Below are 47066 nucleotides of genomic sequence, written 5' to 3'. Positions count from 1 at the left end.
AAGGGGTTACGGCGGTCATAGCGGAAGGGAAACACCCGGTTACATTCCGAACCCGGAAGTTAAGCTTTCCAGCGCCGATGGTACTGCACCGGGGACGGTGTGGGAGAGTAGGACACCGCCGGACAAATTTTTCATAGCATCATCAGGGAAGCCATCCACGTTGTGGGTGGCTTTCCTGCGTTCCAGGACCAGATCGCTCCAGGAGCGGTCCCAGAACCATTTCCTGCATTTCCAGAGCTATTTCCATTCAAGGTCATTTCCATTCTGGAACGTTTTCCGTGCCTGATCAGCCCTCGTATGAGGTCCTGCGGCATTCGGTTCCTTGCCTCGGCGGTCTCTGACCGAGGTCCCGTATCGATGAACATCCGGCCTCCTGGGCGGGCGCGTCTCGTGCGGTACAGGGCCTTGCTAGGCTGGACGGTGCCGGGCCACCCCACCACGGGTGGCCTTCGTCGCGTAAGGCGCCAAGGACGGGCAGCGACAGAGTGGACGGGCCTTGTGTCCCGCGGCCGGATGGAATCCCCTCCGCACACGGTCGGCGCAATGGACGAAACGCGGATCACGGCGGCCGCGGTGAGCGAGCAACGAAGGACAGAAGTGAACAGAGATAACGGACGTGAGGATTCAGGCCGTCCCGAAGAGGGTGGGCGCACAGGCGGAGGGTCCGAAGGACCCCGCAGTGACCGCTCCGAGGGAGCCAGGGACGGCCGGCCGGCTGAAGGCGGCCATCGTGCAGGATCCCGTGGAGAGGGACGCCCTGGTGATGGCCCGCGCTACGGTGAGCGGCGCGAGGGCCGACCGGCCGGCTCGTATGGGTCCCGCGACCGTGACTCTCGGGGAGGACGCCCCTTCCAGCGTGACGACCGCGGTGACCGCGGCGCCGGTCCGGCCGGCCGCGAGGGCCGAGGTGGGGCGAGTGGCGGCCGCCGGTTCGAGCGCGATGACCGTGGAGACCGTCCGGCTCGCCCCTTCGAGCGTGGTGACCGTCCCGACCGCCCGAGCCGTCCCTTCGGCCGTGACGATCGCGGTGGCGCCGGTGAACGCTCTTATGGCCGTGGCGGCCCCGCAGGTGAGCGCTCCTATGGTGGCGGAGAGCGGGATCGCGCGCCGGGTGGGCAGGGCTCCTATGGATCGCGTGGTGACCGCCCCTCAGGCGGCCGGTCGGATTCCCGCTACGGGGATCGTCGCGAGACAGGCGCCGCCGGTTCGTCCGGCTGGCGTGACCGGGACGACCGTGGCGGCCGGCCCTCCGCGCCTGGGGGTCGTGGCGACCGTGAAGGCCGTCCCTTCCAGCGTGATGATCGTGGGGGTTCGGGTTCGCGTCCTTTCAGCCGTGAAGGCAGAGACGACCGCGGGGGCGCCGGCGCGCGTCCGTACAACCGCGACGACCGCGGCGGCTCCGGCGAGGGCCGCCCGTCCTACCGGGACGATCGGGGCGGTGCCGGCGGTCGTTCGTTCGGCCGCGAAGGCGGTCGTGAGGACCGTGGAGGCGCCCCTGACCGGCGTCCGTTCAACCGGGACGACCGCTCTGGAGGCGCCGGTCGCTCCTTCGACCGTGGCGGCTCCGGCGAGGGCCGCCCGCCCTACCGGGACGACCGTGGCCCCTCGGGGCGTGGTGGTTCTTACGGGTCCGGCGGCGAGCGTCCTCAGCGCGAGGCCGGCCGGTCCGATTCCCGCTATGGGGACCGTCGCGAGGGCCGTCCTGCCGGTTCGTCCGGCTGGCGTGACCGCGACGATCGCGGAGGGCGGCCATCCGGTCCCGGTGAGCGCGGTGGCCGGCCGTCCGGTCCCGGTGAGCGCGGCGAGCGTTCGTTCGACCGGGGTGACCGTGGCGGGCGTCCCTTCGACCGTGATGACCGCGGTGGCCGTTCGTTCGATCGCGGCGACCGTCCCGACCGCCCGAGCCGTCCTCCCTACGACCGCGACGATCGCGGTGGCCGGCCGTCGGGCACTGGTGAGCGCGGCGACCAGGGGGGCCGTCCGTTCCAGCGGGACGACCGCCGGGGGCCGGGATCGCGTCCGTTCAGCGGTGAAGGCCGCCAGGGCCGCGACGACCGTGGCGGATCCGCGCCGCGTTCGTCCTACCGGGGGCAGCGCGACGACCGCCCGCAGGGCCGCGACACCGGGAGCCAGGGGGGAGACCGTCCCTTCCGGCGGGACGACCGCGCCGGATCAGGGCCGCGCCCGTTCAGCCGCGAAGGCCGTGACGACCGAGGTCCTCGCGAGAGCCGTCCGTCCTCGGGCGACCAGGGCCGGCCGTACGGGCAGCGCGAGAGGGAGGGGTACCGCTCCCAGGGAGACCGGGACGCGGGGGCACCTTCCGACAGCGGCGCCCGTGGCCGGTACGGTCGCGAGCGTGGCCGCCCGTTCGAGCGTGAGACCGAGCGTGGCCGCCCGTTCGAGCGTGAGCCCGAGCACGGCCCCCGGGACGATCGTGGTCGCCGCGAGGAGCGTGTCGCGGTGCCCGAACTCGAGGCGGACATCACGCCGGACGAGCTGGAGAAGGACGTCCGGGACGAGCTCCGCTCCCTCCCCAACGACCTCGCCAGCATGATCGCCTGCCACCTGGTGGCGGCCGAGCGCGCCCTCGGTGAGGACGACGCGGCACGGGCGTACGAGCACGCCAAGGTCGCCCGGCGCTTCGCCGCGCGGATCGGCGTCGTCCGCGAGGCGGTGGGCCTGGCCGCCTACCGCGCCGGGCATTACGCCGAGGCGCTCAGCGATCTGCGCGCTGCGCGCAGGATGACCGGTTCGGATGAGTTCCTGCCCATCATGGCCGACTGCGAGCGTGGTCTCGGCCGTCCGGAGCGGGCGCTCGACCTTGTTCGTTCGCCGGAGGCCGAGCGTCTTGACCGCGCCGGCCGCATCGAGCTGGCGATCGTCGAGTCCGGCGCCCGCCGGGACCTCGGCCAGCACGACGCGGCGGTCATCACCCTGCAGCGGGTGCCGGAACTGCGCAACCAGGAGCCGCATCCTTGGTCGGCGCGCCTCGCCTTCGCCTACGCCGACGCCCTTGCGGAGGCCGGCCACGAGAGCGCGGCGACCGACTGGTTCGAGCGCGCCATGATGTTCGACGAGGACGGTGAGACGGACGCGGCCGAGCGCTATGCCGAGCTGACCGGCGCCGTCATCGAGGACATCGAAGAGGACATCGACGAGGACGAGGACGAGGACGAGTTCGGTGAGGATGCCGGCGAGGACACCGGTGCGGTGACCTCCAAGGTGCTCGAGCAGGACGATCTCGACCAGGACGAGCTCGACGAGCTCGATCAGGACGACGAAGACGAGCTCGACGACGACGACGACGACGACGAGGACGAGGACGACGAGGACGAGGACGACGAGGACGACGAGGACGAGGACGACGAGCTCGACGAGCTCGACGAGGAACTCGGGCGCGACGGCTTCGAGTCCGCAGTCGGGACGCCCGAGGCGGTCGTGGTCGAGCCGGTCGGCGCGCAGCCGGACGTCCATGCCGATGCCGAGGGCCGCCATGACGTGGCGCCGGAGGCCTCTGGCACGGGCGGCGAAGCCGATGACGTCGATCCTGAAGGCGCCGTCGCCGATCTCGATGACATCGAGCCCGAAGCCACCGCGGCCGAGCCCGGGGCGGCTACGGCCGAGCCGGATCCGGATGTCGCGGCGGAGCGGGAGATCGCGGCGGCCGTCGAGCCGCCGGCCGCTCCGGTCGAGGCCGTGCGCCCGGAGCCGGGTATGGCTCCGGCGTTCATCGAGCCGGACTTCGGTGTTTCGGCGAGGGCCGTTCCGGGGGATGTTCTCGACGACGACGATGATGACGACGCCGAGGCGCGAAAGCACGGCAAGCGTGAAGCCTGAGGCGTGAACCAAGGCTGACGAGGGGTGGTGGGCGCCGACAAACCTCGAGGCGTGCGGCGCCCACCACCATCGTTCCCTGCCGCGCCGATCCTAAGCGCGGCCGGCAGGGGGAACGAGAGTTCGAGCGTCCCCGTCGAGCGGGGATCGGGCCGGGCGAATCGCCCCGCGAAACTCCGTGGACGGCCGGATCGATCTTCGTGAGGCGCGTGTGGCTCACTCGGAGGTGGGGCGGGTGCGGTCGAGCCAGTGCATGATGCCGGCCACGTTCGACGGGGCTCCGCTGAGCAGCTCGAAATGCTCGGCCACCTCCGGATCCTGTGACGTCAGCGCGCTGTAGCGCTCGCGCGTCTTCTCCCGCACCATCGCCACCGCGTGATCGAGGTCCATGCCCTCGGCGTGGGCCTGCCGGGTCAGGTCCACCCACACGCGCAGCTCCTCGGCCGAGCGCTCCAGCGTCGCGGTGACGTCGGGCACCGGCCCGTAGTGGCTGAACAGCAGCCGCTGGGGGCCGAGGGCGCCGAACAGGGCGATCGAGTCCAGCGCGGTCCGCAGGTCGAAGTCCGGCGGTGGGGTGGCGGGCCGCAGGTCGCCGGTCTGGGGGAGGTACACCCCGGCGGCGTCGCCGACGTAGAGGTCTCCGGTCGCGGAGTCCAGCAGCCCGACGTGGTGCTTGGCGTGGCCGGGTGAGTAGTGGCTGGACAGCGTCCGCCCGCCGCCGAGGTCGACCGAGCCGGCGTCGCCGAGGGCCCGGATGCGGGCCGCGTCGGTCGGAGCCAGGGCTCCGAAGAGGGTGTCCAGCTTGTCGCCCCACACCATCTTGGCGCTGGCCATGAGCCGGGAGGGGTCCGCGAGGTGCCGCGCGCCCTTTTCGTGCACCACGATCTCCGCGGAGGGGTAGAAACCGGCGATGTCGCCGACGCCTCCCGCATGATCCAGGTGGATGTGCGTGACCACCACCGTGGCCAGATCGTCCGGGCCGACCCCCAGGGAGGTCAGGGCGTCGCGGACGATGGGAGCGGACGTGGAGGTGCCCGTCTCGACCAGGCAGGGCCGGTCGCCCAGGATCAGATAGCCGGCGGTGATCCCGGAGTATCCCGCCATGCGGGTGTCGATCTCGTAGACATCCCCGCCAAGCGGCGTGACGTTGTCCACCGGCCACTCCTTCGATCCCTGGTTTCGGGCCGTGCCCGCGATCCCTATGTTCGTACCACCTCGGCGATCCCCGGTGTGAACCGCGGTCGTGTTCGCGGCCCGTACGGCGGTTTTCCACAGAGCGGCGTTCGGATCTCCGCAGGCCGGGGCCGCCGCCGCAAGATGGTCCCTTCCACGGATCCGGAAGGGGATGCCATGCACCGCAACGAGGTGACGCTGGTGGGACGGCTGTCCAAGCCGCCGAGGCAGAAGGGGCTGCCGAGCGGCGATGTGATGACGATGTGGGGGCTCGCGGTCCGCCGGCCCCCCGAGCACCCGAGCGGCAAGAAGGCCGACGGCATCGCGTGCGTCACCTTCGACGCCGAGGTCGGCGCCCGCGTGGCCGGGTGGCGGCTCCACGACGTGGTCCGGGTGGAGGGGGCTCTGCACCAGAGATACCGGGGCGGCCCCGCCGGGGGCGTCAGCACCTACGAGGTCGAGGTCCACCGGGTCAGCCGGCTGGAGTCCCGCGACCTGGTGGCGGGGCGCGGCTCAGCCGGTGGCGAAGGTGCGCAGGACCAGGCCGGTGCGGGGCTTGGGGCCGAATGACGTCGATTTGCGGGGCACGCGTTCCCCGCCGGCCGCGATGGCCAGCACGCCGTCCACGGTCAGCGGCGGGATGATCACCGCGGTGCCCGACTGGCGGCGCGCCATCTGGGCGGCCAGGAAGGGGTCGTGGTGGACGATGCGCACCGTTCGCTCGTCGTCCTGCATGCCCCAGACCTTCGGCATCAGGAACTCCGCGAGGATCGAGGTGGCGAGCGACTTCCACGCGGCCGATCGCGACGGCGGCATCGCGTGCTCGACCTGCACCGGGTCGGGGTCGGTGAGCAGGTGGCTCGGGCCCTCTCCCGCCAGGACGAACGCCGGGCCGGGCGCCGAGGCGAGCGCGTCCAGGGCGTCCTCCAGGCGCGGGAAGTCGTGCACCCGCCAGGCGCCCTTGGCCCGCGCCGCGGCCTCCTCCAGGGCGAGCCCTGGAATGACCCGGTGGATGGGCTTGAGATCGGGCGGGTAGGCCGTCGAGTCGACGAGCAGGGCGAGGCCGAAGTCCCACGGCCCTGGGCCCCGTCCTTCGGCGTGGTAGTCCCGCTGGAGGGCGAGGTAGGTGGCGTAGCGGTGGTGGCCGTCGGCGATCAGCGCCCGCCGCCCGTAGAGCTCGGCCGCCACGGCGTCGACCTCTGCGGGCTCGGTCAGCGCCCACAGGCGATGGGCGATGCCGTCGTCGGTGCGGACGTCGACCAGCGGCGTCCGGGTCGAGGCCACCTCGTCGACCAGGCGGGACGCGCCGCCGCCGTCGCCTTCGTAGAGCAGGAAGATGGGTTCCAGGTTGCTCTCGGTGGTCTTCATGAGCGCGAGCCGGTCGGCCACCGTCCCCGGCATGACGTTCTCGTGCGGCAGCACGATGCCCTTCTCGGGCTCCGACAGCCCTAGATCGCCGATGAGGCCGCGCAGCAGCACCCCTGGGCCGCTCTGCTCGTACACGTAGAGAGCGGGGAGGTCGTCGGTGGCCAGCACGCCCGAGCGGAGCCATGACGTGAGGGTCTCACGGGCCTCGGCGTAACGGTGCTGGTCGGCGCCGGGAAGGATCAGGCGCACCACGTTGTTCGGGTGGGCGTCCAGCAGACTCTGGACGTCTTCCCGCGAGATGAGGTCGTACGGTGGAGAGGTGACCGCAGCCGGATCCTCCACTGCGAAGCGCACACCCCGGAACGGGCGCAATACCAGTCCGTCAGGGGACGGCAGTTCAGAGATGGCCATACCGGGCATGGTGCCATAAAGGCCTGAGTCGCTCAGAGACAGCCCCGATGTCGTAGCGCTGCCCGGCTCGTCTGGAAGCCGGGATGACTTGTCCTCTGAAGGAGGCCTCGAACAGATGGTGCAGGGACGAAGCGGGTCCGAATCCCCCGACTACCAGCCCAGTCCACCCGCAGGTGATGTCTACGAATGGTTCCAGAGAGGCGTCAAGCTGCTGAAGGACGGCAGTCCTGCCGCCGCGGCGGCGATCCTGGCGCGGGCGGCCGACGCCGAGCCGGAGTCCCGCAGCATCCGGGAGGCGCTGGCGCGGGCCCAGTTCAACTCCCGCCGGTACGAGGAGGCGGCCGACAGCTTCCGCTGGATCGTCTCCGCCAACCCCACCGAGGACTACGCCTACTTCGGCCTCGGCATGGCGCTGTGGCGCACCGGCGACATGAAGGCCGCCCACGAGCACCTGTCCATCGCCGTGGCGATGCGCCCCGACCTGCGCGACTACGTCTCGGCGTTGAAGCAGGTCAGGGCCACCCTGCGCGCGAGGCAGGCGTGACACGCCTCGTGCCCGCGTCACGGCTCCGTCCAGGCATCGGAAACACTGGGTCAATGGAGACCGCGCTCATCGACCTGTACGACACCTTGCTGCTCGATCTCGACGGGGTGGTCTACCTCGGCCGCGAGGCGGTGAAGGGCGCTCCCGAGGCCCTGACCCGCGCGCACGAGACCGGTGTGCGGCTCGCCTACGTCACCAACAACGCCTCGCGCACCCCGGCCGCCATCGCCGAGCACCTGGTGTCGATCGGCGTGCCCGCCACTCCCGACGACGTCGTGACCTCCGCTCAGGCCGCGGCCCGCATGATCGCCGAGCGCGTGCCGGCCGGTTCGGCGGTGCTGGTGGTGGGCGGCATGGGGCTGCGGTGGGCCGTCCGGGCCCAGGGGCTTCGCCCGGTCACGACGGCGGCGGACGCTCCCGTGGCCGTCGTTCAGGGCATCTCACCCGATCTGTCCTACGGCCTGCTCTGCCAGGGGGCGCTGGCCGTCCGGCAGGGGGCCTGGTTCGTCGCGGCCAACGGCGACACGACCATGCCGACGAACAACGGCGTGCTCCCGGGCAACGGAGCGATGACCCGCGTGATCGCGACGGCCACCGGGGTGGAGCCGGTGTCGGCGGGCAAGCCCGAGCCGCCGCTGCACAGGGAGTCGATGCTGCGCACGGGCGCCGAGCGGCCGCTCATCGTGGGAGACCGGCTGGACACCGACGTGGAGGCGGCCACCCGGGCGGGCGTGGACAGCCTGCTGGTGCTGAGCGGGGTCACCGGCCCGGTGGACCTGCTCACCGCGCCGCCCGAGCACCGCCCGACGCACATCGCCGCGGACGTGTCCGCCGTCCACCGGCCGCCGGCGCCGGTCGGGCGCGAGGGGGAGGAGTGGACCCGGGACGGCTGGGTCGCGCGATGGGAGGGCGGACGGCTGCACCTGAAGGGCGGCGGCGACCCCGTGGACGGGCTCCGCGTGGCGTGCGCCGCGTCCTGGGCGCACGCCGGCGAGGGGCGGACCGGCGAGGACGCCCTCGAACAGGCCCTGGCGGCGCTGGAGCCCTGATCCCGTCCCACCGCAGGGTGTCAGAGCAGCTTACGCAGGCGCAGCAGATCCCCCAGGCTGGCGTCGATCTTGACACGTCCGCCGAGCAGCGCGCGGGCCATGTCGAGCTCTCCGTTCACCATGGACAGCAGGTCGTCGCTGTAGATGCGGATGCGCACCTCGGCGGGACGCCCGCCCTCGGGAGGGATGTCGGTGAACGGCTCTAGCCCGTTCTGGTGGATCCGCCCGTAGAACGTCACGTCCAGATCGGTGATCCGACAGCTGAGGCTCCTGTCCACCACGTGCTTGGTACGGGTTTCCGGATCAAGCTCGGCGAACTGCTCGGCGAGCTTGTCCAACGCCGCCCTGCACTCGTCGACGGTCGCCATGCGTCGTACCCCTTCTCATCCCCGAAGCTCCTCTGACTTACGGAAGGTAGCGTTTCACTCGAGTACTACGCGAAATCCGGCGCGCGGGCGCGGCGCGGGCAGAGAAGAGCATCACACCGGTGGCCGCTTCCGATACGGTCGAGGTCTACGGTCGCCGTGTCGGCGGCGGTCACCCTGGTGCGCGACCATTCCATCATGTCCTTGATCGGTGCCGCGACCAAGAGGCGCACCGCGAGTCGGTGCCGCCACAGGAGACACACGGACACGCGAAGCGGGTGGAGACGACGCATGACGGAGAGCGGCGAGGCGAGGGTGGCCGCCGCCCTTGCCCGGCTGGGCGGCCTCGGCGAGGTTCCCGTGCGGGAGCACGTCCCGATGTTCGAGGAGGTCCTGAGCGGCCTGGAGGCTACCCTGGCCTCGATGGACGACGCCTCCCCGGCCGCTCCCGGGGACGGGAGCCTGTGATGGTGCGGGGGTGGGCGCGTTGAGCCGCCGCATCCGTCTCGACAGCGAACTCGTCCGGCGCGGCCTGGCACGCTCCCGAGAGCAGGCGGCGGAGCTGATCTCAGGTGGCAGGGTCAGCGTCGGAGGCCGCACGGCCGCCAAGCCGGCGACCCAGGTCGACACGGCCTCGGCGATCGTCGTGGCCGAGGCGGCGGAAGGGCCGGCCTACGTCTCGCGGGGCGCCCACAAGCTGCTCGGCGCGCTGGAGGCGTTCGGGCCGCGCGGCCTGGCCGTCGAGGGGCGCCGCTGCCTGGACGCGGGGGCCTCGACGGGCGGGTTCACCGACGTGCTCCTGCGGCGCGGCGCGGCCCACGTCCTCGCGGTCGACGTCGGGTACGGCCAGCTGGCCTGGCCGCTCCGCACGGACGAGCGGGTCACCGTGATGGAACGGGTCAACGTCCGCGACCTGACGCCCGAGATGGTGGGCGAGCCGCCCACGCTGGTGGTCGGCGACCTGTCGTTCATCTCCCTCCGCCTGGTGCTGCCGGCTCTGACGGCCTGCGCGGCCTCGCGGGCCGACTTCGTGATGCTGGTGAAGCCGCAGTTCGAGGTGGGCAAGGAGCGGGTGGGGGCCGGCGGCGTCGTACGGGACCCGGGGCTGCGCGCCGGAGCGGTCCGCGATGTCGCGGCGGCGGCCTCCGGGCTGTCCCTCGCGGTGCGCGGCGTGACGGCGAGCCCGCTGCCGGGCCCGTCGGGCAATGTGGAGTACCTCATCTGGCTCGGCAAGGGCCCCGGGCCCGATCCGGTGGCCGATCTCGACGCCGAGATCGAGCGCGCGGTCGTGGAAGGTCCCCAATAGTGCGTGAAGTGCCCGCCGGACGAGCGGAGTCGACCATGGACGGTTCGAAGCGCACGGTGCTGATCACGGCCCATACGGGGCGCGTGCCGGCGGTCGAGAGCGCGCGGCTGGTGATACAGCGGTTCCTCGACGAGGGCTTCACGGTCCGCGTCATGGAGCCCGAGGCGGAGGAGATCGGCGCCCCGGGTGTGGACGTGGTGCCGTCGAGTCCCGCCGCGGCCGAGGACGCCGAGATGCTGATGGTGCTCGGCGGCGACGGCACGCTGCTGCGGGCGGCCGAGCTCGCCCGCCCGGCCGGCACCCCGCTCCTCGGCGTCAACCTCGGCCACGTGGGCTTCCTGGCCGAGGCGGAGATGGCCGACCTCGCCGAGGCCGTGGACCGCGTCGTGACGAGCCGGTACACCGTCGAAGAGCGCATGACCATCGACGTGAGGGTCCGGGCCAACGGCGAGGTCCTCGCGTCCACCTGGGCGCTGAACGAGGCGAGCGTCGAGAAGCGCGACCGCATGCTGGAGGTCGTGGCCGAGATCGACGGCCGCCCGCTGTCCCGCTGGGGCTGCGACGGCGTGATCTGCGCCACCCCGACCGGTTCCACCGCCTACGCCTTCTCGGCGGGCGGCCCGGTCGTGTGGCCGGAGGTGGAGGCGCTGCTGATGGTGCCGAACAGCGCCCACGCGCTCTTCGCCCGGCCCCTGGTGGTCTCCCCGAGGTCGACCCTGGCCGTCGAGCTGCTGCCGGGCACGCCGGGCGGTGTGCTGTGGTGCGACGGCCGGCGCCGCTTCGATCTGCCGCCGGGCGTGCGGGTGGAGGTGCGGCGCGCCGACCTGCCGGTGCTGCTGGCGCGGCTGCACGACGTCGACACCACCGGAGCGCCGTTCACCGACCGCCTCGTGGCCAAGCTGGAGCTTCCCGTCCAGGGCTGGCGCGGGCGCGTGCGGCCCTGACGGCCCGCGGATTCCAGCCCGTTTCCTCGCGGCCTGAACGGCCACCTCGGCGGCCCTGGGGGGTGCGAACAACCCCGGTCATCGAAAACCTTGGCGATTTCCGCGTAGGATCGACCCGCACGGAGAGGTGACCGAGCCATGCCCCCGACGGTCCGGCGAGGTGCCCGATCGGAGCGCGGCGGAACAGTGGGAGGGACCCAGTGCGGCCACGGGTCGATGAGGTCCGGATCAAAGGGCTCGGAGTGATCGATGAGGCGGTCCTTTCGCTCTCATCGGGATTCACCGTCGTCACGGGCGAGACCGGCGCGGGCAAGACGATGGTCGTGACGGGGCTCGGGCTGCTGTTCGGCGGCCGGGCCGACCCCGCGCGCGTCCGGCCGGGGGCCGACCGCGCCACGATCGAGGGCACGCTGGTCGTGGAGCCGGGCAGCCGGGTCGCCCAGCAGGTGGAGGACGTCGGCGGCGAGATCGACGACGGCGAGCTCATCATCGCGAGGACGGTCTCCACCGAGGGCCGGTCCCGGGCCTGGCTGGGCGGCAGGTCCGTGCCGGTCGGCACGCTCACCTACCTCGCCGAGGATCTCGTGGCCGTCCACGGCCAGATGGACCAGCAGCGGCTGCTGCAGCCGGGCCGCCAGCGCGCCGCCCTCGACCGCTACGCGGGGGAAGAGCTGGTCAAGCCGCTGCGCGCCTACACCCAGGCCTACAAGCGCCACAAGGAGGTCGGCGAGACGCTCGAGGAGCTCACGACCAAGGCGCGGGAGCGGGCCCAGGAGGCCGACCATCTGCGCTTCGGGCTTGAGGAGATCGAGAAGGCCGACCCCAAGCCGGGCGAGGAGGTCGAGCTCAAGCAGGAGGAGGAGCGCCTCGCGCACGCCGACTCGCTGAAGAACGCCGCCGTGGTCGCCCACACGGCCCTGCTCGGCGACCCCATGGCGAGCGCCCAGGGCGCGCAGGACGCCGTGTCGCTGCTCGGGCAGGCGCGGTCGGCGGTGGAGGCCGTCCGCGAGTACGACACGACGCTGTCGGGCATCGGCGACCGGCTGGCCGAGGCCGGCTATCTGGTGTCGGACGTGGCGACCGAGCTGGCCGCCTACGCCGAGTCGGTCGAGGCCGACCCGGCCAGGCTCGCCGCGGCGCAGGAGCGCCGGTCGCTGCTCACCGGCCTGATCAGGAAGTACGGCGAGGACACCGTCGCGGTCCTGGCCTGGGCGAGGGACGCCGCGGCCCGGGTCGGGGAGCTCGCGGGCGACGACGATCGCATCGCCGAGCTCACCCGCGAGCACGATGAGCTGACGGTCCGGCTCACCGAGCTGGCGGCCGAGCTCACCGGCATCCGCACCTCCGCCGCCGAGCGGTTCGGCGAGGCGGTGACCGCCGAGCTTTCCGCGCTCGCGATGCCGCACGCCAAGGTCGTCGTGGTGATCACTCCGAGCGGCCAGTTCGGCCCCGAGGGGGTCGACGAGGTCGAGTTGCGGATGATGGCCCACCCCGGGGCGCCGGCGCTGCCGCTCAACAAGGGCGCCTCCGGCGGCGAGCTGAGCCGGGTCATGCTGGCCATCGAGGTGGTGTTCGCCGGCGCCGACCCGGTGCCGACGTTCGTGTTCGACGAGGTCGACGCGGGCGTGGGCGGCAAGGCGGCGGTGGAGATCGGCCGGCGGCTGGCCCGGCTGGCCCGCACGGCGCAGGTCATCGTGGTGACCCACCTGCCGCAGGTCGCCGCCTTCGCCGACCAGCATCTCGTCGTGGAGAAGGCCAGCGACGGCAGGGTCGTGCGCAGCGGGGTCACCGCTCTCGACCGCGAGGGGCGCACCAGGGAGCTGTCGCGCATGCTGGCGGGCCTGGAGGACTCCGAGCTCGGCCGGGCGCACGCCGAGGAGCTGCTGTCGATCGCCGGGGCGGACAAGGCGACGGGTTGATCATGATGACCGCCGATGCCTGGTCAGGACGCCTGACGAGCGCTCAGCGGGGCGGGCGGGGACCGGCGTACGCCAGCTGCGCGCGCCCCTCTACCCCGAGTGACATATCTGACACGCCGTGATGCGGGCCCATCTTGGTCGCACGCTCTGGCAGGATGGTTCGTGATGAAGGTGCCGACCTTGAAGGTTCAGGGCCTCCGCCGCAGGAAGGTTTCAGACCTTCCCGGGGTGACGGCAGTGGCGAGGATCGATCGGCGGACCAAGACGCTGACCAAGCGCCTCCGGCCCGGAGAAATCGCGATCATCGATCATGTCGACGTCGACCGGGTGAGCGCGGAGGCTCTTGTCGCGTGCGGAGTCTCCGTCGTGGTGAACATCGCCGCCGGGATCAGCGGGCGCTATCCGAACCTCGGTCCGCAGATCCTGCTCAACGCCGGGGTCACGGTCATCGACAACGTCACCCCCGAGGTGTTCGACCGCGTCCGCGACGGTGACGTGGTGCGCGTCCACGAGGGCACGATCTACCTCGACGACGAGCTCGTCGGCAAGGGCGAGGCCGCCACGGCCGAGAGCGTCTCCGCCGCGATGGCCGAGGCGAGGGCGGGCCTGTCGGTTCAGATCGAGGAGTTCGCCATCAACACGATGGAGTACATCCGCCGCGAGCGCGACCTGCTGATCGACGGCGTGGGCGTGCCCGACATCCGCACCACCATGGACGGCAAGCACGTCCTGGTCGTGGTGCGCGGCTACCACTACAAGGAGGACATCGCCACCCTCCGCTCCTACATCCGCGAATACCGCCCGGTCCTGATCGGGGTGGACGGCGGCGCCGACGCGCTCATGGACGCCGGCTACCTGCCCGACCTCATCGTGGGCGACTTCGACTCGGTGTCGGAACGGGCGCTGTGCTGCGGCGCGGAGCTGGTCGTGCACGCCTACCGCGACGGCCGCGCGCCGGGCCTGGAGCGGGTGCAGCAGCTCGGCCAGCATGCCGTGGTGTTCCCCGCGACCGGCACCAGCGAGGACATCGCGATGCTGCTCGCCGACGACAAGGGCGCGAGCCTCATCGTGGCGGTCGGCACCCACGGGACGCTGGTGGAGTTCCTCGACAAGGGCCGTTCGGGCATGGCGAGCACCTTCCTGACCCGCCTGCGGGTCGGCGGCAAGCTGGTGGACGCCAAGGGCGTGAGCAGGCTCTACCGCAGCCGCATCTCGATCGGCTCACTGCTGCTGCTGGTGGCCACCGCCCTGGTCACGGTGGGCGTGGTCCTGTGGTTCTCGCCGATGGGCAAGGTCTGGCTGAACGGACTTCGGGACGCCTGGAACGGTTTCATCTTCTGGTTGGTCGGACTCTTCTCGTGATCGATTTTCGCTATCACATCGTCTCCATCGTCGCGATCTTCCTCGCGCTCGCCATCGGCATCGTGCTCGGCAGCACGGTGCTGAACGCGCCGCTGGTCGCCTCCACCGAGGCGGTGACCGCGCAGCTGCGGGCCCGCAACACCGAGCTGCAGGGGCAGATCAACGTCTCGCAGGCGCGGGACGGGGCCGGTGACACCTTCGTCGCCGACCGGCTCCCGCAGCTCGTGCAGGGCGCCCTGACCGGCGAGCACGTCGTGATCTTCGAGGCGCCGGGGGCCGACTCCAAGCTGCGCGACCCGATGGAGCACGTGCTCACGGCGGCCGGAGCCGTGGTGAGCGGGCGGGTCGCGCTCACCGAGAAGTACCTCACGGCCGAGCAGGCAGGTCTGGTCGACGAGCTCGCGACCAGGGCGAAACCCGCCACCCTGGAGTTCTCCCTGACCGCCACGCCGTACGACAAGGCGGCCGCGGTGCTGGCCAACGCCGTCCTGACCTCCGACAAGGCGCAGGCGGGCAAGGACAACCCCACGGCGTCGGGGGTGCTCGACTCCTTCCAGAGAGATGGGCTGGTCACGCTGGAGGGCGATCCCGGCAAGCGCGCCACACTGGCCCTGCTCATGACCCCGGCCACCCCCTACGAGGGCGAGACCGCCGAGGCCCAGAACTCCGCCCTGGTGTCGCTGGCCGCCGGGCTGGACGACGGCGGCACCGGCACCGTCGTCGCCGGAGCCGTGCCTCCCTCGACCACGGCGGGCGTCATCGCCGCGGTCCGCGCGGACAGCGACGTGGCGGCGAAGGTCTCCACCGTCGACAACCCCGATATGGCCTTCGGGCAGGCCGCGGTGGTCTACTCTCTGCGGGAGCAGGCGGCCGGGGACGCCGGGCAGTACGGCCTGGGCTCGGACGCCACGGCCACCGAGCCGTCCCCCACGGCCTCGTCCACGCCCACCCCCGAGGCGGGCGCGGGCGGCTGACGGGCCCCTCGACTGGCCCGCCGGCGCGCCGCCGCTCCTCGCGGCGGACTTCCCGCCTCGCGGCGGGCGGGGGGAGCTTCCGCCCCACCCGCGGGGCGGCCCCGCCCTGATGACCATGCTCTCCGGCGTTCGCGCCGGGTGCTCCAGACGAAGAGGGATCTGCTATGGCCCATCGCACCTGGCTCGGCGCCCTGGCGGGCGCGGCCCTCGGCGCCGTCGCCGCCCGCGCCGCCTACGCGGCGTTCACCCGCCGCCCGCCGATCGGCGAGGAGAAGACCTGGACGCGCACCAACCACCGCGGTGAGCCGATCACCCTGCTCGAGGGCCCGGCGTTCGTGGCCGGCGCGGGAGCGGCGGCGGCCCTGGCGCCGGGGCTGTCCGGGCGGGTCAGGGCGGCGGCCGTGCTGGCCGGCGTGGGCAGCGGAGCGCTCGGCGCGTACGACGACCTGTGGGGGGCCACCTCCTCCAAGGGCTTCAAGGGGCACCTGACCGCGCTGGCGCGTGGCGAGGTGACCAGCGGCGCGGTGAAGATCCTCGGCATCGGCGCGGCGGGCCTGGCGGCCGCTGCCATCCTGCCCCGCCATCCCCGGGACGCGGGGCGGGGGCCGGTCTCCCTCGCCGTGGACACCCTGGTCAACGGCGCGGTGATCGCCGGCAGCGCCAACCTGGCCAACCTGTTCGACCTGCGGCCGGGACGCGCCATCAAGGTGGGGCTGCTGACCGGCGGCCCTCTCCTCGCCGCGTCCCTGGCCAAGGGCGGCGCCGGCGGGGCCGCCCTCGCCGCGGTGCCGCTCGGCGCGGGCGTCGCCCTGCTGCCCGAGGACCTCGGCGAGCGCGCCATGCTCGGCGACGCCGGGGCAAACGCGCTGGGCGCGCTCCTCGGGGTCGCCGCGGTGACCACGCTGCGCCGCCCGTCCCGCCTGGCCCTGCTCGGCACGGTGGCCGCGCTCACCGCCGCCTCGGAGAAGGTCAGCTTCACCAAGGTCATCGCGGGGAACCCCGTGCTGAACCGCCTCGACATGCTGGGCCGCCGTTCCGCATGACAGCACGGGTGGGCCGGGGCCTCGCCGCCGCGGCGGTCCTCATCGGGGTCGTCACGATCCTCGCGCGGGTCGTCGGCTTCGCCAAGCAGCTCGTCCTGGCCCGCACGGTGGGCACCAACTGCCTGGCCACGGCCTACTTCACGGCCAACCAGGTGCCCAACATCGTGTTCGAGATCGTCGTGGGCGGCGCGCTCGCCGGGATGGTCGTCCCCGTGCTCGCCGGAGCGGCGTCCCGCTCCTCGGTCCCGGTGCCCGCCGGTTCCCGCGCCGAGGGTTCCGGTCCGGCCGCCTCCTCCGCCCGCGGTGCCGGGGCCGGTGGTCCGCACGTCGAGGGGGCCGGTGCCGCGGGCTCCGGCGCGGTGGAGACGGCCGAAGAGGCGCGGGCGCGGGTGGGGTGGATCACCTCGGCGCTGCTGACCTGGGTGCTGGTGCTGCTCGTGCCGCTCGGCGCCCTCACCGCCCTCGCCGCCCGTCCCGTGATCGGGCTGTTCGCCGGCGACGTGCAGGGGTGCATGACCGGGGACCTGGTGGACACCGCCACCCGGATGCTCGTGGTCTTCGCCCCGCAGATCCCGCTGTACGGCCTGGCGGTGGTGCTCTACGGCGTGCTGCAGGCCCACCGCAGGTTCGCGGGCCCGGCGGTGGCCCCGCTGGTGTCCAGCCTGGTGGTCATCGTCGCCTACCTGCTGTTCGTGCCGCTCAGCCACGGCGTCACCGACCCCCTGACGGATGTGCCGCGCCCTGCCGAGCTGGCCCTGTCCGCCGGCACCACTCTGGGCGTCCTGGCACTGGTGGTCACGGTGATCGGGCCGTCCTCCCGGCTGGGCCTGCGGCTGCGGCCCACCTTGCGCTTCCCCGAGGGCGTGGCCGCGAGGGTCCGCCGCCTGGCGGCGGCCGGGCTCAGCGCCCTGATCGCGCAGCAGGCCGCCATGGCGCTGGTGGTCTGGCTCGCCAACCATGAGGTCGGCGCGGGAGGGCTGCCCGGCTACAACTACGCCTGGGCGATCTACCAGGTGCCCTACGCGGTGCTCGCGGTGCCCATCGCGACCAGCGTGTTCCCCGCGCTGTCCGCGCGCGCCGAGGGCGGCGACGGGGACGGCTTCGCCGCGCTGTCGGCGCAGACCACCCGCGCGGTGGTGATCGTGTCCGGGCTCGCCGCCGGGGCGCTCGCGGCCGTGGCCGCCCCGGTGGCGGCGGTGTTCGTCGAGGGGATGGACAGCCAGATCGACGCCGGGGAGCTGGCTCGCACGATCGCGCTCTTCGCCCCGGGGCTGGTCGGATACGGGCTGGTCGCCCAGCTGGGCCGCGTCCTGTACGCGGACGGCAGGGGAAGGGCCGCGGCCGTGGGCACGGTGGCCGGCTGGCTGGTGGTCATGGTGGCCCAGACCGCCTTCGTCGTGAGCTTCCCCGGCCCCTGGAAGCTCGGCGGCCTGGCGCTGGGCAGCGCCGCCGGCATGACGGCGGGCGGGGTGCTGCTGATGGCGGCCGTCGCCCGCTCGCGCGGCCCGGCGGCGCTCGCGGGAGTCCCCCGCGCGTTGCTCACCGCCGTGCTCGGCGGCGGCGCGGGCTTCCTCGCGGGCCTGTGGGTCACCTCTCAGATGCCCGTCCACGGGCCGGTGGCAGGCGTGGGCGTGGCCGCCCTCGCGGGGGTCGCGGCGGTGGCGGCGTGCGTTGCCGTCGCGCTGGCGGTGGACCGGCGTGATCTGATGGCGGCGCTCTCCCGCGTGCGGGGGACCGGAGGCCGGGGAGGGACCGATGACAACGGCCGAACGTGACGGCGTGCCCCGCATGCCATGGCCCGCCAGGGCTCCCGGGCGGGAGCACTCTCGTGCGCTGTCCACTCGCCTTCGCCGGGTCGGAGCCTGCGGGCGGGAAGGAGCCGGACAGGATGGCTGAGACGGCGCGGAAGGTGGCGCTGGTGCTCGGGACGAGCGCGGGCGGGGTGGGGCGGCACGTGCGGATGCTCGCCGAGGGGCTCGCCCGCGAGGGCCACCAGGTGGTGGTGGCGGGTCCGGCGAGCACCGACGCGGCGTTCGGGTTCTCCGGGGTCGCCCGGTTCGCGGAGGTGCCGATCTCCGACCGGCCGCGCCCGATGAGCGACGCGCGTGCCGTGGGTCGCCTCCGGTCGCTGGTGGCCGGGGCCGACGTGGTGCACGCCCACGGGTTGCGGGCGGGAGCGCTGGCGGCCCTGGCCCTGGCCGGGCGCCGTACCGGGCTGGTGGTCACCCTGCACAACGCCCTGACCGCCGGCGGCGTGACCGGTGCGATATATGGGGTTCTGGAACGCATTGTCGCCAGAAATGCTGATCAGGTGCTGGTCGTCGCGCCCGATCTGGGGGAGCGGATGACCGCCCGCGGCGCTCGGAGCGTCGCCCCCGCCGTCGTCCCCGCCCCGCCCCTCGCCCCTTCAGGCAGAACCCCCGCGGAGGTCCGCGCCGAGCTCGCGGCCGAGGCGCAGGGGAGGCCCGAGCGCGCGGCCTGGGCCGTACCGGGGCTGGGCGAAGGCGCAAGGCCCATCTTCCTCACCATCGCCCGGCTGGCCCAGCAGAAGGGCCTTGAGACGCTGCTGGAGGCCGCGCGCGGCCCCTTCGGCGACCGCACCGCCACCCCGCTGTTCGTGATCGCCGGGGAGGGTCCGCTGCGCGGCGAGCTCCAGGCGCGCATCGACGCCGAGGGGCTTCCCGTCGTGCTCCTCGGCGACCGCGCCGACGTGGCCGACCTGCTCCAGGCCGCCGACGCCGTGCTGGTGCCGAGCCGGTGGGAGGGGCAGCCGCTGAACGTTCAGGAGGCGCTACGGGCCGGCAGGGCGATCGTCGCGACCGCGGTCGGCGGGATCCCGGCGATGGTGGGCGACGCCGCCCTCCTGGTGCCCCCGGGGGACGCCGTGGCCCTGCGGTCCGCGATCGCCGGGCTGCTCGGCGACCCGGAGCTCGCGGCCCGCCTGTCGGCCGCCGCGGCGGCACGCCCGCTGCCCGGCGAGCAGGACGCGCTCAGGTCCGTGCGCGCCGCCTACGAGGCCGTCCGCCACGGCCGGTGATCTCCGTGTGGGGCGGTTCGCGAGGGGCCGTGACCTGCTGAGGGAATGGCGTCCCGGCCGGCGGGACTCGGCTCGGGTAAACGCTGATTAGGTAAGGCTTATGTGCTCGCCTATACTCCTCGGCGAGGGGGGGAGTATCCCTTCGCGACAGCCTCGTCATCACGGTACGTCCCTTACGGCGTGCCCGGGGCTGCCGGTCCGCGCCAAATGGCACGGGCGGGAGAGACCTCCGGCACTTTGACGCGGGCCGGAGGTTTGTCTTGGACGTATCCGTGTGGGCATGGGCGGCTGTCATCGGCGGGATGCTGGTGGTTCTGGCCTTCGACCTTTGGATCGTCGACAGAGGTGAGCCCCGCGAGTTCTCGATGCGGCAGGCCGGCTTCTGGGTCGGCTTCTACGTCACGCTGGCGGTCCTGTTCGGCATTGGCATGTTCGTCGTGGCGGGAGCGGACCGGGCGGGCGAGTTCTTCGCCGGCTATCTGACCGAGTACAGCCTGAGCGTCGACAACCTTTTCGTCTTCTACATCATCATGGGACGCTTCGCCGTGCCGCGGATCTACCAGCACAAGGTGCTGCTGGTCGGCGTGCTGCTGGCCCTGGTGATGCGCGGCATCTTCATCCTGGTCGGCGCGGCGGCCCTGGAGCGCTTCGGCTGGCTGTTCTACGTGTTCGGCGCCTTCCTGCTGTACACCGCCGTCAACCTGCTGCGCGGTCACGACGAGGAGGAGTTCAAGGAGAACCTCCTGCTCCGCTGGGTGCGCCGCATCTTCCCGACCACCGACGGCTTCGTCGGCGCGAAGGTCACCGCCCGGGTGAACGGGCGCCGCATGGTGACCCCCATGCTGATCGTGATGATCGCGATCGGCACCACCGACCTGCTGTTCGCGCTGGATTCGATTCCGGCCATCTTCGGGCTCACCAAGGACGCGTTCATCGTCTTCACCGCGAACGCCTTCGCCCTGATGGGACTGCGTCAGCTCTACTTCCTGCTCGGTGGCCTGCTGCAGCGGTTGGTCTACATCAGCTACGGTCTGTCGTTCATCTTGGGCTTCATCGGAGTTAAGCTCATCATGGAGGCCTTGCACACCAGTGGTGTCTCCTGGGCGCCGGAAGTGCCGATCTGGGTCTCCCTTTCGGTCATCGGCGTCACGATGGTGGTCACCACCGTGGCCAGCCTCATCAAGGCCAGGCGCGACAAGCGGTCCGGCGACGCCAGTACCCCGGCGAAGGTGGCCCAGGGGTAGCGAATTGGTGCATGAGGCGATTTGGTTGTCTCGTATTGCTATGCAATGGCGGCTGGATGGGTAACATTCGGCGACAAGTCACGAACCGGTCTCTGGCCGCAAACATCACATAAGGTTCCCCGTGTCCAACGATTCGCCAAGCCACAGTCGCCGCCGCGTGCGGCTGGCACGTGGTGTCTCCCCCTGGCTGGCACCGACCGTCGCCGCCACGGCCGTCTCGGCGGTGCTGGCCCGGCGGTCCCGGCCGTGGGTGCTCGCGGCGGCTCCGCTGACCGCGCTCACCGGCGCCATGCTGTGGTTCTTCCGGGACCCCGACCGCGATCTCGGCACCGGAGTGGTGCTGAGCCCCGCCGACGGCGTGGTCCAGAGCATCGACCCTCAGCCGGACGGGCGCACGCGGGTGGCGATCTTCATGAGCCCGCTGAACGTCCACGTGAACCGCGCCCCGCTCGAGGGCACGGTCACCTCGGTGCGGCACGTCCCGGGCGGGTTCCGGCCGGCCTTCAACAAGGACAGCGACCAGAACGAGCGGGTCGTCTGGCACTTCGAGACCCCCATCGGCGAGCTGGAGCTCGTGCAGATCGCCGGAGCGGTGGCGCGCCGCATCGTGCCGTACCTGGGCATGGGTGCCAAGGTCTCGCAAGGGGAGCGGATCGGTCTCATCCGGTTCGGCTCGCGCGTGGACATCTACCTTCCAGAAGGGATCGCCCCTGCGGTGAGCGTGGGGCAGCGGACGACGGCAGGAGTGACTCGCATTGACCACGGCTGACGCAGGCTGGTCCATGGAGGACGTGGACGAGGACGAAGAACCCCGGGGACCGGTCGGGAAGGCGTTCCGGCTGTCGGCCGCCGACTCCCTCTCCCTGGGCAACGCGATGTGCGGGTTCCTCGCGGTGTGCGTGCTGGCGTGGTCGGCGATCACGCAGCTGCAGTCCGGCGCCGAGTTCCAGTCCGACCCTCGCTACTTCGCCACCGCCGTGGTGCTGCTCCTGATCGGCGCGACCTGCGACCTGTTCGACGGGCTGGTCGCCCGGAGGTTCCGCGCCTCGGCCATGGGGGCCGAGCTGGACAATCTCGCCGATGTGATCAGCTTCGGCTTCGCCCCCGCCTTCATGGTGGTGGCCTGGGCCGGCTTCTCCCACAAGCTCCCGCTCTGGCTGGTGCTCTGCGCCGCAGTCTCGGTGCTCATCGCCGGCGTCGTACGGCTGGCGCGCTTCGCCTGCGTGAAGACCAAGAGCGGCGACTTCATGGGCCTGCCCATCCCGATGGGCGCCATGACCGTGGTGTCGATCGTGCTGCTGTTCCAGCCGTCGTACTTCACGGTGATCGGCATCTTCGCGGTGGCCTGGCTGATGGTCAGCCGCATCGAGTACCCCAAGCCCAAGGGCAACCTGGCGGCCGTCGTGCTCGGCTGGATCATGGTCAACGTGGTCTGCCTGACCGTCTGGGCCGCCGACCTGTCCGGCGGCGACCTGCTGATCCAGATCGGCGCCTCCATGCAGATCGCGCTGGTGTCGGCGATCCCGCTGCGCGTGCTCATGTTCAAGCGGGAGCAGCGCAAGGAGCGCAAGGAGACCGAGACCGTCATCCGGTAGCTCCGGCGGCTCGGGTGGGCGCGTGCCGCCCGCGGGCTTCGGCCCGGTGAACGACCGGACGGCCCGGTCCCTCGATGAGGGGCCGGGCCGTCTCGCGTGCGGGGCCTGTGCGCGCCGGGTCCGGCCTCGCCTGTGGAGCCGTGCACGGCGCGTCCTGCTTCGCGGGCGTGGGCCCGGGCGTGGCGGCCAGGTCGCTCGGGGCCGCTACCAGCCGCGGGCGCGCCACTCGGGCAGGGAAGGCCGCTCGGCGCCGAGCGTGGTGTCCTTGCCGTGGCCGGGGTACACCCAGGTCTCGTCGGGCAGCCGGTCGAAGACACGCTCGACCACATCGGTGTAGAGCCGCTCGAACCGGGCGGGATCGCGCTGGGTGTTGCCGACCCCTCCGGGGAACAGCGAGTCGCCGGTGAACAGGTGGGCGTTCTGGTAGAGCAGCGCGATGGAACCGGGCGTGTGACCGCGCAAATGGATCACGTCCAGCGTCACCACGCCGACGGTGACCTTGTCACCGTGCTCCACCGGCTGGGTGACCGCCACCGGCAGCTCCGGCGCGTCCAGCGGGTGGGCCACGATCTCGGCGCCGGTCGCCTTGGCCACCTCGGCGAGCGCCATCCAGTGGTCCTGGTGCCGGTGGGTGGTGACGATCTTGCTGATCGGCCGGTCGCCGATCAGGTCGAGCAGCCTGCCGGCGTCGGCGGCGGCGTCGATCAGCAGGCCGTCGCCGGTCTCGTGGCAGCGCAGCAGGTAGGCGTTGTTCCCGAAATCGCCCACCTCCACCTTGCTGATCGTCAGATCGGGCAGCTCGCGCACGTCGGCGGGGCCGCCGGCGGTCACATGACCGGTGTAGCTCATGGGTACTCCTCAGGTGGCGTCGCCGGGAGGCCGGGCGGTGCCGGCATCGTCAGCCACCGGGGTGCCGCCGGCGGCCTCCCCGCCAGCCTAGGCCCCTCCAAGGTCATCCGGCCGGCCTCCCCGCCCCCGTCCCCGGCGAGGCCCGCCTGCCCGTCCTCCGTACGGCGCTCCCGGCTCCCCTGACCGCCTTCGGCGAGGCGGACGGCCGTTCCGAGGTCCGCCTCCTTCAGGCGGCCGGTCACCCAGGCGAGGACGGCCGGGGCCGCCCCCTCCACCGCCGGGCCGTCTCCCAGCCCGGTCCAGGTCCGATCATCGGCGTGGACGGCGCCGACGGCGCTATCGGCGTGCGGCCAGGTCGCCATCGCGTCGTGCAGCTCCCGCCGGACGAACGCCTCGGGCCAGTCGGCCCAGGTGTAACCGGCGTCCAGATCCACGTGATGGATCTCGACCTCCCTGATCCTGCGGACGAGGAGGTACCACGCCGGGTGCTCGGGTGGGCGCATGCCCTGGACGGTGGCGGTCCAGGCCTCGGCCGGCATCGCGCCCACGGCCTCGTCGAGGCGTGCCGCGCCGGCGGCGAGGTCCGCGTGCTGCTCCTCCAGGGGCCGTCCGGCTCCTTGCTCTATCTCGGCCTCCCTGGCGCCGAGCGTTGGGTACTGTGGTGTGTACATACCCGTCTTGGCCCACGTCACCAGGTTGACGTGGCTGTCGGCATTGCGCGCGATGTGGGTCAGCACATGGCCGCGCGTCCAGCCCGGAAGCAGGGAGGGAGCCGTGACGTCCGAGCCGGACATCGCGGTCGTGGTGGCGAGCAGCCGGTTCGTGGCCGCGGTGAGTTCGGCCCGGAGGGCGTCCAGAACGGTCATGCGTCTCATCCTTTCTCCACCGTCGCTCGCCCGTCCAAGCGCTCCTCGGAGTGGGGCGCCGGGCCTTCTGCCCGGCCGTCCGCCCGCCCCTCGCCGGAGCGGAAGAAAACTGTCGGACCCCGTCGTTAGAGTGGCGGCGACTAGTCAGAGGTGGCCTTTCTCGGCTGCCGTGGATCGCAACCCCAACATGAGAGATCTGCTGTGGCCGACCGCTTGATCGTTCGTGGCGCCCGCGAACACAACCTCAAGGACGTCTCGCTTGACCTGCCGCGAGATGCTCTCATCGTCTTCACCGGGCTCTCAGGCTCGGGCAAGTCCAGCCTCGCCTTCGACACCATCTTCGCCGAGGGCCAGCGGCGCTACGTCGAGTCGCTCTCGGCGTACGCCCGGCAGTTCCTCGGGCAGATGGACAAGCCCGACGTCGACTTCATCGAGGGCCTGTCGCCGGCCGTCTCGATCGACCAGAAGTCCACCTCCCGCAACCCCCGGTCCACGGTCGGCACCATCACCGAGGTCTACGACTATCTCCGTCTGCTGTGGGCGCGCATCGGCAAGCCCCACTGCCCCTCCTGCGGCCGCCCCATCGCCCGCCAGACCCCGCAGCAGATCGTCGACCGCGTCCTTGAGCTGCCCGAGGGCACGCGCTTCCAGGTGATGGCCCCGGTCATCCGCGGCCGCAAGGGCGAGTACGCCGAGCTGTTCCGCGAGCTGCAGACCAAGGGCTTCGCCCGCGCCCGGGTCGACGGCACGGTCGTCAGGCTCGAAGAGCCGCCGACCCTGAAGAAGTACGAGAAGCACGACATCGAGGTGATCGTCGACCGCCTGTCCGTCAAGGACGGCGCGCGCCGTCGCCTCACCGACTCGGTGGAGACGGCGCTCCAGCTCTCCGGCGGCACGATCACGCTCGACTTCGTCGACCTGCCCGAGGGCGACCCCGGCCGAGAGCGGTTCTACTCCGAGCATCTCTACTGCCCCTACGACGACCTTTCGTTCGAGGAGCTCGAGCCCCGCTCGTTCTCGTTCAACTCGCCGTTCGGCGCCTGCCCCGACTGCACCGGCCTCGGCACCCGCATGGAGGTCGACCCCGACCTGGTGGTGCCCGACCCCGAGAAGTCCCTCGGCGACGGCGCCCTGTCCCCGTGGGCCGGCGGTCACACCAGCGACTACTTCATCCGGCTGGTCGAGGCCCTGGGCCTGGCCATGGGGTTCGACCTCGACACCGCTTGGGAGCGGCTGCCCAAGCAGGCGCAGAAGGCCCTGCTGCGCGGCCACGACGAGCAGGTGCACGTCCGCTACAGCAACCGTTACGGCAGGCAGCGGTCCTACTACACCACCTTCGAGGGCGTGATCCCCTGGGTGCAGCGGCGGCACGCCGAGGCCGAGAGCGACGCCACGCGCGAGCGCTTCGAGGGCTTCATGCGGGAGATCCCCTGCCCCACCTGCAAGGGCGCCCGGCTCAAGCCCGTCTCGCTGGCGGTGACGGTAAGCGAGCGCTCCATCGCCGAGGTGTCGGCCATGTCCATCGGCGAGTGCGCCAAGTTCCTCGGCGGGCTCACCCTCTCCGAGCGTGACATGCACATCGCCGAGCGGGTCGTCAAAGAGATCAACGCGCGGCTGGGCTTCCTGCTCGACGTCGGCCTCGACTACCTCACCCTCGACCGCGCCGCGGGCACGCTCGCCGGCGGCGAGGCCCAGCGCATCCGGCTGGCCACCCAGATCGGGTCGGGCCTGGTCGGCGTGCTGTACGTCCTGGACGAGCCGTCGATCGGCCTGCACCAGCGCGACAACCAGCGGCTGCTCGACACGCTGATCCGGCTGCGCGACATGGGCAACACGCTGATCGTGGTCGAGCACGACGAGGACACCATCGCCGCCGCCGACTGGGTCGTCGACATCGGTCCCGGCGCGGGCGAGCACGGCGGCCAGGTCGTCGTGTCCGGCACCGTCGAAGACCTGCTCACCAGCGAGGACTCCCTCACCGGCGCCTACCTCTCCGGGCGCAGGCGCATCGACGTGCCCGTCGCCCGGCGCAAGCGCGACTCCAAGCGCAAGCTGGTGGTCAAGGGCGCCCGCGAGCACAACCTCAAGGGCGTCGACGTGGAGTTCCCACTGGGCGTGTTCACGGCGGTGACCGGCGTGTCGGGGTCCGGCAAGTCCACCCTGGTGAACGACATCCTGTACAACGCCTTGGCCAAGGAGCTGAACGGCGCAAAGACCGTGCCGGGCAGGCACTCCCGGGTCACCGGCACCGACCAGGTCGACAAGGTCGTCCACGTCGACCAGAGCCCCATCGGCCGCACGCCGAGGTCCAACCCCGCGACCTACACCGGGGTCTTCGACCACGTCCGCAAGCTGTTCGCGCAGACCACCGAGGCCAAGATCCGCGGCTACCTGCCGGGCCGGTTCAGCTTCAACGTCAAGGGCGGGCGCTGCGAGGCGTGCTCCGGAGACGGCACCATCAAGATCGAGATGAACTTCCTGCCGGACGTCTACGTCCCCTGTGAGGTCTGCCACGGCGCCCGCTACAACCGGGAGACCCTGGAGGTCCACTACAAGGGCAAGACGATCTCCGAGGTCCTCGACATGCCGGTCGAGGAGGCGCTGGAGTTCTTCGACGCGATCCCGCCGATCAAGCGGCACCTGAAGACGCTCAACGACGTCGGCCTGGGGTACGTCCGGCTGGGCCAGCCGGCGACCACGCTGTCCGGCGGCGAGGCGCAGCGGGTCAAGCTGTCCTCCGAGCTCCAGCGCCGCTCCACCGGCCGCACGGTGTACGTGCTCGACGAGCCGACCACCGGTCTGCACTTCGAGGACATCCGCAAGCTGCTGGGCGTCCTCGGCCGCCTGGTGGACGGCGGCAACACGGTCATCGTGATCGAGCACAACCTCGACGTCATCAAGACGGCCGACTGGGTCATCGACATGGGTCCCGAAGGTGGGTCCCGGGGCGGGCTGGTGCTGGCCACCGGCACGCCGGAGCAGGTCGCCCGCATCGAGGACAGCCACACCGGCCGCTTCCTCAGCAAGGCCCTGGGCGGCTGACCCCACCGCGGCCACCGACCTACCCTGGTCCCCGACCCCACCTGGTCCGGCCCCACCCCGGTCTCCGACTCCGTCCCAGCAGCCGGTCCGGCCCCGCCGGTTCAGCCCACCTGGCCAGCCCACCCCCACCCCCGCCCCGCTCGCCGATCCACCCCGTCGCCGCCCCCCGCCCGCCGGCTCAGCCAGCCGGAGCGGGGGGCCGGGCCGAGTCCGGTGGACGGCCCGCCCCGGCGGAGCTCGGCGTCCACAGGGTGAAATCGGTCACACCTCGCGGATGGCCGTCGGGGGCCGGGGCACGTTCACGGTGGGGTTGACTTGTACCGGGTGGCGTTCCCGGGGGCGGGGCTCGGGCTCCACGGTGGGTTCGGTTCCTCCTGGAGGGGCCGTCGCCGGGGCGGCCTCAGGGCCCACGGGGTTGACCCGCTGGTCCGGTGGGTGGCCGTCGCCGGGGGATGGACGCGGCCCGGTCCGGCTGGGCGTCGAGAATCATCGCGAGCCCGGTGCGGACTATCTCCTGGTCATCGGCGATGATCACCCGGATGCTCACGGCGGAACGGGGATCTTGATGGTGTGGCGGGCCCGGCGGGCCGGGACGGCTACGAAGGCGGGGACGGACGGGAGAGGGGTGGTCCGGCGCCGGGGTCGGATCGGGCCGTTTTTGATCTCCGTGTTATGCGTAATTGTCCATACTGCCTGGATCGGGTGTGACACATCCTGAACCAAATCGGCGCGCGAGCCGTAGCACGAGACAACAGACCTTAAGGAAGGCGAATATGATCGAGACGGATACGACACGGCGTACGGTGATGCTCGGCGCGAGTGGTGCGGGCCTGGCCGTGGTGCTGACCGCCTGCGGCGGATATGGGTCCTCGGCCACGGTCGAGAACGATGGCTCCTCCGCGGAGCCGGCCGCTCCCGCCAACACCGAGGCGGGCGCCGGCGCGGACGCCGGTTCCGGCGGCGGAGGCGGGCTTGCCAAGACGAGCGACATCCCGAAGGGCGGCGGCAAGATCTTCAAGAAGGAGAAGGTCGTCGTCACCCAGACCGATGACGGCGAGTTCAAGGCGTTCAGCGCCATCTGCACCCACCAGGGATGCCCGGTCGGCTCCGTCTCCGGCGGCACCATCAACTGCCCCTGCCACGGCAGCAAGTTCAGCATCTCCGACGGCTCGGTGGCCAACGGCCCGGCCAGCCAGCCGCTGGAGGAGAAGAAGATCAAGGTCGACGGCGACTCCATCAGCCTCGCCTGAGACGCTCGACACGAAACGCCACCGCGGGGCGGGTGCGCAGGGCTCGACCCTCCGCTCCCGCCCCGCCGGCGCGCCAAGCCACGAACACGCCCATCTTGTAGCGCCGGGTCCTCCGCTCCCGTGTTGGGCGGCGGTGCCGGACGGGGCGGGTGGGGTTCGCGGCCTTACCTTGGGCCCCCTGAGCGGTGTCCGAAAGCCCTACTCTGTCGGCGGGTCCGGATAGGCTTTCAGTGTGGCGAGACCCGCGAACAGCCCCCTGAGCTTCCGCCCCGAGCCGGGGTCGATCCCCGAGTCGCCGGGCGTCTACAGGTTCAGAGACGCCCAGGGCCGGGTCATTTACGTGGGCAAGGCCAAGAGCCTGCGGCAGCGGCTCAACTCCTACTTCGCCGACTTCGCCGGGCTCCATCCGCGCACGCAGACGATGCTCACCACGGCCGACGGCGTCGACTGGACCGTCGTCGGCACCGAGGTCGAGGCGCTGCAGCTCGAATACTCCTGGATCAAGGAGTTCGACCCCAGGTTCAACGTCAAATACCGGGATGACAAGTCCTATCCCTTCCTCGCCGTGACCATGGGGGAGGAGTTCCCCCGGGTGCAGGTGCTGCGCGGCGCCAAGCGAAAGGGCACGCGCTACTTCGGTCCCTACTCCCACGCCTGGGCGATCAGGGAGACCGTCGACCTGCTGCTGCGCGTCTTCCCCGTGCGCACCTGCTCGGCCGGGGTGTTCAAGCGGGCCGGGCAGATCGGCCGGCCGTGCCTGCTCGGCTATATCGACAAGTGCTCCGCGCCCTGCGTCGGCAAGGTGACCGAGCAGCAGCACCGCGAGCTCGCCGAAGACTTCTGCGACTTCATGGCCGGCAACACCAGCCGGTTCATCAGGCGGATCGAGCGGTCCATGCGCGAGGCCGCCGCCGCCGAGGAGTACGAGAGGGCCGCCCGGCTCCGCGACGACATCCAGGCCCTGCAGCGCGCCCTGGAGAAGCAGGCCGTGGTGCTCGGCGAGGGCACCGACTGTGACGTGATCGCCCTCTGGGAGGATCCGCTCGAGGCCGCGGTCCAGGTCTTCTACGTGCGCGGAGGCCGCATCCGGGGCCAGCGCGGGTGGGTCGTCGACAAGGTGGAGGAGTTCTCGCCGGGCGAGCTCGTCGAGCACTTCCTCCTGCAGATGTACGGTGAGGCCGCTCCCGAGGCGGTGCCGCGCGAGGTCCTGGTCCCGGTGCTGCCGCCCGAGGCCGAGGCGGTGGCCGAGCTGCTCACCGAGCAGCGCGGCGCCAGGGTCGAGGTGCGGGTGCCGCAGCGGGGCGACAAGAAGGCCCTGATGGAGACGGTCGAGCGCAACGCCAAGGAGTCGCTGGCGCAGCACAAGCTGCGCAGGGCCAGCGACCTGACCACGCGCAGCCGCGCCTTGCAGGAGATCGCCGACGCGCTCGACCTCGACCAGGCCCCGCTGCGCATCGAGTGCTACGACGTGTCCCACCTGCAAGGCGATGACGTCGTGGCCTCGATGGTGGTGTTCGAGGACGGCCTCGCCCGCAAGAGCGAGTACCGCCGGTTCGCGATCCGCGGCACGGCGGGGCAGGGCGATGTGGCCTCGATCTACGAGGTGATCTACCGGCGCTTCAAGCGCCATGTGGAGGAGCGGGCAGAGACCGGCGAGCTCGATCCCGAGCCGATCGACCCCGAGACCGGCAAGCCGCGCAGGTTCGCCTACCCCCCCAACCTGGTCGTGGTGGACGGCGGTCCCGCCCAGGTGGCGGCGGCCCAGCGCGCGCTAGACGCGCTCGGCGTCGACGACGTCTCGGTCAGCGGGCTGGCGAAACGGCTCGAAGAGGTGTGGCTTCCCAGCGATGACCAGCCTGTCATCCTGCCGAGAAGCAGCGAAGGGCTTTATCTTCTGCAGAGGGTGCGCGATGAGGCTCACCGATTCGCGATCACCTACCATCGATCGAAACGTTCGAAGTCTGTCAAGGAAAGCGCTCTGGACGAGATTCGAGGGCTCGGTTCAGCGCGGAAGCAGGCTTTGCTCAAGCGCTTCGGGTCCGTCAAACGGTTGCGTGGGGCCACCGTCGACGAGATCCGCGAGGTTCCCGGCATCGGGCTTTCCACTGCCGAGGCCATCGTCGCGGCGCTGAAGGGGGAGGGCACATGACCGAGCAGACCGGCGACAGCGGGAAAGAGCGCGGCATCCCGCGGCCACTGCCGGGCGATCCGCGCGGCCGCAAGGGCGCGGTGAGCGACACCGCGTTCGTCATCGTGACCGGCATGTCCGGAGCCGGGCGGAGCACGGCCGCCAAGGCCCTAGAGGACCTGGGCTGGTTCGTGATCGACAACCTGCCGCCGGGCATGCTGTTCGCCATGGCCGAGGAGGCCGGGCGGGTCAAACTCGACACCGACAAGGTCGCCGCCGTCGTCGACGTGCGCAGCCTGGCGTTCACCACAGACCTGAACACCGCGATCGAGGAGCTCGAGGCGCGCGGGGTCGGGGTGCGGGTGGTCTTCCTGGAAGCGAGCGACGAGGAGCTCGTCCGCCGCTTCGAGAACGTCCGGCGCCCGCATCCGCTGCAGGGGGAGGGGCGGCTGGTCGACGGCATCGCCAGGGAGCGCGGCATCCTGCGGGACGTCCGCGCCAACGCCGATCTCGTCATCGACACCTCCTCCCACAACGTGCACGAGCTGCGCGGCAAGATCGTCTCCTTCTTCGGCGGCGAGGACCGCCCGGGCCTGCGCGTCAACGTCGTGTCCTTCGGCTTCAAGTACGGCCTGCCGGTGGACGCCGACCTCGTGGTCGACTGCAGGTTCCTGCCCAACCCCCACTGGGTGCCCGAGTTGCGCCCGATGAACGGCCTGGACACCCCTGTGCGCGAGTACGTCCTCAGCCAGCCGGGCGCCAAGGAGTTCCTGGACGCCTACGAGGAGGTGCTCGGCGTGGTGGCCGCCGGCTACGTCCGCGAGGGCAAGGGGTATGCCACCCTGGCGGTCGGCTGCACGGGCGGCAAGCATCGCAGCGTCGCGATGTCCGAGCAGATCGGCGCGCGGTTGCGCGATCGGGGCATGGAGGTGCAGGTCAGCCATCGGGATGTGGGCCGCGAGTGAGCAGGCAAGACGGGGAGCCCGCCGGGGCGTCCCCTGCGAGCAGTGCCCACGACGCCGCTCCCGCGGGTACGGCCCGTGGTGCGGGCCCTGAGGGTGCGGCCCGGGCGGGCGGGCGTCCAGGCGGCGGAGACGGCCGGCGGGGCGACGACACCGAGGACGGCGAGGACCACCGACCAGCGACCGAAACGTTCGCACCGGCCCGCGAGCCCGGTCCCGGGGTTCGCGTGGACGGGCAAGCGGCCCGTGAGCCTGGTCCTGGGGTTCGCGTGGACGGGCAAGCGGTCCGTGAGCCTGGTCCTGGCATGAGGGTGGGCGGGCAAGCGGCCCGCGAGCCCGGCCTTGGCGTGGGTGTGGGCGGGCAAGCGGCCCCTGAGCCTGGTCTCGGCGTGCGTGTGGGTGGGGAATCGGGCCGTGAGCCTGGGCTTGGGGTGCGTGTGGATGGGCAGAGGGGGGCGGCCGGGGATGCGAGGGTGGTGGCGCTGGGGGGTGGGCATGGCCTGTACGCCTCTCTGTCGGCCCTGCGCAGGGTGACCGGCGAGCTGTCCGCAGTGGTGACCGTGGCCGACGACGGAGGCTCCAGCGGCCGTCTCAGGCGCGAACTGGGCGTCCTGCCGCCCGGTGACCTGCGCATGGCCCTGGCGGCACTGTGCGGAGACGACGACTGGGGCCAGACCTGGAGCAAGGTGGTCCAGCACCGTTTCCGCAGCGAGGGCGAGTTACACGGCCACGCCGTCGGGAACCTCCTCATCGTGGCGCTGTGGGAACTCCTCGACGACCCCGTGGCGGGGCTCGACTGGGTGGGCCGGCTGCTGGGCGCGCACGGCCGGGTGCTGCCGATGGCCTCTGTCCCCATCGACATCGAGGCCGAGGTGGAGCTCGACGGGGTGGTGACGATGGTCCGCGGGCAGGTGGCCTGCGCGCTCACCCCGGGCAACGTCCAGGCGATCTCCCTGGTGCCGGCCGATCCTCCGGCCTGTCCCGAGGCGGTCCAGGCGGTGCGCGACGCCGACTGGGTCGTGTTCGGCCCCGGGTCGTGGTTCACGAGTGTGCTGCCGCATCTGAAGGTGCCGCAGCTCGCCGCGGCGCTGCACGACACCGAGGCCAGGCGGCTGGTCACGCTCAACCTGGTCCCCCAGCCGGGGGAGACCGACGGTTTCTCCGCCGAGAAGCATCTGCAGGTGCTGCGCGAGCACGCCCCCGACCTCAGGGTCGACGTGGTGCTCGCCGATCACGGGGTGGTGGGGGAGCGTGACGAGCTGGAGAAGGCGGCCGACGCCCTGGGCGGGCGCCTGGTGCTCGCCGACGTGGCGGCCGCGGACGGCTCGCCGAGGCACGATGCACGACGACTTGCCTCGGTCCTGGACGAGATTTTCCGTGGGAAGCGTTGATCCTGGTCAGCGCGCCCACGGGGTGCGAGAGACTTGCCGGGGGCCGATGGAGCCGCGTCGGGCGCGGGAAACGTTCGTATGGCGCGACGAGGCGGCTTCGACCATGAGACGCGTCTGTATGGGGGAGGACACAGGCACATGGCCATGACGGGTGTGGTGAAGGACGAGCTGAGCCGGCTCGCGGTGCTGAAGCCTTGCTGCCGCAAGGCCGAGGTGTCGACGTTGCTACGGTTCGCGAGCGGGCTGCACCTTGTGGGCGGGCGCATCGTCATCGAGGCGGAGCTGGACACCAATGTAACCGCGCGGCGTCTGATCAAGGACATCGGCGAGGTGTTCGGGCACAAGGCCGAGGTGCTGGTCCTCGCGCCCGCCGGCCTGCGCAAGGGCTCCAGGTACGTCGTCCGGGTGTATCGCGACGGCGAGGCGCTGGCCCGCCAGACGGGCCTGATCGACAACCACGGGCGTCCGGTGCGCGGGTTGCCCCGCCAGGTCGTCTCGGGGGCGACCTGCGACGCCGAGGCCGCCTGGCGAGGGGCGTTCCTGGCGCACGGCTCGCTGACCGAGCCCGGCCGCTCGATGTCGCTGGAGGTGACCTGCCCGGGCCCGGAGGCGGCGCTGGCCCTGGTCGGCTCCGCCCGGCGGCTCAAGATCCACGCGAAGGCGCGGGAGGTGCGGGGGGTCGACCGGGTCGTCGTGCGGGACGGCGACGCGATCAGCGCGCTGCTGACCCGGCTGGGGGCCCACGACAGCGTGCTGGCGTGGGAGGAGCGCCGGATGCGCCGCGAGGTGCGCGCCACGGCCCACCGGCTGGCGAACTTCGACGACGCCAACCTGCGCAGGTCGGCCCGGGCGGCGGTGGCCGCGGGCGCGAGGGTGCAGCGGGCGCTGGAGATCCTCGGCGACGACGCCCCCGAGCACCTGGTGATCGCGGGGCGGCTGCGGGTGGAGCACAAGCAGGCCTCGCTGGAGGAGCTCGGCCAGATCGCCGACCCTCCGCTGACCAAGGACGCCATCGCCGGCCGCATCCGGCGGCTGCTCGCCATGGCCGACAAGCGCGCGTCCGACCTCGGCATCGCGAGCACCGACGCGAACCTGACCGCCGAGATGCTGGCTCCCTGACCGCCCGGCCTCAGGACGTCCCGGGCCGCCTGGGCTCCGGACGTCCCGGACGACCGGGCGCATGGCCGCGTCCGTGAGCCGGTCGCGCAGTGCCGGCCGTCCCCGAGGTCCCTCGCCGGGGCCGGTCCGGGGCGGGTTCGCATCGTGGGGACACGGTGGGGACGGTCCAGAGCCGGTTCGCATCGTGGGGACACGGTGGGGACGGTCCGGGGCGGGTTCGGATCGTGGGGACACGGTGGGGGAGCGCGGGAGACGGCGCTTGGGTCCGATGGAAAGGACCGGCAGGGGGCCCGGCCGCGCCGCGCCGCCACAGGGCGGACGGGGCGTCATCGGGCGGTTGAACTGGGGGGATGTCGTAGGCCCGTGGCGGGTTTCGCTAAGGGGGAAGCCACGTGGTCTACACCAATTGTTACCCGGTAGGGTTGTCTGAGGTTTCAGCCCGCCACGACGCCGGCACGAGCCGGCGCACGAAGTTCGAGGAGATCTGGTCCCGTGAGCATCCGCGTAGGCATCAACGGCTTCGGCCGTATCGGCCGCAACTTCTGGCGAGCCGTGGCGGCCAGCGGCAAGGACATCGAGGTCGTAGCGGTCAACGACCTGACCGACAACGCGACCCTCGCCCACCTGCTGAAGTACGACAGCATCCTGGGCCGCCTGCCGTACGAGGTGAAGAGCACGGCCGAGGAGATCACCGTCGACGGCAAGGCGATCAAGGTGTTCGCCGAGCGCGACCCCGCCAAGCTGCCCTGGGGCGACCTGGGCGTCGACGTGGTCCTGGAGTCCACCGGCCTGTTCACCGACGCCGCCAAGGCCCGGGTCCACGCCGACAACGGCGCCAAGAAGGTCATCATCTCCGCCCCGGCGAAGGGTGAGGACATCACCATCGTCCTGGGCGTCAACGACGACAAGTACGACCCGGCCGCGCACACGATCATCTCCAACGCCTCCTGCACCACCAACTGCCTGGCTCCCATGGCGAAGGTCATCAACGACACCTTCGGCATCGAGAAGGGCCTGATGACCACGATCCACGCCTACACCCAGGACCAGAACCTGCAGGACGGCCCGCACAAGGACCTGCGCCGCGCCCGCGCCGCCGCGATCAACATCGTCCCCACCTCCACCGGCGCCGCCAAGGCGATCGGCCTGGTGCTCCCTGAGCTCAAGGGCAAGCTCGACGGCTTCGCGCTCCGGGTGCCGATCCCCACCGGCTCGGCCACCGACCTGACCGTCGAGGTCGGCCGCGAGACCACGGTCGAGGAGGTCAACGCCGCGCTCAAGGCCGCCGCCGATGGCCCGCTGCGCGGCATCCTGACCTACACCGAGGACGAGATCGTGTCCTCCGACATCGTCACCGACCCCTCGTCCTGCATCTTCGACGCCGGCCTGACCAAGGTGATCGGCAACCAGGTGAAGGTCGTCGGCTGGTACGACAACGAGTGGGGTTACTCCAACCGCCTCGTCGACCTCATTCAGCTGGTGGGCTCGCAGCTCTGATGCGGACCATCGACTCTCTCGACGTGAAGGGTCGGCGCGTGCTCGTCCGCGCCGACCTGAACGTCCCCCTCGACGGGGACGTCATCACCGACGACGGCCGCATCCGCGCCTCGGTCCCGACGATCGCCACGCTCGCCGACCGCGGCGCGCGGGTGATCGTCTGCGCCCACCTCGGCCGCCCCAAGGGCAAGGTGGCTCCGCAGTTCTCGCTGGCTCCGGTGGCCGCGCGGCTCGGTGAGCTGCTCGGCCGCCCGGTCGCGTTCGCCGAGGACGTCGTCGGCGACTCGGCGCACGCCACGGTGGAGGGGCTGGCCGACGGCGAGATCGCCCTCCTTGAGAACCTCCGGTTCGAGCCGGGCGAGGAGTCCAAGGACGACGAGGTTCGCGGGGCGTTCGCCGACAAGCTGGCCGCGCTCGCCGAGCTCTACGTCGGCGACGGGTTCGGCGCGGTGCACCGCAAGCACGCCAGCGTCTACGACGTGCCGAAGCGCCTCCCGCACGCCGCGGGCGGACTGATCGTGGCCGAGGTCGAGGTCCTCAAGAAGCTCACCGAGAACCCCGCCAGGCCGTACGTCGTCGTGCTCGGCGGCGCCAAGGTCTCCGACAAGCTCGGTGTGATCGCCAACCTGCTCGGCAAGGTCGACCGGCTGGTCATCGGCGGCGGCATGGCCTACACCTTCCTCAAGGCCCAGGGGCACGAGGTCGGCAAATCCCTGCTGCAGGAGGACCAGCTCGACCAGGTGCGCGGCTTCATCGACGAGGCCGCCAAGCGCGGCGTCGAGCTCGTGCTCCCGGTCGACATCCTGGCCGCGACCACCTTCGCCGAGGACGCCCCGTACGAGGTGGTCGAGGCGACGGCGATCCCCGCCGACCGTGAGGGGCTCGACATCGGCCCGAAGAGCCGCGAGCTGTTCGCGAGCAAGCTGGCCGACGCCGCGACCGTCTTCTGGAACGGCCCGATGGGCGTGTTCGAGTTCGACGCGTTCGCGGGCGGCACCCGTGCCGTGGCCGAGGCGCTGATCGCCGCAGGCGCCTTCACCGTGGTCGGCGGCGGCGACTCGGCGGCCGCCGTGCGCAAGCTCGGCCTTCCCGAGGACGGCTTCTCCCACATCTCCACCGGTGGCGGGGCCAGCCTCGAATACCTCGAGGGCAAGACCCTCCCCGGACTCGCCGCGCTGGAGGACTGAGCGTCCCATGAGCATTGCCCGCAAGCCGCTCATCGCCGGCAACTGGAAGATGAACCTCAACCACCTCGAGGCCATCGCGCTCGTCCAGAAGCTGGCGTTCACGCTGACCGACAAGGACTTCGACCGCACCGAGGTGGCGGTGCTGCCGCCGTTCACCGATCTGCGCAGCGTGCAGACCCTGGTGGACGGCGACAAGCTCCGCATCGAGTACGGCGCGCAGGATCTGTCGACCCACGACGTCGGCGCATACACCGGTGAGATCTCCGGTTCCATGCTCGCCAAGCTGGGCTGCACGTTCGTGCTGGCCGGGCACTCCGAGCGGCGGCAGTACCACTGCGAGGACGACCAGGTCGTCAACGCCAAGGTGCAGGCGGCCTACCGGCACTCGCTCACGCCGATCCTGTGCGTGGGCGAGGGCCTCGCGGTCCGCCAGGCGGGCGGCCAGGTCGCCTACGCCGTCTCCCAGCTCGACGCCGCGCTGAACGGCGTGAAGACCGACCAGGCCAAATCGCTGGTGGTGGCCTACGAGCCGGTGTGGGCGATCGGCACCGGCGAGGTCGCCACGCCCGACGACGCGCAGGAGGTGTGCGGAGCCCTGCGCGCGCGACTCGCCGAGCTGTACGACGAAGAGCTGGCCGGAGGCGTCCGTATCCTTTACGGTGGGTCGGTCAAGCCTGACAACGTCGCCGGCATCATGGCCCAGCCCGATGTCGACGGTGCCCTGGTCGGAGGCGCGTGCCTGGACCCGGTCGACTTCGCCAAGATTATCCGTTTTGGCGAAATGTCGGGCTAGCTCGGCTGTTCGGGCGGTACGACGTGAATTTACGACGTACCCTCGAAGAGACACTTTGAATCGTCACCCCGGCGGACGCCGGGCACGTCAGGTCGCGCTCCGGCGCGCGTAACGAGGAACAGGTCAACGGTGACTATCGGAATCTCCATCGCCCTCATCCTGTCGAGCGCCCTCATGGTGCTGCTCGTCCTGCTCCACAAGGGCAAGGGTGGCGGCCTCTCGGATCTCTTCGGTGGCGGCTTCACATCGTCCTTCGGCGGATCCTCGGTGGTGGAGCGGAACCTGGACCGGCTCACCGTCATCACCGGCACGATCTGGTTCGTCTGCATCATCGCGCTCGGCCTGCTCATGCGGCCGGCGTAGGCGCCTCACCAGGCAGGCCTGACAGAGATTCTTTTCCCCGTCGCGTGACGGGGCGATCAAGCGAGGAGTTCATCCGTGGGTAGTGGCAACGCCATCCGTGGTAGCCGTGTCGGCGCTGGTCCGATGGGGGAGGCCGAGCGTGGCGAGGCGGCCCCTCGAGTCAGGGTCTCGTTCTGGTGCGCCAACATGCATGAGACGCGTCCGAGCTTCGCCAGTGACGCGGCCGTCCCGGAGTACTGGGACTGCCCTCGCTGCGGTCTTCCCGCCGGTCAGGATGAGTCGGCCCCGCCCGCGCCTCCGCGCAACGAGCCGTACAAGACCCACCTGGCGTACGTGAAGGAGCGGCGCAGCGACACCGACGGCGCGGCGATCCTCGCCGAGGCCCTCGAGCGGCTCCGCAACAACCGTTCGCCCTGGTAGGCCTCCGGCCAGAGCCTAGGTGCAGGGAGAAGGCCCCCGCGGGACTCCGCGGGGGCCTTCTCGCGCTCTCCGGACCGCTCCCGCCGGACAGGGACCCTTTCGCCGGCGGGGTCAGACCCCGCGTTCGTACACCAGGTCGCCGGCGGTGAACGTCATGGCCACCTGGGTGGTCCAGATCTCCTTGGCGGGAAGCGCGTACGGGTCGCGGTCGAGCACCACGAGGTCGGCGCGGTTACCCTCGGCGATGACGCCGGCCTCGTCGTCGCCGTTGATCCAGGCCGACCCGGCGGTGTAGGCGGTCATGACCGTGGCGAGGTCGAGGCTCTGCCCGGGCAGGAACGGCGTCTGGGCGGTCGGGTAGTCCGCGTGCACCGAACCGCCCGGCTCGGTGCGGTTGACCGCCACGTGCATGCCCTGCAGGGGGTCGGCCGAGGAGACCGGCCAGTCGCTGCCCGCGCACAGCCGGGCCCCCGTGCGCACCAGGTCGGCGAAGGGATACTGCCAGGACGAGCGCTCCTCGCCGAGGTAGGGGATGCACAACTCGTCCATCTGCAGGTGGTGGGTGGCCCACAGCGGCTGGAGGTTGGCGGTGACGCCGAGCCGGGCGAAGCGCGGCACGTCCGACGGCTCGACGATCTGCAGGTGGGCGATGTGGTGACGGTTGCCCGGCGCCGTCCCCTCCAGCGCGTCCAGGGCCTCGCGTACGGCGCGCTCACCGATGGCGTGGAAGTGCACCTGGAACCCCTGCCGGTCCAGCTCGGCGACGTAGCCATTGAGCAGCTCGGGGTCCACGTACGACAGCCCGCGCTGGTCGGGGCCGCAGTCGCAGTACGGCTCGATGACGGCGGCGGTGAAGTTCTCGGCGATGCCGTCCTGCATGATCTTCACCGAGCCGGCGGAGAACAGGCCTTTCGCCTGGGCGCGGCGCTCGGCCATCTCCTCGATCTGCTCGGCGCCGCGGGCCCTGTCCCACCAGAGGGCGCCGACGACGCGCGCCCTCAGCCGTCCCGAGCCGGCCGCCGACAGGTAGGCGGGGAAGTGGTCGTCCGAACCCGCGTACGAGCCGACGATCGCGTCCTGCCACCCGGTGATGCCCAGGGAGAACAGGTGGGACTGCGCGTCCATCAGGGCGGCGTCGACGTCGGCGGCGCTCGGGCGGGGGGTGAGCAGGCCGACCAGGTCCATGGCGCCCTCGTGCAGCACGCCGCTCGGCGTGCCGTCGGGGTCGCGCTCGATCCTGCCGTCGGCGGGGTCGGGCGTCTCCGCGGTCACCCCGGCGATCTCCAGGGCCCTGCCGTTCACCCACGCCGCGTGGTGGTCGCGCTGGATCAGATAGACGGGCCGGTCCAGGAAGTCGATCTGGGTGCGGTGGGGCAGCCCGCCGGGGAAGGCCGCCATGTCCCAGCCTCCGCCGTCGATCCAGGTCTTGTCCGGGTGCGCCCCGGCGTACACGGCGATCTGCTCGATGTACGCGGCCAGGCCGAACACCTCGGACAGGTCGCATTTGGCGCGCTCCAGCCCGGCCTGGATGGGGTGGATGTGGGCGTCGGTGAACGCGGGGGTCAGCAGCCGGCCGCCGAGGTCGACCGTCTCGTGCCCGGGCCGCGCCTGGCCGGCGACGTCGGCCTCGGCGCCCACGGCGGTGATCCGCCCATCGCGGACCAGCACCGCCTCGGCGAAGTCGGGCGCCGGGAGGGACACGGAGGGGGAGGCGGGCGAGGGGGTCGAGCCGGTGAAGACGCGGCCGCCGCGGAAGAGCAGATCGGTCATCGGGAAATCAGGGCCCGGAGGCTCCGGCGCCGGCCGGGTGGGGGCCCCATCCTCCTGCCTGGTCGATGGTGATGGTGCGCGCTCGCACCCGCCACATCCTGCTATATCCGTCGTGCCTGTGCAGCATGCCCTCCGGAAATCGTCGGTGATCCACGGCTTGTCTGAGGAAAGCGACGTTCGCCGGCAACTCATGTAGACGAAACCGCGGGCTCATGTCGGTGTAGCAGCTTCGTAACAGCTGGCGGGCATCCTGCTGTTCGGGACAAGAGGGGGTTTTGATGGGATTTTTGCGGATTCGCACCACGGTAGACGAGCGTCCGGGCCGGCTCGCCTCACTCACCGCCGCGCTGGCGGCCAAAGGCGGCAACATCCTCGGGCTGAGCGTCCAGCCTGACACCGACGGCACCGTGGACGAGTTCGTCGCCGACATCCCTGCCTCGGTGGAGACAGTACGGGAGGCCCTGGAGGCGGCGGGCGGCCGGCGCGTCCAGGTCGTGCCCGCCACCGCCCACGAGCTGACCGACGAACCCACCCGCGTCCTGCTGCTGGCCGCCCGCCTGCGAGCCATGCCGTGGCGGCTGCCCGAGGTGCTCGGCGACCTGCTGCGCGCCGACGACGCCCGCTGGGTGTACGGCACCGACCTCGCCTCCGAACTGCCGGACCCGACGCTGCTCACCGTGCCCGTGGCACCGCGCCGCGCCGTACGGCTGCGCAGGAGCGTGCTGCCGTTCACGCTGACGGAGTCCGCCCGGGCGGCGGCGCTCGTGCGGCTCGCGCAGCCGCCGGCCGAGGCCCCGTCCGTGGAGCGGCCCGTGCTGCTCACCGACGGCGTGGAGGTGCAGATCCGCCCCCTCACCCTGCTGTACCGCGAGGCGATCCGTGACCTGCACGACCGCTGCTCGCCCGACTCGCGCAGGTTCCGCTACTTCACCTCCATGCCGGCCCTGCCGCCGCGCATGTTCGACCGGCTCTGCGACCGCGACCGCGGCCATTCGCTCGTCGCCGGCTACGACGGGCAGGTCGTGGCCCTCGCCAACCTGATCTTCACCCCGGACCCCGGCATCGCGGAGATGGCCTTCCTGGTCGAGGACCGCTGGCAGGGACGCGGGCTCGGCGGCGCGCTGGCGCGCATGCTGTTCCAGGAGGCGCGGGACCTGGGCTTCGCCGAGGTGAAGGCGAGCCTGCTGTCCGACAACGTCCGCATGCGCCGCCTGCTGCTCTCCCTCGGCGCCACGCTGGCCTACACCGAGGACCCGGGCGTGCTGGAGGCGAGGATCGCCGCCGGTGCGAGGGTGCCCGCCTCCCGAGGCGTGCCCGCCTCCCGAGACTGAACCGCGGCGGCCGGCCGCCGTGCTCCGGAGCCGCTCGGGGACCTCGGATCACGGCGACCGGCCCTGGCACGTCCGCGCCTTCCCGGGCGGCGCCGGGGTTCAGTCGTCCTGGCCGGCGCCGGGATCAGAGGACGGGCCGCCGGGAGTCGCGGGATCAGAGGACGGGCTTCCGGGAGTCGCGGGATCGTCGCCGCCGGCGACAGCGGGATCGTCTGTGCGGGCGGTAGGGGGATCATCCTCGCGGGCAGCGGCGGAATCGTCCTCAGGGGCGTCCTTGCCGGGAGCCGGGGGGACGCCCAAGGCGTCCAGCCGCCGCTCGATGCGGTCGAGGCTCTCCTGGATCCGTTCGAGGCGCGACCCGAACGCCATCTCCGGCGGCAGCGGGACGACGGTCTCCGCCGGAGGGCCGAGACGGCGCACCCTGCGCCCGGCCGCTCCCTCGACCAGTTGCAGCCGCAGCTGCTGAGGGTCGATGTCGTTCCGCTCCAGCACCTGTACCGCGACGCCCTTGCCCTCACTGATCAGCCCCAGCAGGATGTGCTCGGTGCTGATGTAGTTGTGATGCAGCTGGAGCGCCTCGCGGAGGGACAGTTCGAGGACCTTCTTGGCTCTCGGCGTGAACGGGATGTGCGTCCCCGGAGAGCTCTGGCCACGCCCGATGATCTGGTCCACGCTCTGTCTGACGTCGTCGAGGCTCAGGCCGGAGCCGGTGAGCACGGTCGCCGCGAGTCCTCTGCCCTCGCCCAGCAGGCCCAGGAGGATGTGCTCGGTGCCGATGTAGTTGTGGTTGAGCCGCCTGGCCTCCTCCTGGGCGACGACCACGGCGCGACGGGCGGAATCGGTGAAGCGCTCGAACACGGGGAGCCTCCGCGTGCGTCGGTGAAGTCGGACGTGCCGTTCGCGCGAAGCCGACTCGTTGCGGCTTCTTCCACTATGCGCCAATCACCCCCTCTGCGGGCCGTGGACCGTACACCGATCCACGGCGTTTCGCTGCCAGGGGACGCGACAAAACGGGCGTCCTCCTCTACGCTGAGTCTGGAAATCGAACTCAACCGGGCTGGGAGAGGCGACATGGACACCGAATGGCGGCCTTCGGCGTGCGTGTTATGCGCGTGCAACTGCGGCATCGAGATCCGGCTCGACGGCCGGCGGTTCGAGCGGATCCGGGGTGACAAGGCCCATCCGTCGTCACAGGGCTACACCTGCGAGAAGCCGCGACGCCTCGACCACTACCAGAACGGCGTCGACCGGCTCACGCACCCGCTGCGTCGGCGGCCGGACGGCACGTTCGAGCAGGTCACCTGGGACACCGCCATCGCCGAGATCGCCGCCAGGTTCTCCGCGGTCCGCGACGCGCACGGCGGCGAGTCGATCTTCTACTACGGCGGCGGAGGGCAGGGCAACCACCTCGGCGGCTCGTACTCGGGCGCGTTCATGCGCGCGCTCGGCGCCAAGTACCGCTCCAACGCCCTCGCCCAGGAGAAGACCGGCCTGTTCTGGGTGTCGGACCGCATGCTGGGCAACACGGTGAGCGGCGACTTCGACCACTGCGAGGTCGCGGTCTTCTTCGGGAAGAACCCCTGGCAGTCCCACGGCATCCCGCGTGCCAGGCCCACGCTGAAGGAGATCGCCCGCGACCCGGACCGGTTCATGATCGTCATCGATCCCCGGCGCACCGAGACCGCCGAACTGGCCGACATCCACCTGCAGCTCCGCCCCGGTACGGACGCCTGGCTGCTCGCCGCGCTCGCGGCCGTGCTCGTCCAGGAGGGCCTCATCGCCCACGACTGGCTCGCCACCCACGCCGTCGGCCTGGACGAGGTCCGGGACGTCCTGCGGTCAGTACCCGTGGCGGAGTACTGCGAGATCTCGGGGGTGCCCGAAGGGCTGGTGCGGGGAGCGGCACGCCGGATAGCCGCCGCGGCGAGCGTGGCCGTCTTCGAGGACCTCGGCGTCCAGATGACGCTGCACTCCACGCTCAACAGCTACCTCGACAACCTCCTGTGGTTGCTGACCGGCAACTTCGGCCGCCCCGGCACCAACAACCCGCCGATCCTGTTCGCGCCGCTCATCTCGTTCTCCCATCACGGGCCGAAGCGCGACCGGTTCAGCCCCGTGGCCGGGGCGCGCATCATCTCCGGGCTGGTCCCCTCGAACGTGGTCGCCGAGGAGATCCTCACCGACCATCCGCGCCGCTACCGCGCCATGCTCGTCGAGACCTCCAACCCCGCCCACTCGCTCGCCGACTCCAAGCGGATGCGCGAAGCGCTCGGAGCGCTCGACCTGCTCGTCGTGATCGACGTCGCGATGACCGAGACCGCGCGGCTGGCCGACTACGTGCTGCCGGCGCCCTCGCAGTTCGAGAAATGGGAGGCGACCTTCTTCAACCTGGAGACCCCGGCCAACTACTTCCACCTGCGGCCCCCGGTGCTGGACCCGCCGCCCGGCACCGACCTGCTGCCGGAACCGGAGATCCACGCCAGGCTGTGCGAGGCCATCGGAGCGCTGAACGACGACCAGGTGCGGCCGCTGCGCGAGGCGGCCGAACGAGGCCGCGCGGCCTTCGCCGAGGCGTTCCTCGCCGCCATCTCCGACCCGGACCTCGCCAAGGTGGCGCCCGTCCTGCTCTACCGCACGCTCGGCCCGACCCTGCCGGGCGGAGCGGCGGCGGCCGCCTCCCTGTGGGCCCAGGCCGTCAAGGTCGCCATGGCGCACCCCGACGCCGTGCGCCGGGCGGGCATCGACGGCGAGGGCCTGGAACTGGGCGACCGGCTCTTCGACGCCATCCTCGCCAACCCCTCCGGCGTCGTCTTCACCCTCGACGAGCCCGGGGTCGGCTGGGACCGCCTCGGCACCCCCGACAAGAAGATCCATCTGGCGCTGCCCGACCTGCTGGAGGAGCTGCGGACCCTCGGCTCGGGGCCTGAGCTGCGGCCGGAGTTCCCGTTCGTCCTGTCGGCGGGGGAGCGGCGCGCCTTCACCGCCAACACGATCTTCCGGGATCCGGCGTGGCGGAAACGCGACGTCGCCGGCGTGCTGCGCGTCAGCTCCAAGGACGCCGCCGACCTCGGCCTGTCCGACGGCTCCCTGGCGAGGGTCACGACCAAACGGGGATCGGTGGAGGCGACCGTCGAGATCACCGACACCCTCCAGCCCGGGCACATCTCCCTGCCCAACGGCCTCGGACTGTCCTACCCGGGCGAGACGGGCGAGGTCACCACGGGAGCCGCCCCCAACGAACTGACCGCCTCCGAGGACCGCGACCCCTACGCAGGCACCCCCTGGCACAAACACGTCCCCGCCCGCGTAGAGGCCCTCGCATAGCCCCACACCCGACTCACCCACCCGCCGCCCCCGGCCGCCGGCACACACCCGCGCAACGGGGCCGGTGGGCGGACCGGGGGCCGGGTAGGCCGGACGTGCCGGCGTGCCGGATGGCCACCTGCGTCGGTACGGCGGGCGGGGCACGGCGACAGCCGAACGTGTCCGCACCGGGTAACCGTCGTCGTCTCCCGCTGGTGTGCGTGTCGGCGCCGATGGTGGGGGTTGAGGTACGGGGGAGGGCTGCGGCGGGTGACCGGTCTCTTCTCCTGCCAGTGTGCGTTTGTGTGTCGGCGCCGGTATGGCGGGGTGGGGTACGGCGAAGGCGGCGCCGGGGTACGGCGGGTTATCCGGTGAACGGTCGTTGGCGCGCGATTTCCTGGAAATCGGGCAAGGGCGGGCCGAAGGGCAGAGGAAGGTGCACGACTATGTGCTTGCCGCCTCCCGCCGTCGGCTCGACGGTGTGCCGTCCGCCCGCCTCCTCGGTGAGCAGCATGACCATCCGCAGACCCCGGCCGCCGTCGTCGTACGGTGTGGCCAGTGCCCGTGGAAGGCGCGGGTGGGAGTCGTGCACGGCCAGGGTCAGCCAGGACACGTCGGCGGCGAGCGCGACCGTCGCGGTGGGTGACTCAGCGGAGGCGTGCTCGGCGACGTTGGCGACCAACTCGGTGACGATGAGCCCGGCGGTGAAGGCCGTCTCCGGATCCACCCCCCAGAGAGCCAGCGTCTTCGCCGTCTCGCGCCGTGCGACGGGCACCTGCTCGATGGTGGAAAGGACCACGAAGACGTGGTGTGCGCGCTTACCGGAAAGCATCGAAGTTCCCTTTCTCCGCGACCGAGGACGCCCTTAGGTAGGCGGGTGCCAGCGTCCGGCAGGAGGGATACAACGAAAACTCCATATAGTCATTGATCGGCTACCTTCTGTTATGCCAGATTGGCATCGCCGCTTCCGGCAGGCAGGCCGTACGGTGTCGCGCCTGGTCAGGTCGCGAGGGGACGCCCCGGTGGCTCCTGGACGGACCGGTCAGGTCGCGGACGGAGAGGTCGGTTCATGGAGGGACCGGTCAGATCGCGGACGGAGGCGTCGGTTCATGGACGGACGGATGTGCCCTGGCTGCCGCAGGACACTGCTCAGCCGCTACAGCCGTGACCCGGTATGCGCCCCTTGCCTGCGGGCGAGCCGTGGTGAGAGGCCCGCGACGCCGGCCTGGCTCTGGGATTCGGTACCCATGCGTGAAGCACTCGCCTCGGGGGACCTGTCGGCGTTCGTGGCCGTCGTGCGTGCGGCGATGGGGTTGAGCCAACTCGAACTGGCCGGCCTGGTCGGCTGGTCACAGAGCACCGTCAACCGCATCGAGAGCGGCCGGCGCGACACGCTGTACGACATCAGGGAACTACTCCGTTTCGCCGATGCCATAGATATGCCGCGCCACGCCTTGATGCCATTGCTCATCGGTAATCCGGTGGCGGGAATGGCGATAGAGGGCATAACACCGGATATGGAGATGGATCGTCGGCATTTCAATGGAGTTCTGGCAGGTGGCCTCGCAGGGATGGGATGGGGTGGTCTGGCCGTTCCGAACCGGGTCGACGCCGCTCACATCAAGCACCTCAAGGCGACGATCCAGCGCCTTTATGCCGATGACCAGCGAATAGGTGGTGGCATGCTGCTGGCTCCCGCCTTGCATCAGCTCGCGCGAGTACGGCGAATGCTCGACGAAGCCGATTTCGGGGAATCGATCGGCCGACGCCTGGTCTCCACCGCGGGAGAGCTGTGCGTATGCGCAGGATGGCTTGCCTACGACTCAGGGCGGCAGAGTCTCGCCCGGCAGCTGTACAACGAGGCCTGCATGTACGCTGAACATTCTGGTGATGAGCAGCTCCGCGTGAACATCGCCTCATACGTGGCCATGCAGGCCGTACGGATGGCACGTACGAGGCCAGGTCGTGTGGGTGAGGCATTGCGTTCGGTCGAGGCCGGAAAACACGCGGCGCGCGCATGGGCCACTCCGCGGGTGTACGCGCTTCTCGCTGTCCGAGAGGCCACCGCTCACGCCGTCATCGGCGATGAGATCGCCTGCCGTAGGGCCATGGCCACCGCGTGGCGTGAGGTCGACCGTGGAATCGACCAGGACGATCCTGAGTGGACCGGCTTCGTCAACGAGAACACGTTGGTCTACTTCGAAGGGCTGACGGCTATGACTCTCGGTAAGCCTCTCCCGGCCGTCGAAAGATTCCGGCACCTGCTCATAGACCCGTCGATCGGAGAACGGAATCGAACCTATTATCGCTCCTGTCTGGTGAACGCCTTGCTGATCGCCGGAGCCAAGGGGGACGCGCTGGCAGAGGGAATCGAACTGTTGCCCCTAGCCGAGGAAGGCCGCCCGGTGCTCCTCGGCCCACGAGGCGAAGGTGCGCGCGGGCCGCCCGGTCAGTTCCTCGACCACTGGGGTGAGCTCGGCAGGGCGGCCGTCGCAGCTTTGCCAGTAGTCGAGGAGCGCGTCGCCGAAGGGCCCGTCGATGTACTCGGCCATCTCCGCCTTCCACTCCTGCCTGGTGATGTGCTTGACGGCGATGTCACGCCCGGTGACGCGGGACAGGACGCCGAT

38 protein-coding genes and 1 rRNA gene are annotated in these 47066 nt (G+C 71.4%); 31 read left to right on the top strand and 8 right to left on the bottom strand.

Annotated features, from left to right (window positions below):
- Window positions 1-7 precede the first annotated feature (7 nt).
- Window positions 8-124 (top strand): 5S ribosomal RNA (gene rrf / locus MYF83_RS37620).
- Between the two features lie 2336 nt (window positions 125-2460).
- Window positions 2461-3837 carry a hypothetical protein gene (locus tag MYF83_RS37615; RefSeq protein WP_248965584.1) on the top strand — a complete coding sequence of 459 codons (1377 nt, stop codon included), beginning with the start codon at window positions 2461-2463 and terminating at the stop codon, window positions 3835-3837.
- Window positions 3838-4050: 213 nt separating this feature from the next.
- On the opposite strand, the gene MYF83_RS37610 is transcribed toward MYF83_RS37615, so the two are convergent.
- A complete protein-coding gene (locus MYF83_RS37610; RefSeq protein ID WP_248965583.1) occupies window positions 4051-4989 on the bottom strand; it encodes an MBL fold metallo-hydrolase in 939 nt (312 codons plus the stop codon).
- Window positions 4990-5184: 195 nt separating this feature from the next.
- Between MYF83_RS37610 and MYF83_RS37605 the strand changes: the two genes are divergently transcribed.
- Window positions 5185-5577: a single-stranded DNA-binding protein gene (locus MYF83_RS37605; protein ID WP_248965582.1), complete on the top strand. Its 393-nt coding sequence runs from the start codon at window positions 5185-5187 to the stop codon at window positions 5575-5577.
- Here MYF83_RS37605 and MYF83_RS37600 read toward each other — a convergent pair.
- Window positions 5521-6786, bottom strand: a complete 1266-nt coding sequence (locus MYF83_RS37600) for a DUF1015 family protein (RefSeq protein WP_248965581.1) — start codon at window positions 6784-6786, stop codon at window positions 5521-5523. The two genes, MYF83_RS37605 and MYF83_RS37600, sit on opposite strands and share 57 nt — an antisense overlap.
- Before the next feature lie 115 nt (window positions 6787-6901).
- On the opposite strand from MYF83_RS37600, the gene MYF83_RS37595 reads away from it, so the two are divergent.
- Together MYF83_RS37595 and MYF83_RS37590 are read left to right on the top strand one after the other, a co-directional pair.
- Window positions 6902-7330: a tetratricopeptide repeat protein gene (locus MYF83_RS37595; protein ID WP_248965580.1), complete on the top strand. Its 429-nt coding sequence runs from the start codon at window positions 6902-6904 to the stop codon at window positions 7328-7330.
- Window positions 7331-7383: 53 nt separating this feature from the next.
- A complete protein-coding gene (locus MYF83_RS37590) occupies window positions 7384-8379 on the top strand; it encodes an HAD-IIA family hydrolase (RefSeq protein ID WP_248965579.1) in 996 nt (331 codons plus the stop codon).
- A 20-nt stretch (window positions 8380-8399) separates the two neighbouring features.
- On the opposite strand, the gene MYF83_RS37585 is transcribed toward MYF83_RS37590, so the two are convergent.
- Complete coding sequence (locus MYF83_RS37585) at window positions 8400-8747, bottom strand: SCP2 sterol-binding domain-containing protein (RefSeq protein ID WP_248965578.1); 348 nt, start codon at window positions 8745-8747, stop codon at window positions 8400-8402.
- 288 nt (window positions 8748-9035) lie between these two features.
- On the opposite strand from MYF83_RS37585, the gene MYF83_RS37580 reads away from it, so the two are divergent.
- The 12 genes from MYF83_RS37580 (at window position 9036) to pssA (ending at window position 22168) form a co-directional block, all read left to right on the top strand.
- Window positions 9036-9212 (top strand): hypothetical protein, encoded by a 177-nt coding sequence (locus tag MYF83_RS37580; protein ID WP_248965577.1) that lies wholly within the window; start codon window positions 9036-9038, stop codon window positions 9210-9212.
- Between the two features lie 19 nt (window positions 9213-9231).
- Window positions 9232-10050 (top strand): TlyA family RNA methyltransferase, encoded by an 819-nt coding sequence (locus MYF83_RS37575; RefSeq protein WP_279340601.1) that lies wholly within the window; start codon window positions 9232-9234, stop codon window positions 10048-10050.
- A gap of 35 nt (window positions 10051-10085) precedes the next feature.
- Window positions 10086-10994, top strand: a complete 909-nt coding sequence (locus MYF83_RS37570) for an NAD kinase (protein ID WP_248965575.1) — start codon at window positions 10086-10088, stop codon at window positions 10992-10994.
- Between the two features lie 200 nt (window positions 10995-11194).
- Complete coding sequence (recN, locus tag MYF83_RS37565) at window positions 11195-12913, top strand: DNA repair protein RecN (protein WP_248965574.1); 1719 nt, start codon at window positions 11195-11197, stop codon at window positions 12911-12913.
- A gap of 165 nt (window positions 12914-13078) precedes the next feature.
- Window positions 13079-14275: a putative cytokinetic ring protein SteA gene (gene steA, locus MYF83_RS37560; RefSeq protein ID WP_248965573.1), complete on the top strand. Its 1197-nt coding sequence runs from the start codon at window positions 13079-13081 to the stop codon at window positions 14273-14275.
- Window positions 14272-15249 carry a copper transporter gene (locus MYF83_RS37555; RefSeq protein WP_248965572.1) on the top strand — a complete coding sequence of 326 codons (978 nt, stop codon included), beginning with the start codon at window positions 14272-14274 and terminating at the stop codon, window positions 15247-15249. The genes steA and MYF83_RS37555 overlap by 4 nt, the downstream gene beginning before the upstream one ends.
- 164 nt (window positions 15250-15413) lie before the next feature.
- Window positions 15414-16292, top strand: coding sequence for a hypothetical protein (locus MYF83_RS37550; RefSeq protein WP_248965571.1), 879 nt, complete (start codon window positions 15414-15416; stop codon window positions 16290-16292).
- On the top strand, window positions 16289-18067 hold the full coding sequence (gene murJ, locus MYF83_RS37545; protein WP_248965570.1) for a murein biosynthesis integral membrane protein MurJ: 1779 nt from the start codon (window positions 16289-16291) through the stop codon (window positions 18065-18067). Before MYF83_RS37550 ends, murJ begins: the two co-directional genes overlap by 4 nt.
- Window positions 18068-18180: 113 nt before the next feature.
- Entirely contained in the window at window positions 18181-19329 is a 1149-nt protein-coding gene (locus MYF83_RS37540; RefSeq protein WP_248965569.1) for a glycosyltransferase family 4 protein, read from the top strand.
- A gap of 260 nt (window positions 19330-19589) precedes the next feature.
- Window positions 19590-20573: a TerC family protein gene (locus MYF83_RS37535; RefSeq protein ID WP_248965568.1), complete on the top strand. Its 984-nt coding sequence runs from the start codon at window positions 19590-19592 to the stop codon at window positions 20571-20573.
- 121 nt (window positions 20574-20694) lie between these two features.
- Complete coding sequence (locus MYF83_RS37530; protein WP_248965567.1) at window positions 20695-21342, top strand: phosphatidylserine decarboxylase; 648 nt, start codon at window positions 20695-20697, stop codon at window positions 21340-21342.
- Window positions 21329-22168, top strand: a complete 840-nt coding sequence (gene pssA / locus MYF83_RS37525) for a CDP-diacylglycerol--serine O-phosphatidyltransferase (RefSeq protein ID WP_248965566.1) — start codon at window positions 21329-21331, stop codon at window positions 22166-22168. The genes MYF83_RS37530 and pssA overlap by 14 nt, the downstream gene beginning before the upstream one ends.
- 204 nt (window positions 22169-22372) lie before the next feature.
- Here pssA and MYF83_RS37520 read toward each other — a convergent pair whose 3' ends face one another.
- A complete protein-coding gene (locus tag MYF83_RS37520; protein ID WP_248965565.1) occupies window positions 22373-23017 on the bottom strand; it encodes an MBL fold metallo-hydrolase in 645 nt (214 codons plus the stop codon).
- Window positions 23014-23883 (bottom strand): maleylpyruvate isomerase N-terminal domain-containing protein, encoded by an 870-nt coding sequence (locus MYF83_RS37515; protein WP_248965564.1) that lies wholly within the window; start codon window positions 23881-23883, stop codon window positions 23014-23016. Before MYF83_RS37515 ends, MYF83_RS37520 begins: the two co-directional genes overlap by 4 nt.
- 201 nt (window positions 23884-24084) lie before the next feature.
- Between MYF83_RS37515 and uvrA the strand changes: the two genes are divergently transcribed.
- The 11 genes from uvrA (at window position 24085) to MYF83_RS37455 (ending at window position 38035) form a co-directional block, all read left to right on the top strand.
- Window positions 24085-26925, top strand: a complete 2841-nt coding sequence (gene uvrA / locus MYF83_RS37510) for an excinuclease ABC subunit UvrA (protein WP_248965563.1) — start codon at window positions 24085-24087, stop codon at window positions 26923-26925.
- A 773-nt stretch (window positions 26926-27698) separates the two neighbouring features.
- Window positions 27699-28175 carry a Rieske (2Fe-2S) protein gene (locus tag MYF83_RS37500; RefSeq protein WP_248965562.1) on the top strand — a complete coding sequence of 159 codons (477 nt, stop codon included), beginning with the start codon at window positions 27699-27701 and terminating at the stop codon, window positions 28173-28175.
- Between the two features lie 256 nt (window positions 28176-28431).
- A complete protein-coding gene (gene uvrC / locus MYF83_RS37495; RefSeq protein ID WP_248965586.1) occupies window positions 28432-30324 on the top strand; it encodes an excinuclease ABC subunit UvrC in 1893 nt (630 codons plus the stop codon).
- Window positions 30321-31268, top strand: coding sequence for an RNase adapter RapZ (rapZ, locus tag MYF83_RS37490; RefSeq protein WP_279340600.1), 948 nt, complete (start codon window positions 30321-30323; stop codon window positions 31266-31268). Before uvrC ends, rapZ begins: the two co-directional genes overlap by 4 nt.
- Window positions 31269-31738: 470 nt before the next feature.
- Window positions 31739-32656: a gluconeogenesis factor YvcK family protein gene (locus MYF83_RS37485; RefSeq protein ID WP_248965561.1), complete on the top strand. Its 918-nt coding sequence runs from the start codon at window positions 31739-31741 to the stop codon at window positions 32654-32656.
- Window positions 32657-32794: 138 nt separating this feature from the next.
- A complete protein-coding gene (whiA, locus tag MYF83_RS37480) occupies window positions 32795-33775 on the top strand; it encodes a DNA-binding protein WhiA (RefSeq protein ID WP_248965560.1) in 981 nt (326 codons plus the stop codon).
- Between the two features lie 492 nt (window positions 33776-34267).
- Window positions 34268-35272 carry a type I glyceraldehyde-3-phosphate dehydrogenase gene (gap, locus tag MYF83_RS37475; RefSeq protein ID WP_248965559.1) on the top strand — a complete coding sequence of 335 codons (1005 nt, stop codon included), beginning with the start codon at window positions 34268-34270 and terminating at the stop codon, window positions 35270-35272.
- Window positions 35272-36459, top strand: coding sequence for a phosphoglycerate kinase (locus tag MYF83_RS37470; RefSeq protein ID WP_248965558.1), 1188 nt, complete (start codon window positions 35272-35274; stop codon window positions 36457-36459). Before gap ends, MYF83_RS37470 begins: the two co-directional genes overlap by 1 nt.
- A 7-nt stretch (window positions 36460-36466) precedes the next feature.
- Entirely contained in the window at window positions 36467-37252 is a 786-nt protein-coding gene (gene tpiA / locus MYF83_RS37465; RefSeq protein ID WP_248965557.1) for a triose-phosphate isomerase, read from the top strand.
- 129 nt (window positions 37253-37381) lie between these two features.
- Window positions 37382-37615 carry a preprotein translocase subunit SecG gene (gene secG / locus MYF83_RS37460; RefSeq protein WP_248965556.1) on the top strand — a complete coding sequence of 78 codons (234 nt, stop codon included), beginning with the start codon at window positions 37382-37384 and terminating at the stop codon, window positions 37613-37615.
- A gap of 75 nt (window positions 37616-37690) precedes the next feature.
- Window positions 37691-38035, top strand: a complete 345-nt coding sequence (locus MYF83_RS37455; protein WP_189163482.1) for an RNA polymerase-binding protein RbpA — start codon at window positions 37691-37693, stop codon at window positions 38033-38035.
- Window positions 38036-38146: 111 nt separating this feature from the next.
- Here MYF83_RS37455 and MYF83_RS37450 read toward each other — a convergent pair whose 3' ends face one another.
- Window positions 38147-39805, bottom strand: a complete 1659-nt coding sequence (locus tag MYF83_RS37450) for an amidohydrolase (protein WP_248965555.1) — start codon at window positions 39803-39805, stop codon at window positions 38147-38149.
- A gap of 278 nt (window positions 39806-40083) precedes the next feature.
- Between MYF83_RS37450 and MYF83_RS37445 the strand changes: the two genes are divergently transcribed.
- Window positions 40084-41136 carry a GNAT family N-acetyltransferase gene (locus MYF83_RS37445; RefSeq protein ID WP_248965554.1) on the top strand — a complete coding sequence of 351 codons (1053 nt, stop codon included), beginning with the start codon at window positions 40084-40086 and terminating at the stop codon, window positions 41134-41136.
- A gap of 99 nt (window positions 41137-41235) precedes the next feature.
- On the opposite strand, the gene MYF83_RS44890 is transcribed toward MYF83_RS37445, so the two are convergent.
- A complete protein-coding gene (locus MYF83_RS44890; RefSeq protein ID WP_504974987.1) occupies window positions 41236-41994 on the bottom strand; it encodes a Clp protease N-terminal domain-containing protein in 759 nt (252 codons plus the stop codon).
- A 213-nt stretch (window positions 41995-42207) separates the two neighbouring features.
- Here MYF83_RS44890 and MYF83_RS37435 point away from each other — a divergent pair, with 213 nt between their 5' ends.
- A complete protein-coding gene (locus MYF83_RS37435) occupies window positions 42208-44460 on the top strand; it encodes a molybdopterin-dependent oxidoreductase (RefSeq protein WP_248965553.1) in 2253 nt (750 codons plus the stop codon).
- A 343-nt stretch (window positions 44461-44803) separates the two neighbouring features.
- On the opposite strand, the gene MYF83_RS37430 is transcribed toward MYF83_RS37435, so the two are convergent.
- Window positions 44804-45271 (bottom strand): ATP-binding protein, encoded by a 468-nt coding sequence (locus MYF83_RS37430; protein ID WP_248965552.1) that lies wholly within the window; start codon window positions 45269-45271, stop codon window positions 44804-44806.
- A gap of 415 nt (window positions 45272-45686) precedes the next feature.
- Here MYF83_RS37430 and MYF83_RS37425 point away from each other — a divergent pair.
- The coding region (locus tag MYF83_RS37425; RefSeq protein WP_248965551.1) for a helix-turn-helix domain-containing protein at window positions 45687-47066 on the top strand (1380 nt) is incomplete at its 3' end.

Source organism: Sphaerisporangium perillae (assembly GCF_023276435.1).
Lineage (GTDB): Bacteria > Actinomycetota > Actinomycetes > Streptosporangiales > Streptosporangiaceae > Sphaerisporangium > Sphaerisporangium perillae.
The sequence above is the reverse complement of the archived record's forward strand: the minus strand, read 5'-3'. Positions and strand labels throughout refer to the sequence as shown.

Bases quoted from the DNA above. Each gene is read 5' to 3' on its own strand.
- MYF83_RS37605 (WP_248965582.1), top strand. From the start codon at position 5,185: ATGCACCGCAACGAGGTGACGCTGGTGGGACGGCTGTCCAAGCCGCCG.
- MYF83_RS37470 (WP_248965558.1), top strand. From the start codon at position 35,272: ATGCGGACCATCGACTCTCTCGACGTGAAGGGTCGGCGCGTGCTCGTC.
- murJ (WP_248965570.1), top strand. From the start codon at position 16,289: ATGACAGCACGGGTGGGCCGGGGCCTCGCCGCCGCGGCGGTCCTCATC.
- MYF83_RS37435 (WP_248965553.1), top strand. From the start codon at position 42,208: ATGGACACCGAATGGCGGCCTTCGGCGTGCGTGTTATGCGCGTGCAAC.
- MYF83_RS37450 (WP_248965555.1), bottom strand. From the start codon at position 39,805: ATGACCGATCTGCTCTTCCGCGGCGGCCGCGTCTTCACCGGCTCGACC.
- MYF83_RS37570 (WP_248965575.1), top strand. From the start codon at position 10,086: ATGGACGGTTCGAAGCGCACGGTGCTGATCACGGCCCATACGGGGCGC.
- MYF83_RS37430 (WP_248965552.1), bottom strand. From the start codon at position 45,271: ATGCTTTCCGGTAAGCGCGCACACCACGTCTTCGTGGTCCTTTCCACC.
- MYF83_RS37590 (WP_248965579.1), top strand. From the start codon at position 7,384: ATGGAGACCGCGCTCATCGACCTGTACGACACCTTGCTGCTCGATCTC.
- MYF83_RS37445 (WP_248965554.1), top strand. From the start codon at position 40,084: ATGGGATTTTTGCGGATTCGCACCACGGTAGACGAGCGTCCGGGCCGG.
- steA (WP_248965573.1), top strand. From the start codon at position 13,079: ATGAAGGTGCCGACCTTGAAGGTTCAGGGCCTCCGCCGCAGGAAGGTT.
- MYF83_RS37595 (WP_248965580.1), top strand. From the start codon at position 6,902: ATGGTGCAGGGACGAAGCGGGTCCGAATCCCCCGACTACCAGCCCAGT.
- MYF83_RS37580 (WP_248965577.1), top strand. From the start codon at position 9,036: ATGACGGAGAGCGGCGAGGCGAGGGTGGCCGCCGCCCTTGCCCGGCTG.
- MYF83_RS37550 (WP_248965571.1), top strand. From the start codon at position 15,414: ATGGCCCATCGCACCTGGCTCGGCGCCCTGGCGGGCGCGGCCCTCGGC.
- MYF83_RS37600 (WP_248965581.1), bottom strand. From the start codon at position 6,786: ATGGCCATCTCTGAACTGCCGTCCCCTGACGGACTGGTATTGCGCCCG.
- tpiA (WP_248965557.1), top strand. From the start codon at position 36,467: ATGAGCATTGCCCGCAAGCCGCTCATCGCCGGCAACTGGAAGATGAAC.
- whiA (WP_248965560.1), top strand. From the start codon at position 32,795: ATGGCCATGACGGGTGTGGTGAAGGACGAGCTGAGCCGGCTCGCGGTG.
- MYF83_RS37515 (WP_248965564.1), bottom strand. From the start codon at position 23,883: ATGACCGTTCTGGACGCCCTCCGGGCCGAACTCACCGCGGCCACGAAC.
- rapZ (WP_279340600.1), top strand. From the start codon at position 30,321: ATGACCGAGCAGACCGGCGACAGCGGGAAAGAGCGCGGCATCCCGCGG.
- MYF83_RS37520 (WP_248965565.1), bottom strand. From the start codon at position 23,017: ATGAGCTACACCGGTCATGTGACCGCCGGCGGCCCCGCCGACGTGCGC.
- MYF83_RS37500 (WP_248965562.1), top strand. From the start codon at position 27,699: ATGATCGAGACGGATACGACACGGCGTACGGTGATGCTCGGCGCGAGT.
- MYF83_RS37540 (WP_248965569.1), top strand. From the start codon at position 18,181: ATGGCTGAGACGGCGCGGAAGGTGGCGCTGGTGCTCGGGACGAGCGCG.
- MYF83_RS37585 (WP_248965578.1), bottom strand. From the start codon at position 8,747: ATGGCGACCGTCGACGAGTGCAGGGCGGCGTTGGACAAGCTCGCCGAG.